The organism is Myxococcota bacterium (genome assembly GCA_039030075.1).
Lineage (GTDB): Bacteria > Myxococcota_A > UBA9160 > UBA9160 > SMWR01 > JAHEJV01.
The window spans coordinates 56238-112984 of record JBCCEW010000004.1 but is presented as its reverse complement, the minus strand read 5'-3'; the positions used below and the strand labels follow the sequence as shown (position 1 = coordinate 112984).

At 69.3% G+C, this 56747-nt stretch carries 48 protein-coding genes and 5 tRNA genes (2 of these 53 cut by a window edge); 22 read left to right on the top strand and 31 right to left on the bottom strand.

Going from position 1 to position 56747, the window contains the following annotated elements:
• Nucleotides 1-356, bottom strand: partial view of an MBL fold metallo-hydrolase gene (locus tag AAF430_05710; protein ID MEM7409707.1) — the 5' portion only. 538 nt of this gene lie to the left of the window's left edge; only the first 356 of its 894 coding nucleotides appear in the window; it begins with the start codon at nt 354-356; its stop codon lies off the left edge, out of view.
• Entirely contained in the window at nt 353-2089 is a 1737-nt protein-coding gene (locus AAF430_05705; GenBank protein ID MEM7409706.1) for an acyl-CoA dehydrogenase family protein, read from the bottom strand. Before AAF430_05705 ends, AAF430_05710 begins: the two co-directional genes overlap by 4 nt.
• A 230-nt stretch (nt 2090-2319) precedes the next feature.
• Between AAF430_05705 and ileS the strand changes: the two genes are divergently transcribed.
• A complete protein-coding gene (gene ileS / locus AAF430_05700) occupies nt 2320-5910 on the top strand; it encodes an isoleucine--tRNA ligase (GenBank protein ID MEM7409705.1) in 3591 nt (1196 codons plus the stop codon).
• A 53-nt stretch (nt 5911-5963) separates the two neighbouring features.
• On the top strand, nt 5964-7196 hold the full coding sequence (gene lysA / locus AAF430_05695; protein ID MEM7409704.1) for a diaminopimelate decarboxylase: 1233 nt from the start codon (nt 5964-5966) through the stop codon (nt 7194-7196).
• A gap of 13 nt (nt 7197-7209) precedes the next feature.
• On the opposite strand, the gene AAF430_05690 is transcribed toward lysA, so the two are convergent.
• Both AAF430_05690 and AAF430_05685 read right to left on the bottom strand, forming a co-directional pair.
• The gene (locus AAF430_05690; GenBank protein ID MEM7409703.1) at nt 7210-8445 is read right to left on the bottom strand and encodes a cytochrome P450; all 1236 of its coding nucleotides are present in this window, start codon (nt 8443-8445) and stop codon (nt 7210-7212) included.
• Between the two features lie 34 nt (nt 8446-8479).
• Complete coding sequence (locus AAF430_05685; GenBank protein MEM7409702.1) at nt 8480-10051, bottom strand: glycerol-3-phosphate dehydrogenase/oxidase; 1572 nt, start codon at nt 10049-10051, stop codon at nt 8480-8482.
• Between the two features lie 116 nt (nt 10052-10167).
• Between AAF430_05685 and AAF430_05680 the strand changes: the two genes are divergently transcribed.
• The 3 genes from AAF430_05680 to mazG are packed head-to-tail and all read left to right on the top strand — an operon-like array spanning nt 10168 to nt 17656.
• Complete coding sequence (locus AAF430_05680) at nt 10168-13386, top strand: PD-(D/E)XK nuclease family protein (GenBank protein ID MEM7409701.1); 3219 nt, start codon at nt 10168-10170, stop codon at nt 13384-13386.
• Nucleotides 13383-16826: a UvrD-helicase domain-containing protein gene (locus AAF430_05675; GenBank protein MEM7409700.1), complete on the top strand. Its 3444-nt coding sequence runs from the start codon at nt 13383-13385 to the stop codon at nt 16824-16826. Before AAF430_05680 ends, AAF430_05675 begins: the two co-directional genes overlap by 4 nt.
• A 59-nt stretch (nt 16827-16885) precedes the next feature.
• The gene (mazG, locus tag AAF430_05670) at nt 16886-17656 is read left to right on the top strand and encodes a nucleoside triphosphate pyrophosphohydrolase (GenBank protein MEM7409699.1); all 771 of its coding nucleotides are present in this window, start codon (nt 16886-16888) and stop codon (nt 17654-17656) included.
• Nucleotides 17657-17703: 47 nt separating this feature from the next.
• On the opposite strand, the gene AAF430_05665 is transcribed toward mazG, so the two are convergent.
• Nucleotides 17704-18825, bottom strand: a complete 1122-nt coding sequence (locus AAF430_05665; protein MEM7409698.1) for a nitronate monooxygenase family protein — start codon at nt 18823-18825, stop codon at nt 17704-17706.
• Nucleotides 18826-18982: 157 nt separating this feature from the next.
• Between AAF430_05665 and msrA the strand changes: the two genes are divergently transcribed.
• The 3 genes from msrA to AAF430_05650 all read left to right on the top strand — a co-directional run bounded on the left by msrA (nt 18983) and on the right by AAF430_05650 (nt 22101).
• The gene (gene msrA, locus AAF430_05660) at nt 18983-19630 is read left to right on the top strand and encodes a peptide-methionine (S)-S-oxide reductase MsrA (protein ID MEM7409697.1); all 648 of its coding nucleotides are present in this window, start codon (nt 18983-18985) and stop codon (nt 19628-19630) included.
• A gap of 94 nt (nt 19631-19724) precedes the next feature.
• A complete protein-coding gene (mutM, locus tag AAF430_05655) occupies nt 19725-20600 on the top strand; it encodes a bifunctional DNA-formamidopyrimidine glycosylase/DNA-(apurinic or apyrimidinic site) lyase (protein ID MEM7409696.1) in 876 nt (291 codons plus the stop codon).
• Nucleotides 20601-20604: 4 nt separating this feature from the next.
• Nucleotides 20605-22101: an NFACT RNA binding domain-containing protein gene (locus tag AAF430_05650; protein ID MEM7409695.1), complete on the top strand. Its 1497-nt coding sequence runs from the start codon at nt 20605-20607 to the stop codon at nt 22099-22101.
• 25 nt (nt 22102-22126) lie between these two features.
• Here AAF430_05650 and AAF430_05645 read toward each other — a convergent pair whose 3' ends face one another.
• The gene (locus AAF430_05645) at nt 22127-22516 is read right to left on the bottom strand and encodes a rhodanese-like domain-containing protein (protein MEM7409694.1); all 390 of its coding nucleotides are present in this window, start codon (nt 22514-22516) and stop codon (nt 22127-22129) included.
• Nucleotides 22517-22603: 87 nt separating this feature from the next.
• On the opposite strand from AAF430_05645, the gene AAF430_05640 reads away from it, so the two are divergent.
• Together AAF430_05640 and AAF430_05635 are read left to right on the top strand one after the other, a co-directional pair.
• On the top strand, nt 22604-23443 hold the full coding sequence (locus AAF430_05640) for a TauD/TfdA family dioxygenase (GenBank protein ID MEM7409693.1): 840 nt from the start codon (nt 22604-22606) through the stop codon (nt 23441-23443).
• Between the two features lie 77 nt (nt 23444-23520).
• Nucleotides 23521-24219: a crotonase/enoyl-CoA hydratase family protein gene (locus tag AAF430_05635; protein ID MEM7409692.1), complete on the top strand. Its 699-nt coding sequence runs from the start codon at nt 23521-23523 to the stop codon at nt 24217-24219.
• 15 nt (nt 24220-24234) lie between these two features.
• On the opposite strand, the gene AAF430_05630 is transcribed toward AAF430_05635, so the two are convergent.
• Complete coding sequence (locus AAF430_05630; protein MEM7409691.1) at nt 24235-25188, bottom strand: alcohol dehydrogenase catalytic domain-containing protein; 954 nt, start codon at nt 25186-25188, stop codon at nt 24235-24237.
• Between the two features lie 74 nt (nt 25189-25262).
• Here AAF430_05630 and AAF430_05625 point away from each other — a divergent pair, with 74 nt between their 5' ends.
• Nucleotides 25263-25724: a DUF192 domain-containing protein gene (locus AAF430_05625; protein ID MEM7409690.1), complete on the top strand. Its 462-nt coding sequence runs from the start codon at nt 25263-25265 to the stop codon at nt 25722-25724.
• On the opposite strand, the gene AAF430_05620 is transcribed toward AAF430_05625, so the two are convergent.
• Genes AAF430_05620 through AAF430_05610 form a run of 3 tightly spaced genes read right to left on the bottom strand, consistent with a single transcriptional unit; the run spans nt 25721 to nt 28192 of the window.
• Nucleotides 25721-26023 (bottom strand): antibiotic biosynthesis monooxygenase, encoded by a 303-nt coding sequence (locus tag AAF430_05620; GenBank protein ID MEM7409689.1) that lies wholly within the window; start codon nt 26021-26023, stop codon nt 25721-25723. The genes AAF430_05625 and AAF430_05620 overlap by 4 nt on opposite strands.
• A gap of 40 nt (nt 26024-26063) precedes the next feature.
• On the bottom strand, nt 26064-26822 hold the full coding sequence (locus tag AAF430_05615; GenBank protein ID MEM7409688.1) for a TrkA C-terminal domain-containing protein: 759 nt from the start codon (nt 26820-26822) through the stop codon (nt 26064-26066).
• 8 nt (nt 26823-26830) lie between these two features.
• Nucleotides 26831-28192 carry a cyclic nucleotide-binding domain-containing protein gene (locus tag AAF430_05610; protein ID MEM7409687.1) on the bottom strand — a complete coding sequence of 454 codons (1362 nt, stop codon included), beginning with the start codon at nt 28190-28192 and terminating at the stop codon, nt 26831-26833.
• A 187-nt stretch (nt 28193-28379) separates the two neighbouring features.
• Here AAF430_05610 and AAF430_05605 point away from each other — a divergent pair, with 187 nt between their 5' ends.
• Complete coding sequence (locus AAF430_05605) at nt 28380-29012, top strand: sigma-70 family RNA polymerase sigma factor (GenBank protein ID MEM7409686.1); 633 nt, start codon at nt 28380-28382, stop codon at nt 29010-29012.
• On the top strand, nt 29012-29362 hold the full coding sequence (locus tag AAF430_05600) for a hypothetical protein (GenBank protein MEM7409685.1): 351 nt from the start codon (nt 29012-29014) through the stop codon (nt 29360-29362). The genes AAF430_05605 and AAF430_05600 overlap by 1 nt, the downstream gene beginning before the upstream one ends.
• 11 nt (nt 29363-29373) lie before the next feature.
• On the opposite strand, the gene AAF430_05595 is transcribed toward AAF430_05600, so the two are convergent.
• Together AAF430_05595 and AAF430_05590 are read right to left on the bottom strand one after the other, a co-directional pair.
• A complete protein-coding gene (locus AAF430_05595) occupies nt 29374-30813 on the bottom strand; it encodes a hypothetical protein (GenBank protein MEM7409684.1) in 1440 nt (479 codons plus the stop codon).
• A 46-nt stretch (nt 30814-30859) separates the two neighbouring features.
• Nucleotides 30860-31192 (bottom strand): hypothetical protein, encoded by a 333-nt coding sequence (locus AAF430_05590; protein MEM7409683.1) that lies wholly within the window; start codon nt 31190-31192, stop codon nt 30860-30862.
• Between the two features lie 128 nt (nt 31193-31320).
• Here AAF430_05590 and AAF430_05585 point away from each other — a divergent pair, with 128 nt between their 5' ends.
• Nucleotides 31321-31917: an HD domain-containing protein gene (locus AAF430_05585; GenBank protein ID MEM7409682.1), complete on the top strand. Its 597-nt coding sequence runs from the start codon at nt 31321-31323 to the stop codon at nt 31915-31917.
• Nucleotides 31918-31930: 13 nt separating this feature from the next.
• Here AAF430_05585 and AAF430_05580 read toward each other — a convergent pair whose 3' ends face one another.
• Both AAF430_05580 and AAF430_05575 read right to left on the bottom strand, forming a co-directional pair.
• Nucleotides 31931-32863: a MerR family transcriptional regulator gene (locus tag AAF430_05580; GenBank protein ID MEM7409681.1), complete on the bottom strand. Its 933-nt coding sequence runs from the start codon at nt 32861-32863 to the stop codon at nt 31931-31933.
• A gap of 31 nt (nt 32864-32894) precedes the next feature.
• Entirely contained in the window at nt 32895-33068 is a 174-nt protein-coding gene (locus tag AAF430_05575; GenBank protein MEM7409680.1) for a hypothetical protein, read from the bottom strand.
• Nucleotides 33069-33243: 175 nt separating this feature from the next.
• Here AAF430_05575 and AAF430_05570 point away from each other — a divergent pair, with 175 nt between their 5' ends.
• Both AAF430_05570 and AAF430_05565 read left to right on the top strand, forming a co-directional pair.
• On the top strand, nt 33244-34614 hold the full coding sequence (locus AAF430_05570; GenBank protein ID MEM7409679.1) for a sigma-70 family RNA polymerase sigma factor: 1371 nt from the start codon (nt 33244-33246) through the stop codon (nt 34612-34614).
• Nucleotides 34615-35025: 411 nt separating this feature from the next.
• Nucleotides 35026-36786, top strand: coding sequence for a hypothetical protein (locus AAF430_05565; protein ID MEM7409678.1), 1761 nt, complete (start codon nt 35026-35028; stop codon nt 36784-36786).
• Nucleotides 36787-36859: 73 nt separating this feature from the next.
• Here the strand turns inward: AAF430_05565 and AAF430_05560 are convergent, their stop codons facing one another.
• The 7 genes from AAF430_05560 to AAF430_05530 form a co-directional block, all read right to left on the bottom strand.
• A complete protein-coding gene (locus AAF430_05560; protein ID MEM7409677.1) occupies nt 36860-38311 on the bottom strand; it encodes a DUF3179 domain-containing protein in 1452 nt (483 codons plus the stop codon).
• Between the two features lie 66 nt (nt 38312-38377).
• The gene (locus AAF430_05555; GenBank protein ID MEM7409676.1) at nt 38378-39634 is read right to left on the bottom strand and encodes a cytochrome P450; all 1257 of its coding nucleotides are present in this window, start codon (nt 39632-39634) and stop codon (nt 38378-38380) included.
• Nucleotides 39635-39691: 57 nt separating this feature from the next.
• Entirely contained in the window at nt 39692-40339 is a 648-nt protein-coding gene (locus tag AAF430_05550) for a TetR/AcrR family transcriptional regulator (GenBank protein ID MEM7409675.1), read from the bottom strand.
• A 378-nt stretch (nt 40340-40717) separates the two neighbouring features.
• The gene (locus tag AAF430_05545; GenBank protein ID MEM7409674.1) at nt 40718-41113 is read right to left on the bottom strand and encodes a VOC family protein; all 396 of its coding nucleotides are present in this window, start codon (nt 41111-41113) and stop codon (nt 40718-40720) included.
• A 3-nt stretch (nt 41114-41116) separates the two neighbouring features.
• Nucleotides 41117-41509: an MAPEG family protein gene (locus AAF430_05540; protein MEM7409673.1), complete on the bottom strand. Its 393-nt coding sequence runs from the start codon at nt 41507-41509 to the stop codon at nt 41117-41119.
• Nucleotides 41510-41578: 69 nt separating this feature from the next.
• Nucleotides 41579-42031: a hypothetical protein gene (locus AAF430_05535; protein ID MEM7409672.1), complete on the bottom strand. Its 453-nt coding sequence runs from the start codon at nt 42029-42031 to the stop codon at nt 41579-41581.
• Between the two features lie 75 nt (nt 42032-42106).
• On the bottom strand, nt 42107-43360 hold the full coding sequence (locus tag AAF430_05530; GenBank protein ID MEM7409671.1) for a cytochrome P450: 1254 nt from the start codon (nt 43358-43360) through the stop codon (nt 42107-42109).
• Nucleotides 43361-43592: 232 nt separating this feature from the next.
• Here AAF430_05530 and AAF430_05525 point away from each other — a divergent pair, with 232 nt between their 5' ends.
• The gene (locus tag AAF430_05525) at nt 43593-43745 is read left to right on the top strand and encodes a hypothetical protein (GenBank protein ID MEM7409670.1); all 153 of its coding nucleotides are present in this window, start codon (nt 43593-43595) and stop codon (nt 43743-43745) included.
• Nucleotide 43746: 1 nt separating this feature from the next.
• On the opposite strand, the gene AAF430_05520 is transcribed toward AAF430_05525, so the two are convergent.
• Complete coding sequence (locus tag AAF430_05520) at nt 43747-44889, bottom strand: hypothetical protein (protein MEM7409669.1); 1143 nt, start codon at nt 44887-44889, stop codon at nt 43747-43749.
• A gap of 204 nt (nt 44890-45093) precedes the next feature.
• On the opposite strand from AAF430_05520, the gene AAF430_05515 reads away from it, so the two are divergent.
• Entirely contained in the window at nt 45094-45426 is a 333-nt protein-coding gene (locus tag AAF430_05515; protein MEM7409668.1) for a hypothetical protein, read from the top strand.
• 83 nt (nt 45427-45509) lie between these two features.
• Here AAF430_05515 and AAF430_05510 read toward each other — a convergent pair whose 3' ends face one another.
• Both AAF430_05510 and AAF430_05505 read right to left on the bottom strand, forming a co-directional pair.
• Nucleotides 45510-46712, bottom strand: a complete 1203-nt coding sequence (locus tag AAF430_05510) for a thiolase family protein (protein MEM7409667.1) — start codon at nt 46710-46712, stop codon at nt 45510-45512.
• Between the two features lie 89 nt (nt 46713-46801).
• Complete coding sequence (locus AAF430_05505; protein ID MEM7409666.1) at nt 46802-47197, bottom strand: OB-fold domain-containing protein; 396 nt, start codon at nt 47195-47197, stop codon at nt 46802-46804.
• Nucleotides 47198-47491: 294 nt separating this feature from the next.
• Between AAF430_05505 and AAF430_05500 the strand changes: the two genes are divergently transcribed.
• From AAF430_05500 to AAF430_05485, 4 genes are read left to right on the top strand one after another with little or no spacing between them, the layout of a single operon-like run.
• Nucleotides 47492-49933: a LamG-like jellyroll fold domain-containing protein gene (locus AAF430_05500; GenBank protein ID MEM7409665.1), complete on the top strand. Its 2442-nt coding sequence runs from the start codon at nt 47492-47494 to the stop codon at nt 49931-49933.
• A 5-nt stretch (nt 49934-49938) separates the two neighbouring features.
• A complete protein-coding gene (locus AAF430_05495; protein MEM7409664.1) occupies nt 49939-50922 on the top strand; it encodes a LamG-like jellyroll fold domain-containing protein in 984 nt (327 codons plus the stop codon).
• Nucleotides 50923-50966: 44 nt separating this feature from the next.
• Complete coding sequence (locus AAF430_05490; GenBank protein MEM7409663.1) at nt 50967-52028, top strand: dihydrodipicolinate reductase; 1062 nt, start codon at nt 50967-50969, stop codon at nt 52026-52028.
• Nucleotides 52025-52969: a Rieske 2Fe-2S domain-containing protein gene (locus tag AAF430_05485; GenBank protein ID MEM7409662.1), complete on the top strand. Its 945-nt coding sequence runs from the start codon at nt 52025-52027 to the stop codon at nt 52967-52969. Before AAF430_05490 ends, AAF430_05485 begins: the two co-directional genes overlap by 4 nt.
• 30 nt (nt 52970-52999) lie before the next feature.
• Here AAF430_05485 and AAF430_05480 read toward each other — a convergent pair whose 3' ends face one another.
• The 7 genes from AAF430_05480 to AAF430_05450 all read right to left on the bottom strand — a co-directional run.
• The gene (locus tag AAF430_05480; GenBank protein ID MEM7409661.1) at nt 53000-54475 is read right to left on the bottom strand and encodes a PcfJ domain-containing protein; all 1476 of its coding nucleotides are present in this window, start codon (nt 54473-54475) and stop codon (nt 53000-53002) included.
• A 109-nt stretch (nt 54476-54584) separates the two neighbouring features.
• A complete protein-coding gene (locus AAF430_05475) occupies nt 54585-55733 on the bottom strand; it encodes a slipin family protein (GenBank protein MEM7409660.1) in 1149 nt (382 codons plus the stop codon).
• Between the two features lie 396 nt (nt 55734-56129).
• Nucleotides 56130-56205, bottom strand: a tRNA-Asp gene (locus AAF430_05470).
• A 150-nt stretch (nt 56206-56355) separates the two neighbouring features.
• Nucleotides 56356-56430, bottom strand: a tRNA-Lys gene (locus AAF430_05465).
• A gap of 15 nt (nt 56431-56445) precedes the next feature.
• Nucleotides 56446-56521, bottom strand: a tRNA-His gene (locus tag AAF430_05460).
• Between the two features lie 90 nt (nt 56522-56611).
• Nucleotides 56612-56687 (bottom strand) — tRNA-Gln (locus AAF430_05455).
• Nucleotides 56688-56689: 2 nt separating this feature from the next.
• A tRNA-Gly gene (locus AAF430_05450) sits at nt 56690-56747 on the bottom strand; it runs 15 nt beyond the window's last position.

The following is a 56747-nucleotide window of genomic DNA, read 5'->3' as shown; positions in this document are numbered from 1 at the left end:
AGCAGGGCGCGTCGCACCCATTCCGTCGACAGGATCCGGTAGGAGAGGGCTTCGCGAAGCACCAGCAGTCCGAGCGCGTGATCGAGCTCGGCCGAGGTCAACACTACCGTGTCGAGCGGCACGTCGCGGGTGCCCGGACGCGGATGCAACCCGGGAAAGTCGGCGAGCTGCAGCCGGATGTCGGGGCTGGCATTGAGGATCGACCAGCGCTCCCCGTCGGCTGAAACGGCGAGGGACGGCTGGGTCTGGCGGGGCACGTCGGGGTCGCCCGCCCGGGCGCGCACCGAGTGGGTGCCGCCGCAGTTCCATTGGGGGAGGCCACCCCCGGCACACGAGCCGAGGACCCGAACCTTCATGCGGTCGTGACGCGCGCCACCAGACGCTGATCGAGCTCGACGCGACCCTCGGCGTTCTCTTCGATCCGGCGCGCGCCGTGCTCGACGGCGAGCATGCGGCGGCGGATGTAGCCCTCGGCGACGTCGACCCGGCTCGGATCGGCGCCGGCCTGCTTCAACAGCTCGGTCGCCGCGATCACGTCGATCACCATCTCGGCCATCATGCGCGCGCGCAGCAGCGCGTAGCCCATATCGGAAGCCAGCGTTCCGAGGGTCTGCTCGACCTTCAGGATCACGTCCCGGACGCGGGCGGCCAGGGCGGCCCGGTTCGGATCGGCGTCCATCTCTTCGAGCTCGGCCCGCACTTCGCCGAAGACGACGCCCAGCGCGCCCTTGCCCATTTCTTTCAGCGCGAAGGAGGCCTGGATCTCACTCGTGCCCTCGTAGATCGTCATGATCAGGCTGTCGTTGTGGAGCTTCCCGATGTCCGAATCCATCGTGAAGCCCACGCCACCGAAGACCTGGAGCGCATCCATCGTCAGCTTCGTGCACATTTCCGTCGCGGAATACTTCGAGAGCGGCGTCAGCAGGCGCACCCGGGTGAGGTCGCGCTCGAGCTCCTTCTCGAGCTGGGAGCGCTCGGTGTCCGAGAGATCGTCGCGCTCGAGTGCGCGCTCGCGGGCGATCGTCGAGTCGAGCAGGGCGTAGGCGCGATAGAGCAGGGCCCGGACCCCCTCGGTGTCGACGACCATGCGCGCCAGCATGTCGCGCACCAGCGGCTGCTCGGAGATCGGCATCCCGAACTGCTTGCGCTGGCGCGCGTAGGTGACCGCGTCGTGCATGGCGCCGTCGGCGAGGCCCAGCGCCTGCGACGCGACGCCCAGCCGCGCGATGTTCATCAGGTCGAGCATGGCGCGGAAGCCCTCGCCCTTCTTCCCGAGCCGCTCACCGCGGGCGCCCTCGAAGACCACTTCGCAGGTGGCGGAACCGTGGATGCCCAGCTTCTTCTCGAGGCGCGCGACTCGGACGCCGTTCGGCGAGCCGTCATCCTTGTGCCGCGGCACGAGGATCAGCGAGAGGCCGCGCGTCGTTCCCTTCGACTGGTCGAAGGTCTCGTCCTCGCGCGCGAGGACCAGGTGGACTTCGCCGCCGCCGTTCGAGATGAAGATCTTCTGCCCGTCGACCCGGACCCCGTCGCCGTCTTCGGTGACGCGGGTGAGGATCCCGCCGAGGTCACTGCCGGCCTGGGGTTCGGTGAGGTCCATGCAACCCTCGACCTCGCCACTGGCGAACTTCGGCAGCCACTTCTTCTTGATCTCTTCGTTGCCGTAGGTCTCGATGTCGCTGGCGGCGCCTGCCTGGAGGCCCACCACCATCATCAGACTGGCGTCGGCGCGCGAGATCATCTCGAGATAGATGCCGTTGAGCAGAGCGGGCAGGCCGTAGCCGCCGTAGGGCTCGGTCACCGGCAGGCTGACCAAGCCCGCCTCGGCCAGCTGATCGTAGGCGCGGCGGATGTGGGGCGGCGAAGTCGCGCCGCCGTCGTCGGTGAGGGTGGCCTCCTCGGCCCAGTGCTCCCGCGCCTCGGCCTGGAAGCTCTCGGCCAGCTGGGCCGTGGTCTCGAGGACCGTCCGGTAGGCCGCGACCTCGGCATCGATGTCGACGGCGGTGCCGCTGCGCAGGGGCAACAGGCTCTCCCAGTCGACGAGCTCGTCGAGGTAGAGGCGCATGGTGGGAACGAAGTAGTCGGCCATGGGAAGGCTCCTCGGTGGGGTCCGGCCCGAGTGGGGGCCGCTGGGGGCTCATCGTCCAGTCGATGGTCGAACTCTAGTGGCTGCCTGGAATCCCGCGGCGGTCTGGGCCCGAGTCGCTGGCCGGAATCGCGTCGCTCGCTGGATCGCGGGTCCGGGGCCGGGTTCCGTGGACGGAATCCCGGGGCGAGCGACGGGAACTGGAACGGGGCCAATGGTAGCTTATGCGCCCCATGAAAAGCGGCGGCGGATTCGAACGTGTGGCACCGGTCGTGCACTTCCCTGACGCCGAGTCACGTATTCGCGCGTTCTGGAACGAACGCGAGATCTTCGAGAAGTCGCTCGCGCTGCGTCGCGATGCGCCGCGCTTCGTGTTCTATGAAGGTCCGCCCACCGCCAACGGGATGCCCCACAACGGCCACGCGCTCACCCGCGTGATGAAGGATGTGATCCCGCGCTACAAGGCGATGCGCGGCTATCACGTGCCGCGCCGGGCCGGTTGGGACACACACGGGCTGCCTGTCGAGATCGAGGTCGAGAAGGAGCTCCGGATCTCCGGCAAGGACGCGATCGTCGACTACGGCGTCGAGCCCTTCGTGCGTCGCTGTCTCGACAGCGTCTTCCGCTACACCGAAGAATGGCAAGGCTTCACCGAGAAGCTCGGTTTCTGGCTCGACATGGGCGATGCGTACGTCACCTACCACCAGTCCTATGTCGAGAGCGTGTGGTGGGCGTTGTCCCAGCTCTTCGAGCGCGGGCTCCTCTATCAGGGACACAAGGTGGTGTGGTGGTGGGCCCAGGGGGGCACGGTGCTCTCGGCGGCCGAGGTGGGCGAGGGCTATCGCACGGTCGACGACCCCTCGGTCTACGTGCGTTTCCCGCTCGAGGACGATCCGGACACCTCCCTGTTGGTCTGGACCACCACGCCCTGGACGCTCCCTTCGAACAGCTTCGCCGCCGTGAACCCGGCGGAGGAGTACGCGATCGTCCACGACGGAGAGAAGCGGGTCATCGTGGCGGCGGCGCTTCGCGAGACTCTCCAGGAAAAGATCGGCCGCGAGCTCCCCGTCGAGCGCATCTGCTCGGGAGAGTCCCTGGTGGGCCGCGGCTATCGTCCTCCCTTCGACTGGTTCCGCAAAACCCACGCCGACGCCGGTCTGTGGCGCGTGGTGCCCGCCGACTTCGTCGAGCTCGACGCTGGTACGGGGGTCGTCCACATCGCGCCGGCCTTCGGTGAGGTGGACTTCGAGCTCCTGGGGAAGGAGCGCGAGACGGACCCCACGCTGCCGCTGCTGTGCGCAGTGCGCCCCGACGGCAGCTTCGACCCCGAGGTGGCGGAAGCCCACTACGCCGGTACCTGGGTGAAGGACGCCGACCGCGACCTGACCCGCGCGCTGCGCGAGGCAGGTCTCTTGTGGCACGCCGAGCAGATCCGGCACGACTACCCCTTCTGCGTGCGTTCCGACGACGATCCGTTGATCCAGTACGCCCGCCCCGCCTGGTACGTACGGACCACGGCCCACGTCGACGCCTGCCTCGAGAACAACCGGGCGATCCGCTGGCTCCCCGAGCACATCCAGGAGGGGCGCTTCGGGGACTTCCTGCGCAACAACATCGATTGGGCACTCTCTCGCGAGCGCTTCTGGGGCACGCCGCTCAACATCTGGGTGAACGACGAGACGGGGCGTGCGGAAGCACCCGGCTCGGTCGCCCAGATCCTCGAGCGCAACCCCGACGCATTCGCCGCCTTCGAAGCGGCCCGTGAGAAGGATCCCGAACTCTCACCGCACCTCCTGGTGCACAAGCCCTGGATCGATCAGGTCACCTGGACGCGCGAGGGTGAGCCCGGCGTCTACCGGCGCGTGCCCGAGGTGATCGATGCCTGGTTCGACTCGGGCTCGATGCCTTTCGCCCAGTGGGGCTATCCGCACCAGAACCGCGAGGAGTTCGAGGCGAGCTTCCCCGCCGATTTCATCTCCGAGGCGATCGACCAGACCCGCGGCTGGTTCAACTCCCTGCTCTGGATCTCGACCCTGCTCTTCCCCGAGGAGACGAAGCCCCATCCCTACAAGAGCTGCATCGTGCTCGGGCACGTCGCGGACCGCTACGGGAAGAAGGAATCGAAGAGCAAGGGCAACTACACGCCCCCGGAAGTGATCCTCGACCAGGTGCGGCTCGAGTTCGCCGTCGTCGAGTCTGCCGATCCGGTCGACGTGGGCGTCGCCCTGCTGCCGCGCGAGGACTACGAGGGTCTCGACCTTCATGGCGACGCCGCAAAGGTGCGCGTCTACCGGGACGATCGCCCCGACGCGGCGATCGAGCTCGAGGCGCGCCCGGCGAAGATCCCCCGCCGCGTGATCCAGCTGTCAGCCGCCGACGCCACCGCATTGGCGGTGAAGGCGAAGCCGGCGGACGAGACGATCCTGCCGCGGGAGGTTCCGGCGCTGCCCGCCGATGCGAAGCTCTGGGTCGATGATCCCAGCTCGCCGGCGCCCGGTGCCGACGCCTTCCGCTGGTTCTTCTACTCCCAGAACCCGCCCTGGAACCCCACCCGTCACTCCCTGTCCGGCGTGCGGGCGGCCCAGCGCGAGCTTCCGCTCAAGCTGCGCAACGTCTACGCGTTCTTCACGATCTATGCCGACATCGACGGCTTCGATCCCACCGCCGGCGCGTGCGTCGCGGGCCGCCGTCCCGCCGCCGAGCGTTCCCTCCTCGACCGCTGGATCCTCTCGGAGCTCGCCCTCACGACGCGCACCGTTCGCGCGCAGATGGACGACTTCTTCGTCTACGAGGCCACCGGCGCGCTCACCGACTTCGTCGACGCGCTCTCGAACTGGTACGTGCGGCGCTCGCGCGATCGTTTCTGGGCTCCCGGCCTCGAGGCCGACAAGCTCGACGCCCACTGGACGCTCTACGAATGCCTCACCACGCTGTCGCAGCTGCTGGCGCCCTTCCTGCCCTTCGCGACCGAAGAGATCTGGCAGAACCTCGTCACCCGCGTCGATTCCGATGCCGCCGAGAGTGTGCATCTCACCGATTATCCCGAGCCCGACACCGCGGCGATCGACGAGGCGCTCTCCCAGGAGATGGCGGCCGTGCGCGAGATCGTCTCGTCGGGGCTCCAGGTGCGCACCGCCAACAAGCTGCGCGTTCGTCAGCCCCTGTCGGCGGCAGAGATCGCGCTGGCCGACGCCGAGCTCGCCCCGCGCGTGCTCGCCCACGAGGGGCTGATTCGCGACGAGCTCAACGTGCACGTCCTGCGTATCGCCGACGACGCGTCGGCCTACGTCACCTACCAGGTGAAGCCGAACTTCCGGGCGCTGGGGCCTCGCGTCGGCAAGCAGATGCCGAAGCTGAAGGCGGCACTGGCGGAAGCCGACGGTGCGGCGCTGCTGCGCGAGTTCGAGGCGAACGGCGAGATCGCGCTGCCCTTCGAGGGCGACACGCTCACCCTCGGGCCCGACGAGATCGCGGTCTCCCTCGAAGCGAAGGAAGGCTTCGCGGCGGCCGCCGGGAAGGCGGGGGTCGTGGTGCTCCACACGACCCTCGACGACGCCCTGCGCGAAGAAGGACTCTTCCGCGAGGTACTGAACCGCGTCCAGAGCTTCCGAAAGCAGCTCGATCTCGAGTACACCGGTCGCATTCGGCTGCATCTGGACGGGGCGGAGCGCGTGCTCGCCGCGGTGCGCCCGCGCTCGGAGGAGCTCGGGCGCGAGACCCTGGCCGTCGAGGTGCACGTCGGTGCGGCGCCTCCCGCCGGAGCCGAACTCCACGAGGCGACGATCGACGGCGAGCGTCTGCAGCTGGGAGTCGAGCGGGTCTAGCGGGGCCTCTGGCTGGTGCTGGCGGCTCTCGGGAGTCGGATACACTGGCCGCCATGCCCCTCGATCCCCCGCTCCTCGAACGGCTCGCCGAAGCCCACGGCACGCCGTACTTCGTCTACGACGCCGACGTCGTCCGCGCCCGACTGGCCTCGCTCTCCGACTTCGACGTCGTGCGCTACGCCCAGAAGGCGAGTTCGAACGTCCATCTCCTCCGCTTGCTGCGCGAGGGCGGCGCCTGCGTCGACGCGGTCTCGCTGGGGGAGATCCAGCGGGCCCTGCGCGCTGGTTTCTCGGGCACCACCGAACCGGCGGGCGTGGTTTACACCGCCGACCTGATCGACGACGCCACCCTCGATTGCGTGATCGAGCACCAGATCCCGGTGAACGCCGGCTCGGCGGACGTGCTCGAGCAGCTCGGGCGCCGTGCAACCGGACATCCGGTCTGGATCCGCGTGAACCCGGGTTTCGGCCACGGGCACAGCCGCAAGACCAACACGGGTGGCGAGTGGAGCAAGCACGGGGTCTGGCATGCCTACCTCGACGAGGCGCTCCGCCACGTCGAGAAGTACCGACTCGATCTGGTCGGTCTGCACATGCACATCGGGTCGGGCACCGATTTCGAACACCTGCGCCGCGTCTGCGACGCGATGGTCGAACAGGTGCGCGCCCTCGGTGTCGACGTGCGCGCCATCTCGGGAGGCGGCGGCCTGCCGATCCCCTATCAGAACAAGAGCGAGACCCCGCCCTTCGATACCCAGGCGCTCTATCGGCTCTGGCACGAGGCGCGCCAGCGCATCGAAGGCCTGGTGGGGCACCCCGTGCATCTCGAGATCGAACCCGGCCGCTACCTGATCGCGGAGGCCGGGAGTCTCGTCGCCCGGGTGCGCGCGGTGAAGCGCGAGGGCCCGAATCGCTTCATCGTCGTGGACGCCGGCTTCAACGATCTGGCGCGCCCCGTGATGTACGGCGCCTATCACGAGATCGAGGTCCTGCGCGCCGGCAACGTGCTCGCAGAGCCGACACAGCCCACGGTCGTGGCGGGTCCGCTCTGCGAATCGGGCGACGTCTTCACCCAGGAAGAGGGGGGCGTCGTGGTGCCGCGCGATCTGCCCGATACCGCAGTTGGCGACCTCGTCGTGATCCGCGACGCGGGGGCCTACGCGTCCTCGATGGCCAGCAACTACAACACGCGACCTCTGGCGCCCGAGATCCTCGTCGAGGGCGGTGAACCGCGCGTGATCCGGCGCCGCCAGACCGTCGACGAGCTGCTCGCCCTCGAGGACTAGTCGGCGGGGTCGGTCAGGCTGCAGCGACGGTGAGGGGCAGTTCTTCGAGGCCGCGCAAGAGGATGCTCGGCCGGTAGCGCGGCGTGAAGTCCGGGGCTGTGTCGAAGTGCCCGACGCGTTCGAGCCAGACGTCGAAGGCCACCTGCATCTCCTTGCGCGCGAGCATCGCGCCGAGGCAGAAGTGGATGCCGTGACCGAAGGCGAGATGGGCGCTGTGGTTGTCCCGGTCGAGGTCGACGGCGTCGGGCGACGGGAACACCTCGGGATCCCGGTTCGCGGCGCCGTAGCGCAGGAGCACCATGCTGCCCTCGGGAATCTCGACGCCGCCGAGCACCGTGTCGCGCTTCACGCGTCGCCACATGTTCTGGGTGGGCGAGGCCAGGCGCAGCACTTCCTCGACGAAGCGCGGCGTCGCGCTCGGGTCGCTGCGCAGTCGGGCCGCGACGTCGGGGTTGCGCACGAGCAGCAGCAGCCCCTCGGCGATCGCGTTTGCCGTCGTCTCGTTTCCGGCGACGAGCAGCTGCTGCAGGATCGAGAGGCTCTCGGCCATGTCGAGCGGGCGCTCGCCTTCGAGACGGGCGCGCACCAGGTCCGAGAGGATGTCTTCGCGCGGATTGCGTCCGGCTTCTTCGACGCGGCTCTCGAAGTAGCGCTGGAACTCGAGGATGCGCCGCTGCGCTTCGATGGCGTCTTCGCCGACCGCGAGTCCCGAGAGCTGGGCGGTGAAGCCGTCGGTCCAGCGCTTGAAGCTCGGGAGGTCCTGGCGCGGGACACCGAGCTGGTCGGCGATGATCGTGAGAGGTAGGCGCACGCCGTAGTCGTTCAGGGCTTCGCAGGTGCCGCGCGGCAAGAGGTCGTCGATGAAGCTCTCACAGAGCTTCCGCATCTCCTGGTGGATGCCTTGAATGCGCCGCGGGGTGAACGCCTTGTTGACCAGGCCGCGGAAGCGCTTGTGCTCGGGCGGGTCGGCCGTGAGCATGGTGTCGACCGCCGGGTGGGACTCGGCCCGCAGGGTGGCGAGCTCCGGGTCGATCTCCTCGCCACCGCCGCCACCCATGGCCGCCGCGAAGCGGTTGGAGAAGGTCTCGGTGTCGCGCACGGCTTCGAGGACGAAGGCGTGAGAGGCGACCAGGAAGAGGCCGGTATGGGGGTCACGGTAGACGGGGGCTTCCGCGCGGAGCTGCCGGTCGAAGGCGTGGGGCTCCGCGAGGACCCCCGGATCGAAGGGGTGGGTGTCTGCCAGCGCCATCGCGCCAGTATACGCCGCGGCCTCGATGCGCGGGTCAGGCGTCGATCAGGTAGCCCCGGGCGAGAGCCTCGAAGCGCTCCACCTCGGCGTCGGCCCACGCAGTGTCGCGGTCGAGCTCGCGGGCCAGCAGCGCCGCTGTGCGGGGGGCCGCGCGCATCGCGCCCCGCGCATCGAGCAGCAGGAGTCGGGTGCGGCGCGAGAGCACGTCTTCGACGGTCCGCGCCATCTCTTCCCGCGCCGCGAAGACCACGTGCCCACCGTGGTAGGGCAGTCCCTCGAAGAGGGGATCCGCAAGCCCGGGCTCCTTCGCGACGATGGCTTCGATCTGCGTCTGGTCCGAGCCGTAGGCGCGCAGGGCTTCGAGCTCCGGCTGGCCATCGTCGTCCCGGTCGATCCAGCCGTGGAGCTTCAGCTCCTCGGTCACGCAGGGCCGTGACGGGAGCCCGCCCACGGCGATCGCGTCGACCATCGCGTCTTCGGCCATCTTCCGATAGGTCGTCCACTTGCCACCGAGCACGGTCACGAGCCCCGAGTTGCTGACGAAGACCTCGTGTTCGCGGGAGATCTTCTTGGTGGCGGTGCCTTCGGCTTTCACGAGCGGTCGCTGTCCCGCAAACACCGACAACACGTCTTCCGGGCCCGGGTCCTTGGTGAGGTAGCGACTGGCATTGCGCAACACGAAGTCGATCTCGTCGGGCAGCGCGCGGGGTTCGAGCTCGGCTTCCGCCATGGGCGTGTCGGTCGTCCCGACCAGCATGCGGCCGTGCCAGGGAATCACGAAGAGAACGCGTCCATCGTCGGTATGGGGCACCATGATCGCGTTGTTGCCCGGCAGGAACGACGAATCGAGCACCAGGTGAATGCCCTGGCTCGGCGAGGTCATGCGCGTGGCGTCCGGGGCGTCGAGCCAGCGCACGTTGTCCGAGAAGATCCCCGTCGCGTTGATCACGACCTTCGCCAGCACGCGGTGGAGCGCTCCCGTCTCGGCGTCGCGGGCGACGACGCCGCAGGTGGCGCCGTCGTCTCCGGCCTTGAGCAGCTCGACCACCTCCATGTGGTTGAGCACGACGGCGCCGTGGTCGGCTGCGGTCATCGCCAGGTGGAGCGCCATGCGCGCGTCGTCGAACTGAGCGTCGTGGTACATGGTGCCGCCGACCAGGTCTTCCTGTTCGACGTTGGGAATCGCCTCGACGGTCTCGTCGCGATCGAGTCCGCGGCTCGTCGCGAGGTTCAGGTCGCCGGCGAGAGCGTCGTAGAGTTTGAGCCCGATGCCGTAGAACGGTCCTTCCCACCAGCGATAGCGCGGGACCACGAACCCCAGGTTGTGGACGAGATGAGGCGCGTTGCGGTAGAGCAGGCCGCGTTCGCGCAGCGCCTCGCTCACCAGCGAGAAGTTCAGCTGCTCGAGGTAGCGGACGCCGCCGTGAACCAGCTTCGTGCTGCGGCTCGAGGTGCCCTGGGCGAAGTCGTGGGCCTCGAGCAGCAGGGTGCGATAGCCCCGACTCGCGGCATCGACGGCGATGCCGAGGCCGGTGGCGCCGCCGCCGATCACGATGATCTCGAACCCTTCGTTCGAGACCCGAGCGATCATCGCCTCGCGCTGCATCCGGCTTCGCGTTCCCCCGACGGCCTTCGCCACGCTCCGACAGCCGGGAGCGTCTTCGCCGCGGACGCTACTGCACTCCGTCCTCGCCGCCACGCCGAGCGAGGTACCCTGCGCCCATGACGCGCGCGCTGGTGACTTCGACCCAGTCCGGGACGCGTCTCGTCCGGGCCCGCGCCTGGCTGGCTGCACGCGCCCCCGCCGAGCCGGTGTGGGTGATCGGCGCCTCCCAGGACGCGTCGGCGGAACTCATCCGCCACGTGGCGACCGAACAGGGCGGGGCGTTCGGGTGGGAAGCGACCACGTTGCCGCGGCTCGCCGTCGACACGGCTCTGCTGGGACTGGCCGAGCTCGGCCGGGTTCCGATCGGAGCGATCGCCGCCGAGGCCGTGACCGCCCGCGTCGTGCATCGACTCGCGGACGCCGGCGAGCTGGGGCGGTTTCGCGAGGCGGCCCAGGGGCCCGGTCTCGCCCGGGCGCTGGCGCGGGTGCTCGACGAGCTGGCCGCCGCTGGCGTCGGTGCCGACCGCGTGGAGTCGCGCATTCCCGAGCTCGCGGCGATCGCGCGCGGCTACGCAGCCGCCCTCGAAGAAGCCGGCCTGGCCGACCGGGCACAGGTGGAGCGCTTCGCGGCCGACGCGAAGTCCAGCGGCCGACCCGCCTCGCTGCTCTTCCTGGACCTGCCCGCGCCGAGTCAGCCGCAGCAGGCGTGGCTCGCGGCGCTCGTGGCACGTGCGCCCCACTGCCTGGCGACCCTGCCCGCCGGCGACGGACGCGCCGAAGCCGCCTTCGCCCCGCTGCTCGGCACGCCGTCCGAGCGCCTCGACGTCGCCGAGACCCCGTTGGCTGGGCTCCAGCAACACCTCTTCGAACCCAGCGCGCCGCTCCCTGGCACCCGCTGCGAGGCCCTGCAGCTCCTGAGTGCGCCGGGCGAGAGCCGCGAGTGCGTCGAGATCGCGCGGCGCATTCACGCCGCGGCGGCAGAGGGGGTGCGCTTCGATCGCATGGCGATCCTGCTGCGCGCCCCCGAGGCGTACGGACCGTTTCTGTCCGAAGCGCTGCGGCGCGCCGAGGTTCCCGCCTACTTCGCGCGTGGAACGCGCACGCCCGATCCGAGCGGGCGCGCCTTGCTCGCGCTCTTGAGCTGCGCGGCCGAAGGCTTGTCGGCGCGTCGCTTTGCCGAGTATCTGTCCCTCGGCGAAGTCCCGGGACCCGATGCGACCGGCGCGCCTCCAGAGTCCGGCTCCGGCGGTGAGCGCTGGGTGCCGCCCGACGACAGCGGTGTCGGGGACTCCCTGGCCCGGGCGAGCGCGGCCGCCGATCCCGAGGCGAACGACACGGGCGGTAGCTTGCCCACGCCGCGGCATTGGGAGCGTCTCCTGGTCGACGCGTCGGTGATCGGCGGGCACGACCGCTGGGCGCGTCGGCTGCGGGGTCTCGACGCCGAGCTCGAACGCCGCGCGCAGGCCCTGGAGGATCCCGACGGGCCGGCGGCGAGCCGCCTCGCCCGCGATCGCGAGGCCCTCGCGCGGCTTCGCGACTTCGCGCTGCCGCTCGTGGCCGACCTCGCCGCGCTCCCCCGCAGTGGCGACTGGGGCGCCTGGATCGACGCGCTCTCGGCGTTGGCGACCCGCGCGCTGCGACGCCCCGAGCGCTGCCTCGCCGTGCTCGCCGAGCTGGCACCGATGGCCGATGTCGGCCCGGTCGGACTGCGCGAAGTGCAGGCGGTGCTGCTGCCGCGCCTGCAGGAGCTCGCGACGCTGCCCACCGGCTCGCGCTACGGCCGCGTCTGGGTCGCACCCATCGAAGCCGCGCGCGGCCAATCCTTCGAGCGGGTGTTCGTGCCAGGACTCGCCGAGAAGGTGTTTCCGAAGAAGATCTCCGAGGAACCGATCCTGCTCGACGCGGTGCGGGCCGAGCTCTCGCCGGCGCTCGAGCGCAGCGAACAGCGGCTCGAGGCCGAACGCCTGGCGCTGCGCCTGGCCGTGGGCGCCGCGGAAGAGGGCCTGGTGCTGTCGTTTCCGCGGCTGGACCTCGAGGCCTCGCGTCCGCGCGTGCCGTCCTTCTACGCCCTCGAAGCCCTGCGCGCTGCCGAAGGCGAGCTCCCGAGCTGGGATGGGCTCGCGCGACGCGCCGAGCGCGAGGGCGCCGCCCGACTCGGTTGGCCCGCGCCCGAAGCGCCGGAAGACGCGATCGACGCAGCGGAGTACGACCTCGCGCGCCTGGCCCTGCTCGACGGCAGCGACACTGGGGAGAGTCAAGGCGCGGCCCGCTATCTCCTGGGCGCGAACCCGCACCTCGCCCGGGCGCTGCGGTTCCGTGCGCGTCGCTGGCTCGACGCCTGGACCGTGGCGGACGGTCTCGTGAAGCCCGGCGATCCCGGACGCGACGCGTTGCAGGCGCACCGTCTCGAAGCCCGCAGCTTCTCGGCGACGGCGCTGCAGCACTACGCCTCGTGCCCTTACAAGTTCTTTCTCTACGCGGTCTGTCGTCTCGCACCGCGCGAAGCCCCCGAGCCGATCGAGGAGCTCGACCCGCTCCAGCGCGGCTCGCTGGTGCACGACACCCAGTTCGAGCTGCTGAGCGAGCTCCGGGAGGCGTCGCTGCTCCCGGTCACGGCCGAAACGCTGGGGGAGGCACGCGACGCGCTCGACAGCGTGCTCGAGAAGGTCGCGGCCGAGTACGCGGATACGCTGGCGCCAGCGATCGATCGCGTCTGGCGGGACGGCGTCGAGGGCGTGCGCGCGGATCTGCGCGAGTGGTTGCGACGCGCCAGCCTCGACGACAGCGGCTACGTGCCGGCGCGCTTCGAGCTGGCCTTCGGACTGCCCGGTCGGCGCGAAGCCGATCCGGGTTCCCGCGACGCGGCGGTGCCGCTCGACGTCGGCGTGCAGCTGCGCGGGTCGATCGATCTGGTCGAAACCCACGCCGAGGGCCGGCTGCGCGTGACCGACCACAAGACCGGCAAGGAGCGCTTCGCGGCAGGGGGCATCGTCGACGGTGGCCACGCCCTCCAGCCCGTGCTCTACGCGCTCGCGGCCGAGCAGCTGTTTCCCGACGCGGCCGTCGAGAGCGGTCGGCTCTACTACTGCACCTCCGCCGGCGGGTTCACCTCGCGCGCGGTGCCGCTGGACACGCGCGCGCGCGACAGCGCGAAGCAGGTGGTCGACGCGGTCGGCGCCGCCCTCGACGAGGCGTTCCTGCCAGCCGCCCCGGAGCAGGGCGCCTGCCGCTGGTGCGACTACCGCGCCGTGTGTGGCCCCTACGAAGAACTCCGCACCCGTCGCAAGTGGCAGCCGGCCCTCGCCGGGCTCGATGCGGTTCGGAAGCTCGCATGACCGCGCCCCTGGCCGATGCGACCGAGCGCCGTCGGATCCTCGAGGATCTGGATACCACCTTCGTCGTCGAAGCGGCGGCGGGTACGGGAAAGACCAGCGCGCTGGTCGGCCGCATCGTCGCGCTGATCGAGAGCGGGAAGGCGCGCCTCGACGCGGTGGTCGCGCTCACCTTCACCGACAAGGCGGCCGGCGAGATGCGCCTGCGGCTGCGCGCGGCGTTGGAGCGAGCCCGTGCGGCCGCCGATCCCGAGGGTACCGTGCACGCGCGGCTCGTCGCGGCGCTCGAGACGCTGGAGCTGGCGCGGATCGCCACCATCCACGCGTTCTGCGGCGATCTGCTGCGCGAGCGTCCGATCGAGGCGGGCGTCGACCCGGTCTTCGAGGTGGCGGCACCCGACGCCTCGGCACGCTTCCTCGAGGCCGCCTTCGACGACTGGTTCCAGGCGACGCTCGCGGATCCGCCCGAAGGGGTGCGCCGCCTGCTGCGACGTCGGCCGCGGGGACCCGCCGCCCGCGGCGCGCGCGAGACGTTGCTCGGTGCGGCCCGCAGCCTCGTCGAGCACCGCGACTTTCCCGCGCGGTGGACGCGCGCCCCCTTCGCCCGCGAAGCCGCGATCGACACGGCGATGCAAGGGCTGGAGACGTTGGCCGCGCTCTCGGAACGCGCGATCGATCCCCAGGACTGGCTCGCGAAGAACCTGCAGAACGTGGCGCGTTGGGTCGCCGAGAACCGCCTGCGCGAGGCCGTCCGAGGTCGCGACCACGATGCCCTCGAGGCCGAGCTGCGCGAACTCACCCGGGATCGCCGCACGGGGTGGCACTACAAGGGGCGCAACCGCAAGGAGTTCGCGAAGGGTGTCCTGCGCACCGACGTGCTCACCCAGCGCGACGCCCTCGTGGTCCAGCTCCGACAGCTCATCGACGATTGTGACGCCGACCTGGCTGCCTGTTTGCAGCCCGAGCTGGAGCCGGTGATCGCCGCCTACGACCGACAGAAACGGGCGACGGGCTCCCTCGATTTCGTGGATCTGCTCTTGCGCGCCCGCGATCTGCTGCGGGAGGACCGCTCCGTCCGACGCGACCTGAAGCTGCGCTTCACCCACTACTTCGTCGACGAGTTCCAGGACACGGATCCGCTCCAGGCCGAGATCCTGATGCTCCTCGCCGCCGAGGATCCCGAAACGACCGACTGGCGCGCTGCGCTGCCGGCGCCCGGTGCGCTCTTCCTGGTCGGCGATCCGAAGCAGTCGATCTACCGTTTCCGACGCGCAGACGTGGCGATCTACGAACAGACGAAGGAACACCTCGTCGAACACGGCGCCGAGCTGCTGCGCCTGCGGTCGAGCTTCCGCGCGGTCCCCGAGATCCAAGAGGCCATCAACGCGGCGTTCGCTCCGGCGATGGAGGTGGGTCCGCCCGAGGTGCAGGCACGCTACGTCGGGCTCGAGCCGGTGCGGGAGAGCGAGCCCCGTCAGCCAGCCGTGGTGGTGTTGCCTGCTCCCCAGCCCTACGGCGACTACGGGACCGTCGTGCGCTGGAAGGTCGAGGAGTCGTTGGCCGACGCCACCGGCGCCTTCGTGTCGTGGCTGGTGAACGAGAGCGGTTGGACGGTGGACGAAGGGGGCGAGCGGGTCCCCGTCCGGGCGCGTCACGTGTGTCTGCTCTTCCGGCGCTTCAAGAGTTTCCGCGAAGACGTGACGCGGCCGTACGTACGTGCGCTCGAAGCGCGCCAGGTCCCCCATGTGCTGGTGGGCGGTCGCTCCTTCCACGATCGCGAAGAAGTGATCGCGCTGCGCAACGCCCTCGAGGCGATCGAGTGGCCGGGCGACGAGCTGGCGGTCTACGCGACGCTGCGTGGCCCGCTGTTCGCCTTCAGCGACGACGTCCTGTTGGCGTGGCGCGCGAGCGGTCGCTCCCTGCATCCGTTGGCCCCGCGCGACGAAGCGCCCCCGGCGGGTTCGGAAGCGCTGGCCGCGAGTCTCGACCTGCTGGCGGCCTTGCACCGCGGTCGCAACCGGCGGCCGATCGCCGACACGCTGGGTCAGCTGCTCGAAGCCGTCCGCGCCCATGCCGGTCTCGCGATCTGGCCGACCGGCGAACAGGCCCTCGCGAACTGTCTGCGCGTGGTCGATCTCGGACGCCGCTTCGAGCGCGGCGGTGCCGCGTCGTTCCGCGCCTTCGTCGAGCGGCTCGCGTCCGACGCCGAGCGCGGAGAAGCCGAAGAAGCGCCGGTGGTGGAGGAAGGCACCGAGGGAGTCCGCATCATGACGGCCCACCGGGCAAAGGGGCTCGAGTTTCCCGTCGTCGTGCTCTGCGAGCCGACCTGCCGCGCGACGCGCGAGGAGCCCGGACGTCACATCGACCCGGCGCGCGGACTCTGGGCCGAGATGCTGGCGGGCTGTGCTCCGCGCGAGCTCCTGGATGCGCGCGAAACCGAGCTCGCGCGCGACGCGGCGGAAGCGGTGCGGCTCGCCTACGTCGCGGCGACGCGGGCGCGCGATCTCCTGGTGCTGCCCGGCGTCGCCGACGAGGAGCTCGAGGGCGGCTGGCTCGGGGCGCTCGATCCCGCCCTGTATCCGTCGGCGCGGAGCGCCGGCGAGGGGGAGCCCGCGGTCGGTTGTCCCGGCTTCCAGGGCACCGCGGTGGGGCCGCGGCCGAGCAACGCGCGACCGGGTAACCGAACGCCGGTCGCTGCGGGTGCACTGCAGCCGCGCGTCGGAGGACACCGCGTCGTGTGGTGGGACCCGAAGCAGCTGGACCTGGGCGTACAGGAGCGCGTCGGCCTGCGTCAGCAGGCGATCCTCGAGGTCGACGAAGGAGACGTGGCTGCCGCCGGCGAGCGCGCCCATGACGGGTGGATGCGCGCGCGATCGCAGCGCCTCGCGGCGGGCGCGACGCCGCGCTTCGAAACCCAGAGCGTGACCGCCGCGTCGGAAGCGCTGGCGGAGTCCGCCGCCGAGGTTCCGATCGACGAGGTCGCGCGCGCAGCGAAGCGGCCCCATGGCCGTCGCTTCGGGACGCTCGTCCACGCGATCCTCGCGGTCGTTCCGTTGACGGCGAAGCGCAAGGCGATCGAGCGCTCAGCCGGGCTCCAGGGGCGGTTCATCGGCGCTTCGCCCGACGAGTGCCGCTCGGCGGCGCGCGCCGTGGAGAACGCCTTGGCCCATCCGCTGATGCGCCGCGCCGCGGAGGCGGACGAGCTGCGCCGCGAGACCGCCGTCTGGTGGCCGCGTGCCGACGGTCGCTTCGGCGAGGGTGTGGTCGACCTGGCCTTCCGCGAAGGGCAGGGCGCCGACGCCGCCTGGACCGTCGTCGACTTCAAGACCGATCTCGAGCTCGGCGAACGCGCGCCCCGCTACGCCGCTCAGGTCCAGCTCTACGCCGAGGCGATCACCGCAGCGACTGGCGCGCCCGCGACCGCCCGTTTGCTGCTCGTCTAGAACCGGCCGCCGCGGGACCGGGGAAGGCCGCTAGGCTGCGCCCCACAGGAGGAACGCCCGTGGAGCGCTTGCTCGAGATCATGGCCCGGTTGCGCAACCCCGAAGGCGGATGTCCGTGGGACCTCGAACAGACCTTCGACAGCGTGGCGCCGTACACGATCGAGGAGGCCTACGAAGTCGACGACGCGATCCGGCGCGGCGCCTGGGACGAGCTCCGCGACGAACTCGGAGACCTGCTGCTGCAGGTGGTGTTCCACGCGCGCATGGCCGAGGAGGCACGCCACTTCGCGTTCGCCGACGTGGTCGAGGCGGTGTGCGACAAACTGGTGCGCCGCCATCCCCACGTATTCGGCGACGCGCGGATCGAAGACGCGGACGCCCAGAGCGACGCCTGGGAGGCCCAGAAGCGCGCCGAGCGCGAACACCGCGGCGAGACCTCGGCGATGGACGGCGTGCCCCAGGCTTTCCCCGCGCTCTTGCGCGCACGCAAACTGGTGTCGCGGGCCGCGCGCGCGGGCTTCGCCTGGCCGGACGCCGCTGCGGCGCGGGGGAAGGTGCAAGAGGAACTGGCCGAGGTGGACGCCGAGCTCACGGGCGGGAACGCAGAGGCGCTGCGCGAAGAGCTCGGCGATCTCCTCTTCGCCGTCGTGGCGCTGGCCGAGCGGGCGAAGGTGGAACCCGAAGAGGCCCTGCGCGACGCGAACGCGAAGTTCGAGGGACGCTTCCGCACTCTCGAGTCCGACGTAGCCGGAGAGGGGAGCACGATCGCGAGCCTCGACCGCGACGCCCTGATGGCGCGCTGGGAAGCCGTGAAGCAGCGGCACGGCTAGACCCGACGGGCCCGGGGTCTCCCCGTACTGCAGCCAGTCGAACCCGCTTACTCAGGCTGCAGCTTCTGCAGCCGGTCGAACGAGTCCACGTACTCTTCGACGATCTGGTAGATCACGTCGCGGACGGCGAGCTTCTCGGTCATGTTGCCGACGATCTGACCGACGGGGTTGAAAGCCACGCTCTGGGCCGGCTTCGGATAGCGGTGCACCCGTGACATCGCGTCTCCCACCAGCATGCCCTGGAGCGGCATGCCCAGCGGGTCGGGGGTGTCCTCGGCGCCCCACGCCTCGGTCCAGTCGTTCTTCAACATGCGGCACGGCTTCCCGGTCCACGACCGCGAGCGCACCGTGTCGCGGCTCGTGGCGACGAAGTAGGAGTCCATCTGCTCGGGCGACGCCTCGGCCTCTTCGACGGCCAACCAGATCGAGCCGGTCCAGACGCCTTGCGCCCCCATGCCGAGGGCCGCTGCCACCTGGCGTCCGCGTCCGATGCCGCCGGCCGCGAGCACCGGGGTGGGAGCAACCGCATCGATCACCTCGGGCCACAGCACCATCGAGCCGATGTCGCCGGTGTGGCCACCGCCTTCCGTGCCCTGGGCGATGATGATGTCGACGCCCGCCTCCTTGTGCTTCAGCGCCTGGGGCGCGCGTCCGCAGAGCGCCGCGACGAGGCGTCCCTGATCGTGGATGTGATCGATGATGTCCTTCGGCGGCGTACCGAGGGCGTTGGCGATCAGCTTCACCTTCGGGTGTTGCAGCGCGACTTCCACTTGAGGCGTCGCGGTGGCTTCGGTCCAGCCCAGCAGCTCCCCGCGTCGCTCTTCATCGGCGGGCAGCTCCGGCACGTCGTGCTCGGAGAGGATCTTCGACGCGAAGGCGCGGTGCTGCTCGGGGATCATCTTCTTGAGCTGCTCTTCGAGCTTCTTGGGGTCGGTCTCGCCCATCCCCTCGTACTTGCCGGGGATGACGATGTCGACGCCGTAGGGGGCGTCACCGATGTGCTCGTCGATCCAACGAAGCTCCACCTCGAGCTGCTCGGGCGTGAAGCCCACCGCCCCGAGGACGCCGAAACCGCCGGCTTGTGACACCGCCACGACGACGTCGCGGCAGTGGGTGAAGGCAAAGATCGGGAACTCGATGTCGAGCTGGTCGCACAGGTCGGTATGCATGGTGGGGGCCTCCGCTAGAGTGGACAGCGTAACCGAGGCGCGCCGCCGGCGTCGGAATCGTCGGGCGAGCGTGATGGTTGGGTCGCGCTGACGATCGGACCGCTCGCCGCTCTGCCGCGACCGGCCGAGCCGCGGCGGCAACCACCAGGAGACCACCATGGGATTCTTCTCCAAGAAGCTCGAATTGCCCGCGCCGGGGGAGGCGCTCCCGGGGCGCGACGCCCAGATGCCCGTGGCCGAGAAGCACGCTGTGCTCCGAACGCCCATGGAGCCGCCGTTTCCCGAAGGGCTCGAGGACGTCTATTTCGGGCTGGGGTGCTTCTGGGGGGCCGAGCGGAAGTTCTGGGAGGCCAGCGGGGTCTACACCACCGCCGTGGGCTACCAGTCGGGCCAGACCCCGAACCCCACCTATGAGGAAGTCTGTACCGGACGCACCGGCCACAACGAGACCGTCCGCGTCGTCTTCGACCCCCGGGCCATCGACTTCGACGCCGTGCTGCGGATCTTCTGGGAGAGCCACGACCCCACCCAGGGCATGCGCCAGGGCAACGACGTGGGCACCCAGTACCGCTCGGGCATCTACGTGACGAGCGCTGCCCAGCAGGAGCAGGCCGTGGCCTCGCGCGACGTCTATGCCCAGCGCCTCGCGGCCGCGGGCTACGGCGAGATCACCACCGAGATCCTCGAGGCGCCTCCCTTCTATTACGCCGAGGACTACCACCAGCAGTACCTGGCGAAGAACCCACACGGCTACTGCGGGCTGGGTGGCACCGGCGTGTCCTGCCCGATCGGTCTCGAGGTCTAGGTCGCCCTGAACGCCTGGCCACGGGTGTTCGAGTCAGAAGGCCGGCAGCGTCGCGCGCGCCCGCGGTCTCGGCGACACTCGCGCCGGAGTCTGCGTGCCCGAGCTACCCGAAGTCGAAGTCACCCGCCGTCGCATCGCGCCCCACCTGGTGGGGCGCCAGATCGCGCGCGTCCGGACCACGCCGCCGAGCTACTTCTTCGTCACGGCGCCCGATCGGTTGCGGAAGCGCTTGACCGGGCGCGACGTCGTCGCGCTCCATCGTCGCGGCAAGTATCTGCTCGCCGAACTCGATGACGCCTCGAGCCTGCTGCTCCATCTGGGCATGACCGGACAGCTCTTTCCCGCCGGTGCGTCGAGCCTGCGTCTGTTGTCGGCCACGAGCCGCGCAGCCCTCGCTCCCGAGGACCAGGTGCGCTTCGACCCGGACGACCACACGCACTTGCGCTTCGAGTTCGCCGACGACGGGCCCGAGGTGTACTTCCGCGACGTCCGGAAATTCGGGAAGGTGGCCTGGATCGCCCCGGGCGAGACCCATCCGCGTCTGGCGCGCCTGGGGCGCGACGCACTGGAGGTCGATGGTCCCCATCTGTTCGCGGCCACGCGCAAGCGGGCCGTCGCGATCAAGTCGTTGCTCCTCGACCAGGCGGTGCTCGCCGGTGTCGGCAACATCTACGCCGACGAGAGTCTCTTCCTGGCGGGAGTCCGTCCCGGACGTCGGGCCGGCCGGGTGACCCGCAAGGAGTGCGACGCGATCGCCGATGGCCTGCGCCACGTGCTGCAGCGATCGATCGAGACTGGTGGGTCCAGCATCAGCGACTACGTCGCACCGGACGGCAGCGACGGGGCCTACCAGAGCGAGCGTCGGGTCTACGCGCGCAAGGGCGAGCCCTGTTCGACCTGCGGGACCCCGATCAAGCGGATCGTGCTCGGGCAGCGCGGAACGCACTACTGTCCCCGCTGTCAGAGGTGAGGACGTGCTGAGCCTACGCGAACTGGAACGAGCGGCCGTGATCCTGCAGCGCGGCGCCGCAGGGCATCGCATTCAGGGCGTGTCCCAGCCCGACCCGACCAGCATTGCGCTGGAGCTCTACGGTGGAAGCGCCGAGGGCGGCAACCGCCACTTCCTGCGGCTCTCGTGCGATCCGCAGGGCGCCCGGGTGGGCGCGCCCGACGACATGCCGAGCGGAGCGCCCGGGACGCCGCGCTTCGCCCAGTACCTGCGCGCCCACGTCCGAGGGTCGCGGCTGCGTGCGGTCGAGATGATCGACGGCGATCGCCAGCTCGCCCTTCGCCTCGAAACCCGCGAAGGGCCCGCGACCCTCTTGCTGGCCATCTTCGGGCGCAAGAGCAACGTGGTGATCCTCGACGCCGACGACCGCATCGCACTCACCCTTCGCCCGCTCAAGGACACGCGCCCCGAACTCGTCCAGGGCGAGTCCTGGCAGTCGCCCGCGCGCACGGTTCCCAAAGTGGGCGAGGATCGGTTCGCCGAGGTCGAAGACGGCGCCTTCCTCGCGGCGATCGAGAACCACTACGCCGGGCGCGAGAGCGATGGCGAGGCCCAGGCGCTGCGCCGCCGTCTGGAGCAGGCACTGCGCAAAGAGGGGAAGTCCCTCGATCGGAAGCTCGAGAAGCTCGACCGCGAGCTCGCGAAAGCCGAGTCGGCGAGCCAGCTCGAGCGGCACGGGGAGCTCTTGAAGAGCGCCCTCGATCGGGTGAAGCGCGGCGACACCGAGGTGGTCGTCCGCGACTGGGACAGCGACGAGGACGTGCGCATCGAACTCGACCCCACGCTGGGGCCGGGCGAGAATCTCGAACGGCTCTTCCAGCGCTACCGCAAGGGGATTCGCGCGCTCACGAAAGCCGGCGCCCAGCTCGACGGCGTCCGCGCGTCACGCGACACGGTGACCGCACTCGAGGCGGCCTTCGCGGAGGCTGCCGACGACGCCGCACTCGCAGCCTTTGCCGAGCGCAAGGACGTCGCGAAGCTCCTCGGGAAGTACCAGCCTCCGCCCCCGCCGAAGAAGCGCGCCGATGCGAATGAGGCGAAGCTCGCGGGGCGCAAGCTGCCCGCGAAGTTCGTGCCGCGCCGTTACCGCACTGCCGAGGGGCTGGAGATCTGGGTCGGGCGCAGCGACGCCGCGAACGACTACCTGTCGACGCGCCTCGCACGCGGGAAGGATCTCTTCTTCCACGTCGCTGCGACGCCGGGGAGCCACGTGATCCTCCGTACCGAGGGGCGCGACGATCCGCCCTCCGACGCGATCCTCGACGCTTGCGAGCTGGCTGCCCACTACTCGAAGGCGAAGAAGGCGAGTCGGGTAGACGTCCACGTCGTGCCGATCAAGAACGTCCGCAAGCCGAAGGGCTCGAAGCCCGGTCTCGTCGAAGTCCACGGCGGAAAGAACGTACATCTGCGCCGGGAAGAGGGTCGGCTGCGGCGCGTGCTCGACGCGCGCATCGAAGACTGAGGGAGTCGGGCGCCGCCCCCGAGCTTCAGGGTTTCTCGACCGGACGCCCCGCCTCGCGCCAGGCGCGCATGTCGCCGGTGAGGTGGCGCACGTCGGTGAAGCCCGCTTCCAGGAGCTGGTCCGTGACCCGGCCCGCGCGCCGGCCCGACTCGCAGTAGACGACGACCGGCTGGTCGCGATACGACTCGAGCTCGCCCAGACGCGCGGCGACGCTCTCGTGGGAGAGGTTCGTGGCGCCGGGCACGTGACCCGACGCGAACTCCTCGGCGCTGCGGACGTCGAGGATCAAAGCTCCGGCGGGCGGCGTGCCCAGCAGGGCGTCCGCCGAGATTTCGCTCACCTCGCCCGGGGCCGCCGAACAGGCGACGGCGAAGAGGAGTCCACCCGCTGCGGCGATGCGTGTAAGGACGTGCATGGCGCTCCCTCCCTGGCGGCCGGTCTGGGGCCGCCCTCCCGGGGAACGATGGTTTACCCTGGGGCGGCCTTCAACCAGGAAGCCTCCATGCGCATCACTCCGCTCGCCGGCGCCTTTGGCGTCGAACTCCACGACCTGGACCTCGCCGATCCGCCCGACGCTGCCGAGGTCGCGAAGCTCCGGGCGCTGCTGCTCGAGCACCGCCTGCTCGTCGTCCGTGGCCAGCAGCTCGACGCGCCCCGATTGCGGGAAATCGGCGCGGGCTTCGGGTCCCTCGATCGGCACCCGTTCATCGAGGCGGTCCCGGGGATTCCCGAGGTGATCGCGGTAGTGAAAGAGGCCGACGAGAAGCAGAACTTCGGCGGCGGTTGGCATTCCGAAGTCAGTTTCTACGAGCAGCCTGCCATGGGCACCCTGCTCTATGCCGTCGAGGTCCCGGAGGAGGGCGGCGACACGCTGCTCGCCGACGCGGTGCGGGCCTACGCAGCGCTCTCGCCCGCCACCCAGGCACGCATCGCCGACCTCTCGGCAGAGCACAGCGCCGCCCACATCTACGGCGCCGGTGGTTACTACGACCAGCGCAACCAGGGCAGCGCTTCGACCCGCACCAAGGCCGCGGAGCTCGCTCAGGGGAAGGTCCAGCACCCGGTCGTGCGCACCCACCCCGAGACCGGCGAGAAGATCCTCTACGTGAACCTCGCCTTCACGGTGGGCATCGCCGACCTGCCGGAATCCGAGTCCAGGGAGCTCCTGGGGGAACTCGTGCAGCACGTCACCGACGACGCGTTCGTCACCCGCCTGCACTGGGAGCCCGGGACGCTCGCGATCTGGGACAACCGCTCGACCCAGCATTACGCGCTCAACGACTACACCGGACACCGTCGCGAGATGCTGCGCGTGGTGATCGAGGGCGATCGCCCGGTCTGAGGCGCGGCCCGGCCTCGGCTTTCGACCCGGTCCCGGCGCGGTATCCTGCTCGCCTTCTCATCGCATCGGAGGACCCCATGAGCGAAACCGTCACCCTCGAAACTTCCGGCGACGTCGCCGTCCTGCGCCTCGATGACGGCAAGGCGAACGCCCTCGGGCCGCCGGTGCTCGACGCGATCAACGTGGCCCTCGATCAGGTCGAAGAGAGCGGGCAGGCGCTGCTTCTGACCGGACGACCGAACCGGTTCTCTGCGGGCTTCGATCTCGGTGTGATGCGCGAGGGCGGGCCCGAAGCGGGACGCGCGATGGTGACGGCTGGCGGCCGACTGGCCATCCGACTCGGACGCCTGTCGGTGCCCGTCGTGATCGCCTGCAACGGCCACGCGCTGGCGATGGGGGCCGTCCTCTTGATGGCGGCAGACCATCGGGTGGGCTCGGCCGGTGACTTCAAGGTGGGCTTCAACGAAGTCGCGATCGGGATGACGACGCCGCTCTTCCTCTTGGAGCTCGCCCGCGAGCGGATGTCGAAGCGCCATTTCCTGCGCGGCACCGTCGAAGCCGAGGTCTATGGGCCGGACGAGGCCATCGACGCGGGCTTCTTCGACGAGGTGGTCGCCGCCGAGGCCAACTTCGAGACGGCCCTCGCCGCCGCCGAACGGCTCGGCAAGCTCCCGCGGAAGCCCTTCTTGAACACGCGGGCACGCGCCCGCGGTGGACTCCTCGACGAGATCGAGCGCGGGCTGGAAGCGGACGTGGCGAAGGCGTTCCCGGCCTAGCGGCGTTGCGTCGGCTCAGCCGGCGACTTCGACGAGGACCTTGAGGACGTCGCGCTCTGCCGCGCGCGCCAGGGCTTCGTTCGCTCGCGCGAGCGGGAGTCGCGCGTGGATCAGGGGCTCGACGTCGACGCGCCCGTCGCGCAGGGCCTCGAGTGCGGGCGCGAATGGCCCGCAACGCGATCCCACCACCTGGATCTCGTGAATCACGAGGGGCGCGAGGTCGGTGGCGATCTCGTCGGCCACGGTGCTCTTCAGCACCAGGGTCCCGCGCGGTCGGGTCGCCGCGATCGCCGCGCGGAAGCCCGCCGCGCTGCCCGTCGCTTCTACGACGAGGTCGGTGGGTTCGGGGGACCAGTCGCGCGCCAGCCGGCTTCGGATCCCGCGGGCTTCGAGGAGCGCGAGCTTCTCCGGGTGATGGCCCACGGCGAGTACGTCGGCGCCCGCCGACGCCAGCACCTGGGCCACCAGGAGGCCGAGCTTCCCGTCGCCCAGCACCACGCAGCTCGCGCCGGGTTCGACCGTCACCTGCTCCAGGATCTCGAAGGCGGCGGCCAGCGGCTCGGTGAACACCGCCTGGGTGTCGCTCACCGTGTCGGGCACCGCATGGAGATTGGCGACGGGAACGGCGACGTACTCGGCCAGCGCCCCGTCCGCGTCCTGGATTCCCATCACCCGTCGGGTGGGGCAGTGGCGTCCGAGCCCGCGCGCGCAGGCGTCGCAGCGACCGCACGCGAAGTTGATCTCGCCGACGACGCGACGGCCACGCCAGCCGTCGGGGCCCGCTTCGACCTGCCCGACGAACTCGTGGCCGAGCACGCCCTGAAACCCCATGTAGCCGCGGGCCAACTCGAGGTCGGTGTTGCAGACGCCGGCCCACGCCACCCGCACCAGGGCTTCGCCTTCCCCGGGTTCGGGCGGCGGTCGCTCCTCGACGCGCGTGGTGTTGCCGTCGAGGGTCAGGGCGAGCATTGGGCGTCCTGCATGTGGGCCCAGGGAATCGCGCTTCGGCGCGCCGCGCCAGGGGGCGGGTATGCTCTCGCGCGATGCGTCATTGCGCCCTGGTTCTCGTGTTCGCGCTCGTCGCCGCCTGTGGCAACGGCGCGCCGCCGCCCATCGACGGCTCGGAGCTGCCCGTCGAGTGGCTGCGGATCGGAACCCACCGCATCAGCGCCGAGATCGCCCGAACGCCGGCTGAGCGCAACCGCGGCCTGATGTTCCGCGAGAGCCTGCCCACGGATCACGGCATGCTCTTCGTCTTCCAGGACGATCGGGTGCGCGGCTTCTGGATGCGCAACACACCGTTGCCACTCACGATCGCGTATGCGGACGCCGCCGGTCGCATCGTCCACATCGCCGACCTCGAACCCCACGTCGAAACGCCGGTCAGCAGTCGCTACCCGGCGCGCTACGCGCTCGAGATGCGCCGCGACTGGTTTCGGGATCATGCCGTCTTCCCGGGCGACCGGATCGAGGGCATTCCGAAGTCGTCGCCCTCGGGCTCCTAGAGGATCACCTCGAAGCCCTCGAACTTCGGATGCTCGAGGTAGGTGCCCTGGGGAGCGCGCGCCTGGGCGTGCGCCTGCTTGAAACTCTCCGACTCGGTCCAGGCGCGAAACGCTGACTCGTCCTTCCAGAGACTGTGGGACGCATAGAGGGTCGCGTCGTCGTCGCTCTCGCCGCGCAGCAGGTGGAACTCCTGGAACCCCGGCACGCCATCGAGGTGAGACTCGCGTTCGCGCCAGAGCTTCTCGAAGGTCTCTTCCGCGCCGCGCGCGATCCGGAATCGATTCATGGCGATATACATGGGCAGCCTCCCTCGTGCGGCTCGCAGCCGCGCGGCGACCCTAGCGCCCCGCGCGCTCCCGCTCCATGGCGGTGCGCTCGTCCTGCTCGCGGCGGGCGGCGGCGTGGCGCTCGTCCCCGGAAGCGCCGACAGGCCGCTGCTCGAGCTCGGCGATGCGCGACGCGCGTCCGTAGATCACGAGCTGATCTCCCGCTTGCAGCTCCGTGTCCGACGGTGGCGCCCCCAAGAACCCTCCGCCCGGACAGGCGACGGCTAGCACGCGGACGCCCTCGTCCTCCAGCTTCAGTTCGCCGAGGGTGCGCTCGCAGATCCAGTCGTCGGAGGTGATCCGAAGCTCGTGGATGCTGTAGTCGTCGCGCAGGTGGAGGACGCGCGCGTAGTCGCGGAGGTCGATGTCGGAGAAGCGCATCAGACCCCAGCGGATCGCGGCGCAGAGCCAGCCATCGACCCAGCGACTCGTCGCGAACCCGCATAGCGCCAGAAGCCCCACCGCGAGCGCAGCGGGACGCTGCCAACCGCCGGCTTCGAAGCTCCACATCGAGACGAGCAGCGACGACACGGCGGTCACGATGCCGACGTTTCCCGCGAGCATGAGGTGTCCGACGATGCGACGACGCAGCGGATGCGAAACGATCGCCTCTGTCTCGGCCGTCGTGAAGCCGGTTCCGGTGAAGGCCGAGCGCGCCTGGAAGCGCGCTGCTTCTTCGCCGAGGCCGGTATGCACCAGCGCCACGCTGGCGATGCGCGTGACCAGGACCGAGAGCAACAGCACGACGAGCAGGGTCGCGACGGCGAGCATGGGGCTCCTCAGTGTTCGAGTAGCTTGAAGGCGACGGCTGCGAGGAAACCGGCGAGGGTCGAGAGCCCGACCAGCCGGCCCGAGCCCGCGAGGTGGACGGCCTCGGGGATCATCGTCGATGCGATGGAAGCCAGCATCGCGCCGGCGGCGATTCCCTCCACCGCGACGAGGGTGGCATGCGTCGTGGACGCGCCGAGCACGTAGCCGAAGCCCGCGCCGACGGCGGTGACGGCAACGAGACTGCCCCACAAGAGATGAATGCGCGTGGGGGAGAACCCCTGGTCGCGCATGGCCACCGAGCTCGACAAGGCCTCGGGGAAGTTCGCGAGGAACAGACCCCCGACCAGCGTGAACGGAATCACGTTCGCGAACGCCACACTTCCGTTCGCCGCGAGCTCGGCCGAGACCAGACCCAGGAGGCCGGCACCGATCACGAAGCTCTCGGGGATTCCATCGATCAGCAACCCCAACCACACCGCCAGGCCCGAGCCTGTGTGGTTCTCGGCCTCGCGTCGCCACTCGGTGGGAGTCGGTACCCGGCCCCCGGTCGCGAGCGCATCGATCGCACGCATCGCCCAGTCCTCTTCTTCTCGACTGCGAATCGCGTCGCGCTGACGCACGTCGCGGAGGTGCTCGGACCCGATCTCCCGGAGCGCTGCGTCGAAGGCGGGATGGCGCGTGCGCCACGCCTCGATCGCGGCGCGGGGGATCGTCAGGACCTCGACTTCATCGACGGCGGTGGCGGAGAGGCTGTGCGGCCCCTCGGTGAGTACGGCGAGCTCGCCGAGGATCGCGCCCGGCCCCACGGTCCCGATGCTCCCGCCCGCGCGCCAGAGCCGGACCTCTCCGGAGCGCACGATGGCGATGTGGTCACCGGCGTCGCCTTCGGCGAAGAGCACCTCCGACGGCGCATAGGTCAGCTCGGCGACATCGTGGACGGCCTTCGAGACCTCGCGTTCAGGGAGCGTCCACAAGAGCGGGATGGCGCACAGCTCTCGCACACGGGTCGCATCGCGCTCGCGGTCGAGGGCCGCGAAGTGCATCATCGTCGTCGAGACCTTGCGCAGGAAACCGCCGCGACTCGCGAGCATCCGGTCGAGGAGGGTGAAGAGCACGCCGCCGATCCCCGAGGCCACGAGCAGCGTCACCAAGACGCCGGCGCCATGGGCGTCGTGTCCGAGCTCGGCCACGGTCGGGGCGACCAGTTCGAGACTCAGCGCTGCGATCAGGGCACCGGCGCCGAAGGACGCGAACACGGCAGTGGCCGCGGGCGGAAGCCGCAGGGTCAGGCCGAACCAGGCGCCGAGCGGCAGCGCCGCGGCGCTCAGGGCGCCGAGCGCCACGGCCCATAGCCAATGGCCCTCGCTCATCGGTGCCTCGGCGGCCAGGTCAATCCGGTTTGGGCGGGCTGCCGCGAACGGCGTGCTGGGCTGCCGCGCATCTCGATATTCCTTCGCATGGAACCTCCCCGCCCCCGCTTCGCTGGGGCTCGTCTTCCGAGATGCAGGGGACCATCAGAGGTCACGCCAGCGCGCGTGATAGGATGCGCCCGAGCCCATGGGCGACGCGCGCGACCCGAAAGATCCTCCTGGCCCGAGCGGCCCGGCGACCGAGTCGGCGCTGGTCGCGCGCCTACGAGAGGGGGATGCCGCCGCTTTCGAAGAGCTGGTCCGCGCCCAGGGCCCGCGCATGCTCTCGGTGGCCCAGCGCTACCTCCAGAACGAGGATGACGCGCGCGAGTGCGTGCAAGAGGCGTTTCTCGCGGCCCATCGATCGATCGGGCGGTTCGAAGGGCGCGCGCTCCTCGGGACCTGGCTCCATCGGATCGTCGTCAACGCCGCGCTGATGCGGCTTCGCTCCCGCCGGGCGAAGCCCGAAGAGCTGCTCGAAGACTGGCTCCCTCGCTACGACCGCTACGGGTTTCGGGAAGGTCCGGTTCACACGAACGATCTCACCCCCGAGGAGCTCTACCGCCGCGCCGATACCGCGAAGCACGTGCGCGAAGCGATCGAGCGCCTGCCCGAGAGCCACCGCACCGTGCTCTTCCTGCGCGACATCGACGGCTTCTCTACCGAAGAGACCGCCGAGTTGCTCGGAACCAGCCGCGGGAGCATCAAGATGCGTCTCCACCGAGCGCGATCCGCCTTGCGCACGCTCCTCGCGCCACTCTTCGCGGAGGACGCCGACTGATGTGGTCGCTCCTCTCCAGACTCCTGATGCGCGCGAAGGGCGGCGGTCCGCCTCCGCCGTGGAAGCGCCGGATCGGCTCGTGGATGCTTCGCCGCGTCCCCGGGATGCTGACCTGTGAAGCGTTCGAGTCGTTCATGCACGACTACTACGAGGGCCACTTGCCGAGCTCGGTGCGATCTCGCTTCGACATCCACATGACCCTGTGTCCGATGTGCCAGGTGGCCTTCCAGGACTACCTGCGCGCCATCGAGCTCGGCCAGCGTCTTTGCGAAGACGACGACACGTTGCCTGCTGCGATGCCCGAAGAGATGGTGGGCGCGATCCTGTTGGCGCGCGACACGGACCGCTGAGCGGTGCGGCGCTAGGGCGCGTTGGGCTCGCGCTTCGGGGCGTCGAGTAGGCGCCAGAGCAGGTTGTCGCTGAACGACGGGTCGCGCGTCATCGCGAGATGGTCGCTGAACACGAAGTTCACGTCGCTCCAGGCGATCGGTGTCTCCAGACCCGGCTCCCAACGATCACGGCCCACGCGCTCGTCCATCACCGCGCTGGTGCGCAGCACCCGCGAATCGCCGGCGTCGGATTCGACCAGCGTGAGCGCACCCTCTGCGTCGACCTGCATGCGCGCCGCAGTCTGGACGGCATCTCCCGAGAAGAGGTGGAGGGAGGTGTGGGCGGGGGGCGCTGCCGGTCGGTCGAGGGCTGCATGGAATCGCTGCGCACGCCGCAACGACTTGGCGAGGTGCTCGCGCGCGACGCGTCTCCGCGCCTCTTTGCTGCTCTCATCGGGCAGCAGCACCTGAAGCGTCGCATCCGCCTCTTCGGCCATCAAGCCCCAGTCGTAGCGCTCCCAGGTCGTCGGATCGAAGAGGTCGACACCCCGACCCGATGCGTCGACGACGGCCTTGTGCCGGTTGCGCGGCAGCAGCTGATAGATGGCCGGCATGGTCCCGAGGATGGGCGGGACGTAGTGCGGCAGGAAGAAGGCGAGTTGGGTGCCGTCGACGAGGTTCGAGAGCCCGTCGAGCGACCCCGCGTTCGGCGTCCCGACCATGATCAAGCGTTCGACGTGTTCGGTACCGGCCCAGGTAATCTCGGGAGCGCTCCCGTCGGCGGGGAGATCGCGGGCTCCGTAGCGGAGGTAGTACCGGCTCAGCAGGCCCCCCATCGAATGCGCGACGATGTCGAAGCGCACGTCGCGCTCCACGCCGTAGATTTCCTTGAGGCGCGCTTCCACGAAGGCCTTCTTCTCCAGGATGAAGGCGTGGAGACGCTGGGCGTTCTCGATGTTGTCGCGTCGCCAGTCGTAGGCGAACTGGAAGCAGGTGAAGTGATCGGTGCCGTAGTCGATGGCGCCGGCTTCGGCGAGCTGCTGGTCCCGGTAGCCACCCGCTCCCAAGGTGCGCAGGATCGAGATGTACGCGTGTTGTTCCACCGGCAGCCCCAGCAGGCTCACGGTGACACTCTCGAGAACGCCGTCCGGTTGGACCTCGTCGGTCAGCGTCGAGAGCGCCTGACCCTCGGCCATCGGGAGGGCGACCAGGCGCGCGTCGGGACCGAAATCGGGATTCGCGTAGGTGCCCGCGAAGCTGCCCCACACCACCCGCTGGCTCTCGGCGTCGCGCAGCACGGTTCCGAGTACGCCCGGCATGACGATGATCGGGTTCCGGTACAGGTCGCCGAAGCGAGCGGCGCGGTCGTAGATCGTGCCGAGATTCGGGCCGGGCTTCAGGCTGGTGGTGCAGCCCAGGGCGAGCAGGGCTGCGCCGAGCAGCCCCACGACCAGGCGTCGATTGGGTCGCATGCGTCCTCCCCGCGCCCTCGGATGCCGCGTGCGCTGCGCCGTCACTTCAGTACCAGCCCAGCGTGCGCACGGTCACCGCCGCGGCCGCCGAGAGCGTCCAGAAGCCCACCACCAGGCCCGTGGCCAGGCCTAAGCCGTGCTGGCGCCACTCCCGGACCGCGATGTCGACGCCGATCCAGAAGGCGATCAGGATCGCCGCCACCGCGAAGAAGTTTCGCTCGACCACCGCCAGCAACAGGCCCGACGCGCCGAACACCACGAAGATGGCGATGGCGGCGAAGGTGACGGGCCAGAGGCTGGAGTCGCGAAAGAAGGTCAGCAGCCAGTCGGGTGCGCCGCTGGCCTCGGGCCCGGGTTGCTCTTCAGAGGGCTCGTTCACCCGCACAGCTTAGCTGGGCCCTGGACGGCGTCCGCGGCCCCCGGATGGCCGAACCGAGCCGAGCGGCCCCTCGGTGCCTGTGGCAGCCTTCCAGAACGCGCCAAGCCCACGCGCCGATCGGAGGAACCATGCCGGACACCACCTTCACGCGGATGCAGGACGCGACCCGCGAGGACTACCAGGTCATCGGGAAGCACAGCCTCGACTTCTTCCAGGGACTTCCCGACCGGGTGCTCCGGCATCTCCAGATCCTCGACGGCGATTCCGGTGGCTATGCCGTGAGTCGGCTCACCCACAGCCTGCAAACCGCCACCCGCGCGGAGCGCGACGGACGTGACGACGAGTACGTGGTGTGTGCGCTGCTCCACGACATCGGGGACACCCTCGCCACCGCCAACCACGCCGATCTTGCGGCGACGATCCTCGAGCCCTTCGTCTCCGACGAGAACCACTGGATCGTGAAGCACCACGCCATCTTCCAGGGGTACTACTTCTTCCACCACCTGGGTCTCGACCGAAACGCGCGGGACGCATTCCGGGACCACCCGCTGTTCCGCGAGTGCGCCGCGTTCTGTCAGAAGTACGACCAGAACAGCTTCGATCCCGAATACGAGACTCTTCCGCTCGAGCACTTCGAGCCGATGGTGCGCAAGCTCCTCGCCGCGCCGCGCAAGTCGATCTACATGAACGACGAGGGCGGGGGGCTGGGGGCGGCCCAGCAGTAATCGCCGTAGCGGGTCAGCGGCTGGGCGCGAGCGCGCTTCGGGCCGCGCGCGCCACGCGCCGCTCGAGCGTGTCGATGTCCAGTGCCTCGATGCCGGCCAACGGCTCGGCGAGCGCAGCGCCGCCGACCCAGAGCCCGGTTTCATCGGGTAGGGAAGCCCGCAACTCGCGCAGATAGGCCCGCGCCCGGCGCGGGTCGAGGGTGACAACGCCGAGTGCCACGGCGATCGGGTTCGACTTTCGCGTCGCGCCGATCACCGCAGAGACCGGGAGATTGGGGCCGAGGTAGGTCACGGCGGCGCCGGCGCCGGCGGCGATCACCGCGGCACACAGCGATCCGAACTCGTGGGGTTCTCCTTCCGGAGTGGAGAACAGGAGCTGAGGGGCCTGCGGAAGGCGCGGCGTGTTGCGGAGTACCACGCCCAGCAGCGCGCGGGTGGTGCTGCTCAGCAGGTGCTCGGCTTCGACCGATCCTTCGCCGCGGGCCCAGCGGTCACCGACTTCGCGCATCAACGGCAGGATCACGCGACGGACGCAGCGACTGGGCCCGAGCAGATCGAGCTGGTCGGTGAGGAGCTGTTCGATCCCCGGCGCGTCCAGCGCCTCGAGCGCTTCGAGTGCGCCGCTCAGCGTGTCGACCGGCGCACGCGCGATCGGCTGCAGGTGCAGCTCGAGGTCGTCATCGCTCAGCTGTGCGATGTCGCTGATGCGATGTCCTGCGTCGACCGCCGAACGCAGCAAGCGCAGCCGTGACACTTCCTCGCGGCTGTAGCGGCGCGTGCCGCGCGGTGTGCGCGCCGGAGCGACGGCGCCGTAGCGGCGCTCCCAGGCGCGGAGGGTGTGGGCGGTCAGGCCCGTGAGGCGCACGACGGCGCCCAGAGAGTAGGGCGTGGCGTCCGCCTCGATCAGCGAGACGGGTTCGCTGCGATCGATGTCTTCGAGTGTCATGGCGCGCCTCGGCCGCTGGCGTTTCGTCCGCTCAATGCCGGCGCCCTCCCAGGATGCGGTGGGTCGCCCGGCGTCCGAGGATCCGCACGGTTCCCGACTGGACCAGGTCGTCCAGCGCCTCGGCGATCTGTTGGTCGTCGAGCTCGAGGTCACGCATCCAGTCGAGCAGTTGCCGGAACGTGCACGGAGCGGCCGACACCGGCAAGGTGGAACGCTCGGATCCCCCGGGGGGATTCTGGCTTTGTCGAGTCTGCGGAGAGGTGGGATTCATCGAGGGCTCCGGGCCGGGGAGTTTTTTCAGAATAATGTCTGTCTAGGTCTTGTCGAGAAAAAATCTAGATTTAATATAGACAGTGCGCGCAACACTGAGGGGAACCCCAATGGACCACCACCTCGATTCGACCTCCGAAACCCGCGACCTCCCGCTGGCCCTGGAGCCGGCTCCCGAGGCCACCACCCAACCCTCCGACTCGGGGAGCGGCGCAGGGCCCGATGCGGTCGGCCGCTACCTCGAGACCCTGCGGCGCCTGCCGCTGATGAAGCCCGGCGAGGCCACCGAACTCGCCCACCGGATCCGGGCGGGGGAGGAAGCCCTGCGGGCTTCTCTCGCCGAGATGCCGGCAGCGTCGCGCCTGGTGGTCGAGCGCTGGCAGGAGCGCCGGCGCGACGGTCGGGTGACGGGCACGATGGCGCACCGCTACCGGGAGAACCCGAGCCACGACTGGACCACGCCGTTCGACGCGCACATGGAGGCGCTCGAGCAGCACCTCGCGTCCTGGCAGGAATCGGTCGACCGCCACGGCCGCAGCGCGACGCAGACCCAGCGCGTCGCGGAGAAGATCGGCGCGGAACTCCAGGAGGCGCACGTTCTCCTCGAGATCCTCGAGGACGTGCACACCGAACTCGCCGCCGTACTTGCTGCACCGGCCACCCGCGAGATCCGGGCGCGCCGCAAGGCACTCGGGCTGGCGGCGTGTGACCGGCGCTCCGCCAAGTCCGCGGCCAGCGCCCGCGGCGATCGTTCCGAGGCGCGACAGACCTTCGCGAGCCGCAACCTGCGCCTCGTGATCAAGGTGGCGAAGCGCTATCGCAAGCTGGGCGTGCCCTTCATCGACCTGATCCAGGAAGGCAACGTGGGTCTCTTGCGGGCGGTCGAGAAGTTCGATCCGGATCGCGGTTTCCAGTTCTCGACCTACGCCGTGTGGTGGATCGAGCAGGCGATGATCCGCGCGATCCAGCACCACTCGCGAACCGTTCGACTTCCCTCGAACCTCTACGATCAGGAGCGAGCGGTACGTCGCGCGCGGGAGAGCCTCCTCACCCGCCAGGCCGCCGAGCCCGATTCTCTGGACCTGGCCACCGCGCTGGATCTCCCCTTCGAGACCGTCGACCGGATCGCGGGCGTCACCGCGCGCGCGAAGTCGATCGACGAGCCGGTGACCGAAGACGGTGAGGTCACCCTCGGCGACCGGCTCGCAGAGGAAGAGGAAGATCCGGCTTCGGGGTTCGACATGCGGCGCGTGCACCGCGTGCTCGGCGATGCGATGCGAGCGCTCAGCCAGCGCGAGCAGAGCGTCCTGTCGCTGCGCTTCGGCTGGGCCGACGGCAACCCGCTCACGCTCCACGAGATCGGCGACCGGATCGGCCTGTCGCGCGAGCGCGTCCGCCAGCTCCAGATGGGCGCGCTCGAGAAGCTCCGCGCCTCGGGTGAGGTCGCGCGCCTCGCCGAGTTCCTCGAAGCCGGCGTCTGATCCCAGAGGCGCCCTGCCACTCCCGGGTTCGTCGGATCACTCCTCTCCGGCGACGAGGCGCCCGCTTCATCCGGAAGCGGGCGCCGGACCCGGCGGGTTCAGCCGGCCATTTGCAGCGCGAGTGGAGTCTTCGAAGGTCTGCGGAGGGCAGTGCCGGTCGCTGAGACCGCCTGCCCGCGGGGCGGCCGTCGATCGGCCGAAATCCGGCTCCCGAACGCCGCCGCCGTCGACAGGCGGTCCGCCCGTTTGCGTCCAAAGCTGCGCGCTCCCGAGGGCGTCGCGGGAAAGTGTCGCTCCCAGCGATTTCTGCGCGACACCCACTCGGCTTCCGGGGTTACCTACGAGAAACCCGCCGGCGGACCCTCTCCGGGTTCGCGGGCATCCACCTCGTCCCTTCCCGGAGATCCCCCCATGAAACCCTCTGGTCGTTCTCTCGAGATCGTCGCGGTTGGCCTCGGTCAGGCCGGCGGCAACATCGCGGCCGAGTTCCACCGACGTGGATACCGCGGCCTGGCCTTCAACACGGCCCAAACCGACCTCACCTCCCTCGGGGCCAGCCGCCTCGCCCTGCCCGAATCCCAGCGCATCTACATCGGCCTCGAAGGCTCGGATGGCGCCGGGAGCGATACCCACTACGGCACCGAGTGCGTCACGGAGAACGCCGATCTCATCCGCAAGGCAGTCGAAGAGCATGCCGTCGGCGCCGACGTCGTGGCGCTCTGCGCCGGCCTCGGTGGGGGCACGGGTTCGTGCGTCGCCGAGCTCACGAAGGTGATCGAGGATCTCTCGCTCCCCGTCGTGATCCTCACCGCGCTGCCCCACCACCACGAGAGCGGCATCGCCAAGGTGAACGCGCTGCGCGCGATTCGCGACCTGTCCGCGACGCCGGCCTACGGATGGGTGCTGATCGACAACGCGCGTCTGGCGCAGGGCCACCAGGACGTCCCCCTCGATTCGTACTTCGAGACCATCAACCGCGAGATCGTCGAGCCGATCGACGTCTTCAACCGCCTGAACGATCGCGACTCGGCACAGGCGATTCGCACCCTCGATGGTGAGGACTTCCGCACGCTGCTCTTCTCGGGTGGTGTGCTGAGCTACCACACCGAGGAGCTGCCCGAGCTCAACGCCGAAGGCGTGCTCGATTCGGTGCGCGGCGCGATCGGTGAGAACCCGATGATGCCGAAGGACTCGGACATGAAGGACGTGTCCTACCTCGGTCTCGTGATCGAGGCGTCCGAGCGCGCTCTGACGGCGAGCCCCTTCTCTCTCTACGAGAAGATCGTCGAGCAGCTGAAGCGCGAGACGGGCGGCGCTGCCGTGTACATCGGCCTGTACCGCAACATCGCGTCCGACGACGCGACTGCGACGGTGCGGATGATCTCGGCATCCCAGGCGCTCCCCGCCTCGATCGACGACATGCTCGAAGAGGCGACGCGCGAAGCCGACACCATCCAGTCGAAGGTCCAGCAGACGGTGAAGGCGATCGATCTCGGTAGCCTCGACCAGCTCCGCCTGCGCCGGCATGCGGTGCCGCGCGGGCCGCGCGTCCCGAATCGGCCGGCCCCTCTCGCCGAGAAGTCGACGAAGGCGCCGACGAAGGACATGCCACGACTGGCGGATGTCCTGCGCCAGCCCGGTGCCGAAGCCGAGGCCGAAGCGGCCCCGGATGCTCCGGAGAGCGCCACCACGGTGGGCGAGCTCTACCGACGCCTGGGTCGTCGCGGTCCGAAGTCGAAGGCCACGGCGGCGCGCGAGAAAGCCGCCGCGGCGAAGCCACGCGCTAGGACCCGCAAGGTCGACGAGCTGCGCCGGATGGTCGCGGTCGGAGAGCCCGAGGCTCCGGCGAGCGAAGCGCCGGCCAGCGAGGCGCCGGCCGGCGACGGCGGCGGTGTCGTCACGAGCGATGGCGCGGTGCAGGATCGCTACGAGCGACTGGCCCACGCCTTCCGCGACGCGAAGAACGAGAAGCGGCGCCTCGACGTGGCCCGTGAACTGGTCGCGGCGCAGCGTTCGGGAGATCCGACCGAGCGGTTCTACGCGGTGAACGCCATGACCCGAGTCGACGCAGCGTACTTCCGTGACGCGCTCGCCGACGCCGCCAAGGACGACAACCGTCACGTCGCCGGGCTCGCCCAGCGCGCCCTCGACGCCCTGGCCGACGTCGGCTGACGGAGCGTCTCGCAAACAGCAACGGCCCCGGTGGCGACCTCGCCATCGGGGCCGTTCGCGTTTCGGGCGCCGGCTACTGCAAGAGCCGGGTGTTCGGGTAGGCCGCGTACCAGCCGAACCAGAAGGCCCGGTGCGCAGGGAGTCGGTCGAGGCGCGCTGCCGCGTCTGGCGTGTTCCGCACCAGGGCGTCCTCGGTGAGCCGCCAGCTGCCGCCGACGTTGTCGACGGCCGTGCGGTCGCCATCGAACGAGCGGAACTGGTGCTCTCCGCGCGCATAGACGCGACTCGCTCCCGACGTGTCGGTGAAGATCACGTAGGGAACCCCGTTCTCGGTGCCCTCGAGCGTCGGCGTCGCGGCGAGCTTCTCCACGGCGATGGCAGTGGGCGAAGCGCCCGCTCCGAAACGCAGGGCGAGCACCTCGGACTTGTTCGCGAGGCGGCGATCGAGGCTCGGCACCTCGAACATCAGCTCGTCGGTGGCGAAGTAGCTGCGGTAGGCGACGCCTTCTCCGTAGTCCCGCTCGTGGCCCGTGTCGAGGGAGAGGACCGTCGTCTCGGGGTGAAGGGCCTGCCAGCGTTCCCAGGTGGTGGTGACGACGTGGCGCGGAGTGAGGCGGATGCCCTTTCCGACGAGCGGCCCGATCGCGGGCTCGCCACGCAGGGTCGACCACAGGGACTCGGTGGCGTGGTCGTACATGAGCTTGTTCGAGCGGTAGAGGAAGCCGCTGGTTCCGAGCTCGTGGTGCGTCCCCTCGAACTCGGTCTCGTAGACGATCATGCTTCCGCAGAGGGTGCAGTAGACGCCCGCGACGCTCGTGCCGCCGATCGTGTCCTTGAACATTTCGTGCCAGGCGAGAATGCGCTTCGGGTAGGCGCGTGCCTCGCCGCCGAGCGCGATGCCGAAGACGACGTTGTCGGGAGCGAGGTAGTCGGCTTCGGCGGCCGGGATCATGCGGGGGCGGTCGAGGGGCGGGATTCCGTCGCGGGCGACGCCGCCCCACCGCACCTCGTCGAGACGGATGCGCGCATCCTCGGTGTGATCGTCGAAGTAGGCGGCGAAGTCCGGGTCCAGGTACTCGTAGAGTCGCGCTTTGAAGACGCCGTAGTCGGGATGCGGCGTGATTTCGCGCGACCACACCCAGCGGAAGGCGGCGTCGTGATCCGTGCCGAAGCTCGTCTTCGTCCCGCGCTCGAGAGCCTCGAAGATTGCGGAGCGGTGGCGGCTGAAGCGGGACACCTCGAGGAGCATCGGGGCGTAGCCGTCCCGCCAGTCGCTCGTAATCAGGTCCAGGGCCTCCTTCGCCAGTAGCGGATCGTTCTGGACGAGGGCGAAGAAGATCTCGACGGGGATCGGCGGGCGCGCCTCACTTGCCGCGGGCGCTGTAGGTGCCTCCGCGTCCGGGACGGCCTCCACGCTGCAGGCGACCCCGACCCCCAGGGCCAGGATCAGAGCTGCCGCGCGCAGAAGCGGGCAGTGTCGAGGAGTGGGAAGCGGGGTCGCTCGGGTCGGGCTCGGGTTCGGCACGCTCCTTCGATGATCGGTCGAACGAAGCGTTGCGCGTAGTCTCTGCGCTTTTCGAGGACTCCGGGCCTACGCGCTCTTCCGCTGGTCTTCGGGCGTGTACCGCACCCGGAGCTCGGAGACGCTCCGGACCAGGGCCGACGGCGCGAACTTGGGGCCGCCGTTCGAGTACTCCATGTCCGGGAAACGGCGCAGGATCTCGCGGAAGGCGACCCGCATCTCCATCCGCGCGAGGTTCGCGCCCAGACAGAAGTGGTTGCCGATGCCGAAGGCGAGGTGTTGAGGCTTGCGGTCGATGTCGAAGACGCCCGGGTTCTCGTACTGCCGGGGGTCGCGGTTCGCGGCGCCGTAGATCATCAGCACCTTCTGCCCCTGGCGAATCGGGGTGCCGCGCAGCTCGGTGTCCTGGGTCGCCGTGCGAATGAAGCTGAGCACGGGCGAAGTCAGGCGCAGCATCTCCTCGACGGCATCCGGGATCAGACTCGGGTCCTCGACCAAGCGCTGGCGCGCTTCCGGGTTCTCGATCAAGAGCTGGAGCCCGCCCGAGAGGCCGTTCCGCGTGGTCTCGTTGCCCGCGACCATCAGCAGGATGCACATTTTGATGAGCTCGTCGTTGCTCATCTCGCGCGTCTCGTCGTCCCGGTCGAGGGCCGTCTCGATCGCCGACATGCGCCCCTCGAGCTGCTTGAGGACGCCGTCGTCCTTCGCGCGGACGAGGATGCTGATCAGGTCGTCCTTGGGCTCGCGGCGGCGGTCTTCGATCACCTGGGTGACGTAGCCGATGTACTCGACGGCGGCCTGGCCGGCTCGCGCGGCGATCTCGGGTTTGTCGAAGTTGCCCTGGGCCAGGATCATGTGATCCGACCACTGGTGGAAGCGATCCCGGTCTTCTTTCCGAATGCCGATCATCTCGGCGATCAGGATCAGCGGCAGCGGAACGGCCACGTCCTCGACGAAGTCGCACTCTTCTTGTCGGGCGATGGCGTCGAGGGCGTCGTCGGTGATCTGCTGGAAGACCGCTTCCCACTTCTTGACCATGCGCGGGGTGAAGCCGCGGTTGATCAGGCTCCGCATCTCGCCGTGGCGGGGCTCGTCTTCGTCGATCATGCCGATCTTCGGGCTCGCAGCGCCGGGCAGCACACCTTCGCCCGAGCAGAAGATCTCGTTGTGCTTCGAGACGTGGATCACGTCCTCGAAGCGCGTCGCGATGAAGGCACCGGTCTTCTCGCTCCAATAGACCGGGTGGTTCTCGCGCAGGCGCTCGAGGCGCGCGGGCATCTCGGCGTCCCAGCTGGAGGAGTGAGCGAAATCGACATCGGGTTCCATGGCCGTTCCTTCGTGGCGGGGCGCCGGGCGCGCGACCCGCAGATGAGAGAGGGTCGATCAGTCGCGTTGGGCGAGCGTCGACAAGACGAACTCCGTCGCGTCGAAGAGTCCTCGCTCGACGGGGTAGTGGGGATCCGCGAGCCAGCGCGTGATGGCGGAGTTGAGCATGCCCACCGCCATCTGCGCGAGGAAGGCGGGGTCTGCGTCGTCGCGCATCTCGCCGCGCGCCTGGCCAGCGGCGATCAGCGCCTCGAAGGGCTCGTGGACGCGGTCCAGGTACGGGTGTGGTCCGTCCGGCGTTGCGTCCTGGCGCATGAACTCGAGCAGCACGTCTCGGGCGACGCCGCGCTGGGCGGCGATCGCATCGGTGGCCGACGCGACGAAACGTCGCAGCCGCTCCTCGCTCGGTGCGTCGCCCAAGAGGTGGGCCTGCATCAACAGCTGCAGCTTGTCGACGACCTCCGTGGCCATCCATCCGAGCAGGCTCTGCTTGCCGGCGAAGTGGTTGAAGAAGGTGGCCGTCGCCACGTCGGCGAGTTCGGCGATTTCGTCGACCGTCGTCGCGTCGAAGCCCTGCTTCGAGAAAAGCTCGCGCGCGGCGTTGTAGATCCGCTCGCGCACCTCGCGCTTGCGGCGCTCGCGCCGACCGGTGGGGGCGGTCTCGGGGGCTTCGTTCACCGTGAGTGACCTTCGAGGCTCATCCAAGCTTGGAGTCTATTCCAAGTTTGGAGCCGCGTCGAAGGTGGCCTGCAATCTGGACTCAACATCCCGTAAAGGTTGAGGATTCTGAATCACTCGGGGCCACGAGCAGCCGGAGCTTCCGACCTTCGCAGGTACTTCGGCGAGACGAATGTCGTCGGGCCGGTGCGGAAGCGCATGCTCGAACAGATCCGACGCTTCCCGCGCGAAGCGCAACCCGAACGACGCGGGCGCCGCGACTTCGATGCGGACCTGGTCGCCACCGTGATGTCGAGCATGTCCGAGCGCGCTACGAACCGCGGGGTTCGTGGCGCAGCGCTGCGCCGTTGGGCGGACGCCTGCAGCGACATGCTATGTCGCCAGCTGCGCAGCGCAGACGAGAGCTCAGCCGGGGGCGTGGCAGACCGCCTCGACGTTGTTGCCATCCGGGTCCAGCACGAACGCGCCGTAGTAGTGCTCGTGATAGATGGGCCGCGGCCCCGGGGTGCCGAAGTCGCTGCCGCCGGCGGCGAGCGCAGCCGCGTGGAAGGCGTCGGCGGCCGGGCGATCGGGAGCGAGGAACGCCACGTGCCGCGGCGTGTACTCCACCAGGGTCTCGACCACCCAGAAGGCCGGCTTCCCGGGTGGCCCGAAGGCGCACAGCCGGCGCTCCGGGAACTCGGTGTCCCACGCGGCGGTCATCTCCATCTGCAGCGTGTAGCCAAGGGGCGCCAGGGCTTGCTCGTAGAAGGTTTTCGTCCTGGGGAAGTCGGTGGCGTAGGTGCTGAGGTGGTCGAGCATCGACTACGCGTTGATCCCGAGGACGATGAGCCAGACGCCGCAAACCAGGCTCACCAGAAACACGATCGTGCGCAGTATCGGCTGGTCAGCGAGGTAGGCCGCTGCGTGTCCCAGGCGGGCTGCGACGTAGACCATCGCGAGGGTGGCCGAGGTGCCCGGCGCTCCCCCGGCGAGGTGATTGATCACCACCGCGGTACCGAAGAAGCTCACCGCCTCCCAGGCGTTCTGCTGGGCCGCGTAGGCGCGCGCAGCGATTCCGCGCAGCTCCTGCGCCTGCACGCGCGGATGGTTGTTGTCGAGGCTGCCGAGTTGCTTCACCCGGAGCGCTCCGCCCAGTCCGGCGAGGACGTAGGGCATGACCAAGACGATCAACAGGCACCAGAAGGGTGTCGTCATCGGATTCCTCCCCGGCCGCGCGAGTCACGGCGCGGTGTCATCCTATCACCGTGCCAAGCTACGCGTGGGCTAGAAGCCCAACGCGGCGACGATGGCGGCAATGAACGCCAGGACGGCGATTGCGGTGCGTCCCCAATGCCAGAGCGACCAGCGGCGCAGCTCGGCCGCGACGTCCTCGGGTGCAATCTCGCCGGAGGCGAACGACGCATTCGCGCGTTGGAAGTAGAGCGGGAACGACGCCACGACGAGCACGGATGCGCCCGTCGCGACCGCGAGGGCTTCGAGCCCCGGAGCCTCGACGCTCAGAACGCCTGCGACCGCGAGGGCCGGCATCAGCACGGCGGCCACCTCGAGCGGTCCGAAGAAGCGCAACAACAGGTCGGCATGCTTCGCGTACCAGTCGAGGAAGTCGCGCGGCGCGAGGCCCCGCCAGAAGGGGACGAGGATCGCGCCCTCGGCGATCAAGGCGCCCGCGGCGATTCCGAGTACGGCGACACTGACCAGAACGAGTGCGTCGACCATGGTCGGAACAGCCTACCAGTTTGGCGGGGACGGAGGCGGCACGGGCGGATCGTCGATTCGAATCACCGGAGCGAATCAGCCTGCGGGAAGCGTGAGCGGCATCTCGGCGTAGCGATGCCAGAGCAGCATCTTCTGGGGTTCCAGCGCATCCGCTCGCGGGGCAAGGCGGGCTTCGGGAAAGCGCTCGATCAGCGCCTCGAGGGCGATGCGCGTTTCGAGTCGCGCGAGTTGCGCGCCCAGACAGAAGTGATTTCCGTGGGAGAAGCCGAGGTGCGGGTTCGGGTGGCGGGCGATGTCGAAGCGTTCGGGCGCGTCGAAGGCGTCGGGGTCGTGGTTCGCCGAACCCAACAGGGGGATCACCGCCGACCCCTTCGGGATCTTCACGCCGGCGAGCTCGACCTCTTCGGTGGCGTACTGGAGCTTGGTTCCGTGAATCGGACCGCGAAAGCGCAGGATCTCTTCGACGGCGGTCGGCCAACCGTCGGGATCTGCGCGGAGTGCGCGCCAGGCCTCCGGGTGCTGCAAGAGCGTGCGGACGCCGTTGCCGATCAGGTGCGTCGTCGTCTCGAAGCCCGCCACCACCAGGAGGAAGACCATGCTCACCACTTCGTCCTCGGTCAGCCGGTCTCCTTCCGCTTCGGCTTCGAGGAGGCCGGTCAAGAGATCGTCCCCCGGGTCCTTGCGCTTCGCTTCGACGAGCTCGCGAACGAGGGCGATCGCGCGTCGCAAGTCCCAGGCGAACAGCCGCAGCACCATCCATAGGGAGAGGCCGCCGGTGAGCGCGCGCACGCTCTCCTGGAAGCGGGGCATCATCGCGCGCGGCACCCCGACGAGCTCGCCGATCACTGCGACGGGAATCGGCGCGGCGAAGTGGCGCAGCAGGTCGACCTCGCGTTCGGGGTGGCGACGCGCGGTGGCTTCGAGGTTGTCGAGCGCCTGCGCGGTGAACGCGCGGATGCTCGGCTCCAGCCGCGCCACGGCGCGGGGCGTGAATGCCTGGTTGACGAGGTTGCGCAGCCGCCGGTGCGCCGGATCGTCCTCGGTGATCATGCTCTGGGCGAGCAGGGCCACCGACCGGGGGGTAGGGAAGGGCATGCGCCCGCCTCCCGTGGCCGTCGAGCGGTTGCGGACGAAGCGCGTGTCCTTCAGGAGATCGAGGCAGTCCGAGTGCCGCGCGACCACGTAGATCGGGAGGAAGCCGGCTCGGGCCCGGCACACCGGGGCCTCGGCCCGCAGGCGCTCGTAGTAGGCGTACTTGTGGGTCGCGAACGCCTGGGTCGCGAGCGGGATCGGCTTCGAGAGGTCGAGGGGCGGGGCAGGTCCGGCCATTCCCCGGAGAGTGTGGCCTGCGAGGGGCGCCACCACCGCTCTTTTTGCGCGCGGGGACCGTTTCCAGGCGCCGGAGGGTAGAGTCGAAAGTGCATTCTTTTCAGGGGTTTGGAGGAATCCCGGTCGGGTCCTTGGGATTTCCCTCGCGGGCTGTGAAGTGCTTCACACCTCCCGGGCACCGGCCTGCGGTTCCTTGGGGTCGTGCCCGAGAGGGGCCGCCCCGGAGGATCCCATGACCATTACCTTCCCGATTCTGTTCCTGGCCTGGTTCGTGTTCGTGTCCTTCGGGATCGGCGTCCTCGTCGCGGGAGAGCGCTCCTGGTCGCGCGTACGCGCGCGCCGCACGGTCCGTTCGGTACCCGCGCTCACCCCGGCCCGCGCTTAGGTCACCCGGTTCGGGAGCGCCGGCTCGCTTGTCGGCGAGCAAGGCGATGCAGGACGAGTACGGCGGTGATGCCCGCGAGGGCAGACAGCGTCCCTGCCGGTTCGGGCAGGAACTCGAAGGTGAGCGTTGCGGTGCCCGCCGAGCGGATCCCCCAGAACGGAGGGGTCACGTTCGCGATCCAAGGGGACACCAGCTGAAGCGTTCCCATACTGGAGTTCGGGCCGCTTCGGTTGTCACCACCGGTTGCCGTCCGGACCGTCGAAATCGTGCCGAGCTGCTCGATCGCCCGTACGCGACCCGTGGTGAACGGCAGGTTCCAGACCATCACCGTGATCGGCGCGTATCCCATCGTCGCCAGGTTCGTTGCAAACCCGGTTGCCGTCACGATCTGGGTCGGAGTTGCGCGGTTGTGGCCGACCATGTGAGGTCCGCTCAGCCAGCCCAGCTCGATCACGATTCCGGCCGACGCGTTTACGCCAAGCCGCTTCTGCACGGCGCCGCTGGCGCGCCAACCGCCCCCGAAGCGCGCCGCACCCGCCTCCAGCACCGCCATCAAGGGGACCCCCGCAGTCGGCGTCGGCACGCTCACCGTCCGATTGCCGGGCCCGAGGCCGGCTCCGACCCGATGCTCCTCCCGCACGCTGCCCTGCTGAAAGATGCGCATCCCGGAGGCGGTGGTGCTCGTCGTGATCTCGAACTCGGCAGGAGCGGCGAAACTGCTGAATTCCGTGTAGTGGGCCGGCCCGAGCAGACTCGTGGGGATCGCCACTGCGCATGTGCTCATCGCGTATCGCGCCATGCCGTTCGGGCCGGGGGCACCGGGCTTCGCCACTACCGTGACGTTCGCCGTCGGGTTCGGCGTGCCGTACTGGAAAGGACGCAGTGCACGCAGCGAGCGCGGCGCGCTCGATCCAAGCTCGGCGACGCCGTGTCCAGGGACCGCACCGGTCGCATGGGGAGCCAGCCCCTGGTTGCAGCGTGGGCGAGCGCCGATCCGTTGCGTGTAGCTGAACGGATTCCCGGCACTCCCAACACCGGCGGCGTAGGTCGAGTCGAATTCCACGACCAGGCCCGCGGCGCTGCCTGGGAACACCAGGAGCGGGAGAAGTCCAAAGGCCTTTCGCGCGACGTCACGCAACCGCACAGGCGACCTCCCTCGACGGGGTGGCAGACACCACCAGCCTACTCCGAGGGCCGGCTGGCTCGGAAGCCCGAAGTTCACGAGCGCGCAGCAGCCGCGCTTGCGGCCCCGCGGGCCCGGACGCCGGGCTCGGAACACGCTTCTCTCGATGGGCGCCTCGCGTTACGGTGATGCGTCCCTGAACCGCCAACGAATGGAGTGAACTCGATGCGTCGTTTCTTGCTCGTCCTCTTCGTGTGTTTCGCGATGTCCGCCTGTGTGCGGGCGCCGGGTGGCGTGGCCCCGTCCAACATCCCCCTCGAGCCAGGTGGCTACACGGTGATCGGTCCGGTCGCCGGCAAGGATTGCAAGACCATGCTGCTCGGACTCATTCCGATCAGCGGGGGCAATCAGGTGGCCGACGCCATGAAGGCGGCCAAGACCAAGGAGCCCGGCACCGACGCCCTGGTCGACATCACGATCGACATCGTCGGCAAGAATTTCATCCTCTTCACCCAGACCTGCACGGAAGTGCGGGCGATGGCGGTGCGCGTGCCGTAGCACTTCGCACGCATCCACGGAAACGAGGACGGCCCATCCGAGCGCTCGGATGGGCCGTCCTGTTTCGCTCGTGTGAACGCGTTCTAGGCGGCCGACTTCTCCAGGATGTGCACGCCACAGGCCGAGGCCAGCCCGATTACGTGGGCCAGGCCGACCTTTGCGCCCTCGATCTGGCGCGGGCCCGCTTCGCCGCGCAGGTGGTGGCAGACCTCCCAGATGTTGGCGATGCCCGTCGCCGCGATGGGGTGGCCCTTCGACTGCAGGCCGCCCGACACGTTCACGGGCATGCGGCCGTCGCGCCAGGTGGCGCCCGACTTGAAGAAGTCGACGGCCTCGCCCTCGGGGCAGAGCTTCAGGTTGTCGTAGTGCACGAGCTCGGCGGTGGCGAAACAGTCGTGCAGCTCGACGAGGTCGAGGTCTTCCGGCCCGACGCCCGCCTGCTCGTACGCCTGCTCGGCCGCGCGTCGCGTGAGGGTGTTGACGTCGGGCAGCACCTGGCAGGCTTCCTGGTAGGGATCGCTGGTCAGGATCGACGCCGAGATCTTCACGGCGCGGCGCTGCTGCTCGAGCGAGAGCGTCTTCAGCTTCGCGTCGCTCACGACGACCGCGGCCGCCGCCCCGTCGCAGTTCGCCGAGCACATCGGGCGCGTGTTCGGGTAGGCGATCATGATGTCGCCCATGATCTGCTCGAGCGTCATCTTCTTCGTGTACGCCGCGAGCGGGTTGAGCGTCGAGTGAGAGTGGTTCTTTTCGGAGATCTGGGCGAAGAGCTCGAAACTCGCGCCGCCGTAGCGGTGCCCGTACTCCATGCCCACCTGGGCGAACACACCCGGCATCGTGTCGGTGCCGATGCGCCCGTCCACCGGTGCGACGGCGCCGAAGCGTCCCGATCGCTCCCAGGTGTCGCCGTCGTCCTTGCGTGACCCGCCGACCAGGAGCCCCGCCCCGGCGAGCTTTTCGACGCCCACCGCGAGCCCCATGTCGGCTTCGCCGGCCTTCACCGTCAGGGCGGCGACGCGCAGGGCGGTCGCGCCCGTCGCGCAGGCGTTAGCGACGTTGTAGGCCGGGATCCCGGTCTGGCCGACCTGCTTCTGGATCTCCTGGGCCACCGAGCCGCGGCCCATCAGGTTTCCGGCGGCGAGGACGCCCATGTCCTGCATGGTCACGCCGCCATCCTTCAGCGCCGCCAAGGTGGCTTCGGTCGCCAGATCGAGGATGTCCTTGTCGTGGTGCTTCCCGAACTGGGTCATGTTGATGCCGAGGATCCAGAGGTCTTCGCTGGCCATGGTGTTTCCTTTTCGAGCGGCGACGGGTCGCCAGATGAGTCGAGTGAAAATTCGCCGGATGAGTCGGACAAGAAGCGAGGGCCCGAGGGTTACGGGATCGGTTCGAAGCCGAAGTTGATGGCTTCGGTGCCCTCGCCGTCGGACCCGATCGGGAAGGTGGTGAGCCGCACCTTCATGCCGAGCTTCACGTGCTCGGGGTCGGCCGGGACGTTCACGATGTTGGCGCGGACGCTGGTGCCCTGGCAGTCGACGACGCCCGACACGAAGGGCACCGGGATGCCCGGCGCGGCGAAGGCGACGATGGTGAAGGTGCGCAGCTCGCCCTCGGTGGCGATCGGGACCTGCTTGAACTCGGTGCCCGAGCACTGGGCGCAGGCACTGCGCCGATCGAAGTAGCGCGCGCCGCACTGGGTGCACTCGTTGGCGACCAGGTGGGGTTGGTCACCGAGGACCAGATAGTCGACGAAGGGGATGGGTTCAGCCAAAGGGGGTCTCCTGTGGTCGCGCGGAGCGACGGGTCCGGTCGGGGCGAGCCGGAAAGCCTGTGATCGCCAGTGTATGTCGAAGCAGCGGGCCCTCGCACGAGGCGCCTCGCCACTTCTCAGGGCGTGGTCGCAGGCGGCCGGCGACCATGCAAGTCGTTGGAACGACGCCGTAATCTGGCGCAGTGGAGCTATGAAAAGCGCTACCCGGGACGGTGTCGGGGCCCGTATGCTGGGATCGTGCGTACCCGGCCGGACGGGGCGAGGAAACCCGGTCCTGTCATGGAGGATTCCCTCATGCGGCGATGCCGAGCCGGAGCGGTCCGTCTGGGCCTCTTGGCGTTCTCGATGCTCTGGGCGACGGCCGCTCCTGCCGCGACCTACTACGCGGCCACCACCGGAGACGACGTCAGCGGCGACGGCAGCGAGGCCAACCCTTGGGCCACGGTGAAGTTCGGCGCCGCGCAGCTCCAGGCCGGGGACACGCTGCTCGTGCGAGCCGGTATGTACCGCGAAACCACCGTGACCTTCGCGAACAGTGGGACGGGGGCTGCGCCGATCACCGTCAAGGCGGCTCCGGGCGAAGCCGTCGTGCTGTCGGGCGCGATCGACGCGTCGGACCCGCTGCTCTGGGAGCCCGCGACCGACGTGATGAGCATGCCCGTGCCCGGCGTGTGGAAGTACATCGGCTCCCCCGACTGCTTCTACAACGTCACCGTCGATCTCGATTCGTTCCAGATGGCGCAGGACGCCCTCGGCCTCGCCTACGACGGCCTGGCCGAGCACATCACGGGGCCGGGCTTCTGGACGCGTTCTCGCGAGACCGGCTGCATCGATGCTTTCGCCTGGGTGCAGGTGCAGGGCGGTGGCAACCCGGGACTCACGAATATCGAACTCTCGCGCGCGGCGCGGGTGATCGACATCGTGGATGGAATCGATCACATCGTTCTCGAAGACCTGACGATCGAGAACGCGAACGATCCCGTGCGCGTCAGCGGCGACTACTTCACCGGTCGTCGCCTCACCTTGCGCAACTCGTTCCAGGACGGGCTCAAGATCAACGGCTCGAATGGCGTGAACGATCTGCAGAGCGTCCACGGCCTCCTCGAGAACTCGGACATCTATCACTTCGGTGAGAACGGCGTGGACATCACCGGTGGCGATTTCTGGACTGTGCGGAACTGCTCGATCCACGACGGCGTCCCGATCCGCGACCCCGATCCGTCGCGACACCCCGATGGCTACCGCACGAACGGCGTGTCTGCGAAGAACGAGAGCATCCGAATCCTGGTCGAGGGCAACCGCTTCTACGACCTGCGCACCCGCTTCGCCGTCGTCGCGATCGGTGGGAACAGCAACGTGTCCGGGAAACCCGTCGTGCGCGAGATGATCGTGCGCAACAACCTCTTCGACAACGTCGTGGCGCCTTCGGTCGTGAACTTCATCGGTGCGCTCAACTCGAAGTTCGTCAACAACGTTGTCGTCAACTCGGACGTCACGGCGAGTGGTCTCACCAATGCCAACGAAACCCTCGTTCAGTTCAGCGAAGGGTTCGTCAACGACACGGATCCGAAAGAGAGCATCGAGAGCCTGAACAACGAGGTCTCGAACAACGTCTTCTGGAACAACACGGCGACCTACAACTACCGCGAACGCATCGTCAATTGCGTTCAGTCGCCGCCGACGCCTTGTGACAACGACACCGGGACCACGATCGATCACAACGTCGTGGAGGACCGCCAGAGCGAGTTCGACACGAACCTCTACGCGGACCCCGCAGCGCTCCTGGCCGGTAAGGGGTACAGCGCGGCCTCGGATACCGGCGCGCCGGCCTTCGTCTCCGCGCCCGACGGCTTGTATCGCCTGGCTTCGATCAGCCTGGGCGCGAACACGGGAGTCGATCTCGCCGAAGCGCCCTACGACTTCCTCGGGCTCTCGAGGCCACAGGGAGCGTCGACGGACCGCGGGATCTACGAGAACCCGGAGCTGCCGACCGGCCTCGAGGACGTCCTCGGGTGGTGGCCCCTCGAAGAGGGGCGCGGGACGATGACCGAGGATGCGTCCGGTAACGGGCGCCATGGAGCGCTGCTCAACCTGCCGACGACGACACCGCGAGATACCCCTTGGCAGGCCGCGTTGCGCGGGAAGGGCCTGCGGTTCGGCGCCGCGGCCGGGAGCGAAGTGCAGATCGCGGCACCCACCGCCTCGTTTGCACAGGGGCTCTCGGTGTCGCTCTGGGCGCGCTTCGATTCGATCGATCCGTCCGAGAACCTCAAGGCGCTCGTGTCTGGTTTGACGGGCGAGGTGCGCACGCGCCTGTTCCAGCGCACGGGCACGTTCCTCGAGTTGCAGTGGGAGGTGGACGGGAGCCTGCAGAACCTCTTCACGACACCCGGCACGCTCGAGGCGGGAGCCTGGACCCATCTCGCGGCCACCCTCGACCCCGTGGCCGGCGAGGCGCGCGTATACGTGAACGGTGCCCTCGACACCACCGATCCCCTCGGTGGAAGCGTGCTCGACACCGGGCCCGATCCAATGCGGATCGGCGGCGACGGTCAGATCGTCCACGATTCCAACGGCGCCATCGAGGGCGTCCGCGTCTACGGCCGTCCGCTCTCCGCGTCCGAGGTCGGAGAGCTGGCGTCGGAGACGAGCTTCCTTCCCGAGCCGGGCGGCGTCCTCCCCCTCGTGCTGGGGGGCGCGTTCCTCGTCACACTGAGGCGTCGACGCCGAGCGTGAGGCGAATGCCGCTCGCGCTGGTGGTCCTTCTCGGCTTTGCTGCGCTTGCGGCCGACGCCCAGTCGCTGCGCTTTCGCGGCCACGGTGGCAGCCCGGGCGAGAACTTCGTCTTCCCCGACCGCGTGAAGATCGACACGCTGCCCCCTGCCGCGGTGAACATCGGGGTTGCGGATTTCACGATCGAGTTCTTCCTGCGCGCGAGCGCTGCCGACAATCCCAACGGTGGCTTCGCGTGCGGTTTCGGGATCGACTGGGTGAACTCGAACATCCTGATCGACCGCGATCGTTTCGGTCAGCCCCGGAAGGTCGGGATCGGTCTGCTCGACGGCGCGGTCGCCTTCGGCGTTGGAGACGACTTCGTCGACTACACCCTGTGCGGCAGTGTCGTCGTCGCCGACGATGCATGGCACCACGTGGCGGTGGAGCGGCGCGCGTCCGACGGACGGCTGCGAATCTGGGTGGACGGCGTACTCGATACGGAGGGGCCTGTTTCCGGCGGCCCCACGGGCGACGTCAGTTATCCGGTCGGCGCCGTCCCGGGCACGTTCTGCAGCCCGGATGGGGGCTCGGGGGCTTCGCCCTGCGACAACTCGGACCCGTTCTGGGTCTTCGGTGCCGAGAAGCACGGGTTCGCAGGCATCAACTACGACGGCTTCCTCGACGAGGTGCGCTTCTCGACGGTGCTCCGCTACACGACGCCGTTCCCCCCGCCCACGACTCCGTTCGCCCCCGACGCCCAGACCGCGGCGCTCTACCACTTCGACGAAGGAGCGGGCGCCACCACCGCGGACGCGACCGGAAACGGCGGAACGGGGACGATCTTCTTCGGCGGATCCGCTCCGCCCGGACCCGAGTGGGTGGCGGAGACGCCGTTCGCGTTCGCCGTGCCCAGCATCGCGCCGCTGGCGCTCGGTGCGCTCGCTGCCGGGCTCGGCTTATGCGGAGCGGTGGGTGCCTGGCGCGCGGTCGCGCGTCCCCGCCGGCGCTGAACCCGGTATTCTGGGCTCCCTTTCTCTCATGAGGAGTGCCGACGTTGGAGCGTCCGATCCGGGTGATTCAGTGGGCGACGGGGAGCGTGGGTCGCCACGCCATTCCGGCCATCGTCGAGGATCCGGCCCTCGAACTCGCCGGCGTCTGGGTGTTCTCGGAGGAGAAGGAAGGTGTGGACGCCGGAACCCTGGCGGGGATCGAGCCGCTGGGCGTCGCTGCCACCCGCGACGTCGACGCCCTGCTGGCACTGGGCGCTGACTGCGTGTTGTACGCACCGCTGCTCACGGACCTCGACGAGATGTGTCGGCTCTTGGCCTCGGGGCTCGACGTCGTGACGCCTTCGGGCTGGGTCTACCTCAAGGAAGGCAAGGCGAAGCGAAAGATCGAGGCGGCCTGCGCGGAAGGCCGGAGCTCGCTCCACGGCACCGGCATTCACCCGGGCTTCGGCGGAGACCGTCTTCCGATCGTCATGTCGGGCCTCTCGCGCCGCATCGACCGCATCCGCGTGATCGAGGTCTGCAACATGAGCGTGATGAGCGAGAGCCCCGAGATGGTGATGGGCGCCCTCGGTTTCGGCGCCTCGGCCGACGCTGCGCGCAAGCGACCGCCGATGTTGCTCGGCGTGATGAGCAAGATCTTCTTCGAGTCGATGGACCTGATCGCCGCGGGGCTCGGGTTCGAGCTCGACGACCACAAGAGTTCCTTCGAGTTCGCGGTGGCGAACGAGGATCTCGAGGTATCCGCCGGGAAGATCCCGAAGGGCCACGTGGCCGGTCAGCACTACGAGTATCTCGGGCTCGTGGCGGGCGAGCCGGTCATCGAGTTCCAGACCTACTGGCGCATGTCGCACGACATCGAGCCGAACTGGCCCTACGACGCGGTGCTCGAATACATCGTGGAGATCGACGGCGAGCCGCCGCTGCGCTGCTCCTTCGGCCCGGTGACCGACGGCGAGTCGACCGAGTTCGGCCTGCAGTGCACGGCGATGAACTGCGTGAACGCGATTCGCCCCGTGTGCGAAGCCGCGCCGGGCATCCGCACCACCTTGGACCTGCCGCCGATCACCGCGCGCGGGCGCTTCGCGCTGCCCGGGACCCGCGCGTGAGCCGTTTCCCCTTCGGCATGCCCCAGGGCTGGTACCCGGTCGCGTGGAGCGACGACCTGGAGGTGCGCGGCGTCTTGCCGCGGCGCTACTTCGGCCGCGATCTCGTCGTCTACCGCGGCGAGAGCGGAGCGGTCCACGGCTTCGATGCCTTCTGTCCGCACCTGGGCGCGCACCTCGGGCACGGCGGCCGCGTCGAGGGAGAGACCCTGCGCTGTCCGTTTCATGCCTGGCGCTTCGACAGCGACGGGAGCTGCATCGAGGTGCCCTACGCGAAACGGGTTCCCCCCGGTGCGCACGTCGGTCGCTACCCGCTGCGCGACCAGGCCGGCATGCTCTGGGCCTGGTACCACGCCGATCGCGCCGAGCCGACCTGGGAGCCTCCGATCGTCGCCGAGTATGGCGCCGAGGGCTGGACGACGACCTGGACCCGCTACGAGTGGACCGTGCGTACCCACCCGCAGGAAGTCGTCGAGAACAGCGTCGACTGGCCCCACTTCCAGCACGTCCACGGGATGGAGATGCCCCACTACCGCGACGTGCGCTTCGAAGCCCACGAAGTGCTGTGGGAAGCGAGCACGTCGAAGAACATCGAGACGCTGGACGGGGCCGTCGACCAGATTCACGTCGTCGGGCGCAACCCGGGCCTCGGCAGCAGCTACGTCCGCTACTCGGGAATGCTCGACACGACCATTCTGATGGGCATGACGCCGATCGATGACGAGACGACGCATCTTCGCTTCGGTGTGCTGGGCAAACGGCGCGGGGGAACCGAGGAGTCCTTCGAAGCCTTCCACCAGAAGTACGCCGACGAGTTGGCGCGGGCCGTGACCCAGGATTTCCCGGTCTGGGAGAACAAGGCCTACCACGCGAAGCCCCTGCTCTCGGACGGCGACGGCCCGGTTCCGGAGTTCCGTCGTTGGGCGGAGCAGTTCTATCGGTAGGTCGGCGCGTGAGGTCCGCGGTCGTTCTGGCTACGCCGTCGCGACGAAGCGACTGATCGTCAGCATCTCCTGCTGGGCCCAGCGCGACAGCATCTGCCGCTCCTGTTCGTTCGGATCGCGGTTGAAGCGGCCGCGACACTGGACGATCACCCGGTTCGGGCTGACTTCGATCGTCTGGCGCTTCTGGACGCCCTCGAAGCTCCAGAGTTCCATGGTCCAGATCGACGCACTCCCCGATGCGCACGCGCCGGCGTAGCTGGCGACACAATGGCGCAGCACGCTGCCTTCGCGGCGCAGCTCGGAGGCCGACAGGAGTTCCCGAATCCGCCAGACGCGCAGGCTCTTGCCGGGGACCCCCGTCTCGAAATCCAGTGCCCCGATGCCACTGGGCTTCCAGCGGATGCTGGCTCCCGGACCGCTCCGCGCGAGTTCCCGATGCCAGCGAGCGACCTGACGCAACAGAACGGACAGTCGGCGTCCCTTCATCGACAGGTGAGGCTGAGGCGCCGGAAGCCGACGTCGTTCTCCGCGGGCTACGAAGACGTCCCGCTCGACGAATCGCTGGTGGTGCAGGTAGTCGACGATCGGGCCGACCTGGCTGGAGTCGAGTTCCGGGTTCCTCGCGAGGAACGCGAGGACGGTCGCCCAGAACGCTTCGTGCTGGAAGTGGTCGCCGAGCCTCGTTCCGGCGACGGCGTCTACCAGACGGTCGTCGCCTCCCGATGCGCGGATCTGTCCGCGGCGCAGGGCCTGCTCGATCGAGTAGTGCTCGGGTGCCCCCAGGAAGTGGTGCACGATGCGGTGGCTGAGGGTGATGGGTGCGGCGACCCGTCGCAGGCTCCGTCCGTTTCCCACGCGCACGAACCAATCTCGGTAGGCGCCCGCGGCGCGGTCGTCACGTAGCCAGGCAGCATCGAGAAACGCCGGCACGGGGTAGCGCGCCAGGAGGTGTCGACTGAGCGAGGCGAACTGCCGCCGCGCGTTGTGGGTGCGCACGCACCATGCCTGGGGGGAGCGCAGCCAGGATCGATGATGGCGGCTGAGACCGATCAAGCCGTCGACGAACGCGTAGTGGGCGTGCCCGAAGACTCCTTCGGCGAGGAGCAGGTCGCCCTTGCGATCGCAGATCTCGACGAGCGTGCGCAGTGCGCGACGTGCGGCCGGAGCCAGCCGGGCGCGCTCGATCCGCTCCGCGAGGCTGCGCCACCGGGGCCGCGCGAGATCGCCCGCCACCGCGCGCCCCGCGCAAACATCCGCGATCATGCGGCCGGGCTTGCGGTCCTTGCGATAGCGAAAGCGCGCGCGAACGAGGTCGCGACCGTGGACGCACCACTCCTGTTCGAGCTCCGCGAAGCTCTTTTGCACACACGCGCGGAACCCCCGAGCGCGGCACCAAGCCAGGTAGTCCGCCGCGTCGTAGAGTCCGAGCCGCTCGATGTGCTTTGCCACCCGGTGCGGTACCGCTAGCCGCGGTCGCAGCCGAGCGCGTCGTCGACGCTTGGCCATGCCTCGTTCTCCGGGCGCGCGGGAATCGCGCGCCGGCGTTGCAGGAGTTCCGACGCCCCGGGGTGGCCCCCGGGACGCCGGAACGGTTGTGGGTCTTCACGACGTCGGCTCAGTCGCCGTCGCCCAGCTTCACCAACTGGTGAAGCACGCCGTCGAGACCACCGAAGACGGTGAGCTTGTCGATCCGCTCGGTGACCTTCTCCAGCGCCTCCAGCTCCTTGAGCCGGAGCAGCGTCGGGCTTCGCTCGAGCATCTTCGCCGTGTTGTGAAGCGACCGCGTGGCCGCGGTCTCCTCCCGGCGGCGGATCAGGTTGGCCTGCGCCTGCTTCTCCGCCTCCACCACCTGGTTGAGCAGTGTCTTCATCTCACCCGGGAGGATGATGTCCTTCACACCGACGCTCGACACCTCGAGGCCGACCTCCGTCGCACGCGCTCGGACCTGTCGGTGGATCGACTGGCCGAGCTCGTCCTTGCTGGCGAGGATCTCGTCCAGGGTCTGTGTACCCACCGCCTCACGCAGAGCGAACTGCAGCTCCTTGTACAGGAAGTCCGCGAAGTCCGGCACCGCGTGGAAGGCGCGCTCCGGGTCAGTGACCCGGAAGCCCGCCGTCAGGTTGAGACGCAGGCTGACCTTGTCCTTCGACAGGATCTCCTGGCCCGACACCTCCAGGCTCTGGAGTCGCAGGTCCAGGTGTCGCACCTGGAGCCCACGGCCCCACTTCCAGAAGGCGTGCGCGCCCGGCTCGAGCACGCGCTCGAGCACGCCGTCCACCAGCAGCAGGCCCACGTGGCCGTCCGAGACGTGCGTCAGCTCGACCGCCTTCGCCAGCCGCGTCAGCGGTAGCGCTCGACCTAGCAGACCCACGATCTCGCGCGGCACGGCGAAGTCGTCCGACACGTCCTGGACGTGGACCCGCACCTTGTGCAGGCCCTTCCAGAAGATCGTCCGCGTCGCCGGCGCCAGCACGTCGGCGAGCTTGCCGTCCACGTGAGCGAGACCCACCTCACGGTCACCCAGCTCGACCACCGTCAGGTGATCCGCGAGCTCCGGGTGCGTCTTGACCAGGAACTCATCGATCGGGTGCTCGAACACCGGATTCGTGAGGTCGTACTTGTCCACGTGCATGCGGCCCAACGGGTCCGCGAGCCGGTGCGTACCCGGCATCAGCACGCGGACGAAGTTGTCGCGCTGAAAGAGCAGACCGCGCTCGTGATCCGCGATCTCCCACTTCGTGTAGAGCTTCCACAGCTTGCGCATGTTCTCGACCTCCAGGGTCTTCGTGTGTGGCGAGGTGCGAGACCCTCTCGCTCCTCGGAAATCGTTGGGTTGGGAGGCCCTCCACACCGGAGCGGCGGGCCCTGCGCTTGCTCGCGCCGGATGAACCGTTTGTGGCGGTTGCGGAGCCGACCAGTGGGGCCGGGTCGGCTCCTCGCCGCCGGCTGCGACCGACCAGGCTCGGGCAGCGGCGCGGGCTCGGGGCCGCTCCGGTGCTGCGTCACTCGCATCGCCACCCGGGCGGCGAGCGCCAGGACCGCGTCGCCACCCGACCGACTCCGCGCCGTGACGCGGGAGGGCCTCCCGTTTCTTTCTCTTGTTGGTGGGGAGTCGAACCCCGCGGCGGGTGCCGTGACCATTGGACTGCTTCGAAGGCAGTGGCGCTTGGAGTCGGATTCGAACCGACGACCCACGGTGTGACAAACCGTTGCTCTTCCACTGGAGCTATCCATGCCGGCAAGCGCTGCGTCCGTCGCGGGTACGCGCCAGAGCGATTCTCAGCTCCCGCGCGCCAGGCCGGCATGCAGAACCGGCTCCGCTGGCGACGATCCGCCCACGCTGACCTCGTTCGTGTCTCCTTCTCGCGCGCATCGCGCGGTGTGGTTGGTTGAGGCGGTGGGACTCGAACCCACACCCCACCGATTAAGAATCGGTTGCTCTGCCTTCGAGCTACGCCTCAGCGTGTCTTTCGGGTTGGGGCGGTCGCCGGGACTCGAACCCGGGTCTCCGCAGTCACAGAGCGGCACTCTCGCCCGTTGAGCTACGACCACCGTGTTCTTGGCAGGGTGCGAAGGTGTCGATCCCTCCTCCGCGGGATTTGGAGTCCCCGGGCCGCAGCCGACGGGCACCCTGTGCGTCTTTGGATGGGGGCCGGGGAGTCGAACCCCGAACCTTCCGGGTCAGATCCGGATGCGCTTCCGATTGCGCCTGCCCCCAGGAGCGGACGGCGGGCTTCGATCCCGCGGCCTCCGGCGTGGCACGCCGGCGCTCTGCCAC

Bases quoted from the DNA above. Each gene is read 5' to 3' on its own strand.
- AAF430_05705 (MEM7409706.1), bottom strand. From the start codon at position 2,089: ATGGCCGACTACTTCGTTCCCACCATGCGCCTCTACCTCGACGAGCTC.
- ileS (MEM7409705.1), top strand. From the start codon at position 2,320: ATGAAAAGCGGCGGCGGATTCGAACGTGTGGCACCGGTCGTGCACTTC.
- lysA (MEM7409704.1), top strand. From the start codon at position 5,964: ATGCCCCTCGATCCCCCGCTCCTCGAACGGCTCGCCGAAGCCCACGGC.
- AAF430_05690 (MEM7409703.1), bottom strand. From the start codon at position 8,445: ATGGCGCTGGCAGACACCCACCCCTTCGATCCGGGGGTCCTCGCGGAG.
- AAF430_05685 (MEM7409702.1), bottom strand. From the start codon at position 10,051: ATGCAGCGCGAGGCGATGATCGCTCGGGTCTCGAACGAAGGGTTCGAG.
- AAF430_05680 (MEM7409701.1), top strand. From the start codon at position 10,168: ATGACGCGCGCGCTGGTGACTTCGACCCAGTCCGGGACGCGTCTCGTC.
- AAF430_05675 (MEM7409700.1), top strand. From the start codon at position 13,383: ATGACCGCGCCCCTGGCCGATGCGACCGAGCGCCGTCGGATCCTCGAG.
- AAF430_05665 (MEM7409698.1), bottom strand. From the start codon at position 18,825: ATGCATACCGACCTGTGCGACCAGCTCGACATCGAGTTCCCGATCTTT.
- msrA (MEM7409697.1), top strand. From the start codon at position 18,983: ATGGGATTCTTCTCCAAGAAGCTCGAATTGCCCGCGCCGGGGGAGGCG.
- AAF430_05645 (MEM7409694.1), bottom strand. From the start codon at position 22,516: ATGCACGTCCTTACACGCATCGCCGCAGCGGGTGGACTCCTCTTCGCC.
- AAF430_05640 (MEM7409693.1), top strand. From the start codon at position 22,604: ATGCGCATCACTCCGCTCGCCGGCGCCTTTGGCGTCGAACTCCACGAC.
- AAF430_05635 (MEM7409692.1), top strand. From the start codon at position 23,521: ATGAGCGAAACCGTCACCCTCGAAACTTCCGGCGACGTCGCCGTCCTG.
- AAF430_05630 (MEM7409691.1), bottom strand. From the start codon at position 25,188: ATGCTCGCCCTGACCCTCGACGGCAACACCACGCGCGTCGAGGAGCGA.
- AAF430_05625 (MEM7409690.1), top strand. From the start codon at position 25,263: ATGCGTCATTGCGCCCTGGTTCTCGTGTTCGCGCTCGTCGCCGCCTGT.
- AAF430_05620 (MEM7409689.1), bottom strand. From the start codon at position 26,023: ATGTATATCGCCATGAATCGATTCCGGATCGCGCGCGGCGCGGAAGAG.
- AAF430_05615 (MEM7409688.1), bottom strand. From the start codon at position 26,822: ATGCTCGCCGTCGCGACCCTGCTCGTCGTGCTGTTGCTCTCGGTCCTG.
- AAF430_05610 (MEM7409687.1), bottom strand. From the start codon at position 28,192: ATGAGCGAGGGCCATTGGCTATGGGCCGTGGCGCTCGGCGCCCTGAGC.
- AAF430_05605 (MEM7409686.1), top strand. From the start codon at position 28,380: ATGGGCGACGCGCGCGACCCGAAAGATCCTCCTGGCCCGAGCGGCCCG.
- AAF430_05600 (MEM7409685.1), top strand. From the start codon at position 29,012: ATGTGGTCGCTCCTCTCCAGACTCCTGATGCGCGCGAAGGGCGGCGGT.
- AAF430_05595 (MEM7409684.1), bottom strand. From the start codon at position 30,813: ATGCGACCCAATCGACGCCTGGTCGTGGGGCTGCTCGGCGCAGCCCTG.
- AAF430_05585 (MEM7409682.1), top strand. From the start codon at position 31,321: ATGCCGGACACCACCTTCACGCGGATGCAGGACGCGACCCGCGAGGAC.
- AAF430_05580 (MEM7409681.1), bottom strand. From the start codon at position 32,863: ATGACACTCGAAGACATCGATCGCAGCGAACCCGTCTCGCTGATCGAG.
- AAF430_05570 (MEM7409679.1), top strand. From the start codon at position 33,244: ATGGACCACCACCTCGATTCGACCTCCGAAACCCGCGACCTCCCGCTG.
- AAF430_05565 (MEM7409678.1), top strand. From the start codon at position 35,026: ATGAAACCCTCTGGTCGTTCTCTCGAGATCGTCGCGGTTGGCCTCGGT.
- AAF430_05555 (MEM7409676.1), bottom strand. From the start codon at position 39,634: ATGGAACCCGATGTCGATTTCGCTCACTCCTCCAGCTGGGACGCCGAG.
- AAF430_05545 (MEM7409674.1), bottom strand. From the start codon at position 41,113: ATGCTCGACCACCTCAGCACCTACGCCACCGACTTCCCCAGGACGAAA.
- AAF430_05540 (MEM7409673.1), bottom strand. From the start codon at position 41,509: ATGACGACACCCTTCTGGTGCCTGTTGATCGTCTTGGTCATGCCCTAC.
- AAF430_05535 (MEM7409672.1), bottom strand. From the start codon at position 42,031: ATGGTCGACGCACTCGTTCTGGTCAGTGTCGCCGTACTCGGAATCGCC.
- AAF430_05530 (MEM7409671.1), bottom strand. From the start codon at position 43,360: ATGGCCGGACCTGCCCCGCCCCTCGACCTCTCGAAGCCGATCCCGCTC.
- AAF430_05525 (MEM7409670.1), top strand. From the start codon at position 43,593: ATGACCATTACCTTCCCGATTCTGTTCCTGGCCTGGTTCGTGTTCGTG.
- AAF430_05515 (MEM7409668.1), top strand. From the start codon at position 45,094: ATGCGTCGTTTCTTGCTCGTCCTCTTCGTGTGTTTCGCGATGTCCGCC.
- AAF430_05510 (MEM7409667.1), bottom strand. From the start codon at position 46,712: ATGGCCAGCGAAGACCTCTGGATCCTCGGCATCAACATGACCCAGTTC.
- AAF430_05500 (MEM7409665.1), top strand. From the start codon at position 47,492: ATGCGGCGATGCCGAGCCGGAGCGGTCCGTCTGGGCCTCTTGGCGTTC.
- AAF430_05495 (MEM7409664.1), top strand. From the start codon at position 49,939: ATGCCGCTCGCGCTGGTGGTCCTTCTCGGCTTTGCTGCGCTTGCGGCC.
- AAF430_05480 (MEM7409661.1), bottom strand. From the start codon at position 54,475: ATGGCCAAGCGTCGACGACGCGCTCGGCTGCGACCGCGGCTAGCGGTA.
- AAF430_05475 (MEM7409660.1), bottom strand. From the start codon at position 55,733: ATGCGCAAGCTGTGGAAGCTCTACACGAAGTGGGAGATCGCGGATCAC.